General features: G+C 59.6%; 44 protein-coding genes, 1 pseudogene and 1 riboswitch (1 of these 46 only partly in view). Of the genes and pseudogenes, 30 read left to right on the forward strand and 15 right to left on the reverse strand.

Annotated features, from left to right (window positions below; genetic code table 11):
- Nucleotides 1-75: 75 nt before the first annotated feature.
- Complete coding sequence (locus G7079_RS02800) at nt 76-465, reverse strand: GtrA family protein (RefSeq protein WP_166055346.1); 390 nt, start codon at nt 463-465, stop codon at nt 76-78.
- The gene (locus G7079_RS02805; RefSeq protein WP_166055348.1) at nt 462-2,456 is read right to left on the reverse strand and encodes a hypothetical protein; all 1,995 of its coding nucleotides are present in this window, start codon (nt 2,454-2,456) and stop codon (nt 462-464) included. Before G7079_RS02805 ends, G7079_RS02800 begins: the two co-directional genes overlap by 4 nt.
- Nucleotides 2,457-2,555: 99 nt before the next feature.
- Here G7079_RS02805 and glmU point away from each other — a divergent pair, with 99 nt between their 5' ends.
- The 4 genes from glmU to G7079_RS02825 all read left to right on the forward strand — a co-directional run bounded on the left by glmU (nt 2,556) and on the right by G7079_RS02825 (nt 8,967).
- Complete coding sequence (gene glmU, locus G7079_RS02810) at nt 2,556-3,929, forward strand: bifunctional UDP-N-acetylglucosamine diphosphorylase/glucosamine-1-phosphate N-acetyltransferase GlmU (RefSeq protein WP_166055350.1); 1,374 nt, start codon at nt 2,556-2,558, stop codon at nt 3,927-3,929.
- Between the two features lie 75 nt (nt 3,930-4,004).
- Entirely contained in the window at nt 4,005-5,837 is a 1,833-nt protein-coding gene (gene glmS / locus G7079_RS02815) for a glutamine--fructose-6-phosphate transaminase (isomerizing) (RefSeq protein ID WP_166055352.1), read from the forward strand.
- A 134-nt stretch (nt 5,838-5,971) separates the two neighbouring features.
- Nucleotides 5,972-6,790: a TnsA endonuclease C-terminal domain-containing protein gene (locus G7079_RS02820; RefSeq protein WP_166055354.1), complete on the forward strand. Its 819-nt coding sequence runs from the start codon at nt 5,972-5,974 to the stop codon at nt 6,788-6,790.
- On the forward strand, nt 6,787-8,967 hold the full coding sequence (locus G7079_RS02825; RefSeq protein WP_166055356.1) for a Mu transposase C-terminal domain-containing protein: 2,181 nt from the start codon (nt 6,787-6,789) through the stop codon (nt 8,965-8,967). The genes G7079_RS02820 and G7079_RS02825 overlap by 4 nt, the downstream gene beginning before the upstream one ends.
- 8 nt (nt 8,968-8,975) lie before the next feature.
- Here G7079_RS02825 and G7079_RS02830 read toward each other — a convergent pair whose 3' ends face one another.
- The 3 genes from G7079_RS02830 to G7079_RS02840 form a co-directional block, all read right to left on the reverse strand.
- Nucleotides 8,976-9,629 (reverse strand): hypothetical protein, encoded by a 654-nt coding sequence (locus tag G7079_RS02830; RefSeq protein WP_166055358.1) that lies wholly within the window; start codon nt 9,627-9,629, stop codon nt 8,976-8,978.
- 66 nt (nt 9,630-9,695) lie between these two features.
- On the reverse strand, nt 9,696-12,038 hold the full coding sequence (locus tag G7079_RS02835; protein WP_166055360.1) for an N-6 DNA methylase: 2,343 nt from the start codon (nt 12,036-12,038) through the stop codon (nt 9,696-9,698).
- Nucleotides 12,035-12,490 carry a MerR family transcriptional regulator gene (locus tag G7079_RS02840; RefSeq protein WP_166055362.1) on the reverse strand — a complete coding sequence of 152 codons (456 nt, stop codon included), beginning with the start codon at nt 12,488-12,490 and terminating at the stop codon, nt 12,035-12,037. The genes G7079_RS02835 and G7079_RS02840 overlap by 4 nt, the downstream gene beginning before the upstream one ends.
- 162 nt (nt 12,491-12,652) lie before the next feature.
- Between G7079_RS02840 and G7079_RS02845 the strand changes: the two genes are divergently transcribed.
- The 5 genes from G7079_RS02845 (at nt 12,653) to G7079_RS02865 (ending at nt 22,376) form a co-directional block, all read left to right on the forward strand.
- Nucleotides 12,653-14,197 carry an ATP-binding protein gene (locus G7079_RS02845; RefSeq protein ID WP_166055364.1) on the forward strand — a complete coding sequence of 515 codons (1,545 nt, stop codon included), beginning with the start codon at nt 12,653-12,655 and terminating at the stop codon, nt 14,195-14,197.
- 11 nt (nt 14,198-14,208) lie between these two features.
- On the forward strand, nt 14,209-15,834 hold the full coding sequence (locus tag G7079_RS02850; protein ID WP_166055366.1) for a TnsD family Tn7-like transposition protein: 1,626 nt from the start codon (nt 14,209-14,211) through the stop codon (nt 15,832-15,834).
- A complete protein-coding gene (locus G7079_RS02855) occupies nt 15,767-17,380 on the forward strand; it encodes a hypothetical protein (protein WP_166055368.1) in 1,614 nt (537 codons plus the stop codon). The genes G7079_RS02850 and G7079_RS02855 overlap by 68 nt, the downstream gene beginning before the upstream one ends.
- Before the next feature lie 194 nt (nt 17,381-17,574).
- Complete coding sequence (locus G7079_RS02860; RefSeq protein WP_166055370.1) at nt 17,575-22,029, forward strand: RHS repeat-associated core domain-containing protein; 4,455 nt, start codon at nt 17,575-17,577, stop codon at nt 22,027-22,029.
- Complete coding sequence (locus G7079_RS02865) at nt 22,026-22,376, forward strand: hypothetical protein (RefSeq protein WP_166055372.1); 351 nt, start codon at nt 22,026-22,028, stop codon at nt 22,374-22,376. The genes G7079_RS02860 and G7079_RS02865 overlap by 4 nt, the downstream gene beginning before the upstream one ends.
- 51 nt (nt 22,377-22,427) lie before the next feature.
- Here the strand turns inward: G7079_RS02865 and G7079_RS02870 are convergent, their stop codons facing one another.
- From G7079_RS02870 to G7079_RS13455, 3 genes and pseudogenes are all read right to left on the reverse strand, one after another.
- Nucleotides 22,428-22,622 carry a hypothetical protein gene (locus G7079_RS02870; protein WP_166055374.1) on the reverse strand — a complete coding sequence of 65 codons (195 nt, stop codon included), beginning with the start codon at nt 22,620-22,622 and terminating at the stop codon, nt 22,428-22,430.
- A gap of 547 nt (nt 22,623-23,169) precedes the next feature.
- The gene (locus tag G7079_RS13450; RefSeq protein WP_255453193.1) at nt 23,170-23,391 is read right to left on the reverse strand and encodes a helix-turn-helix domain-containing protein; all 222 of its coding nucleotides are present in this window, start codon (nt 23,389-23,391) and stop codon (nt 23,170-23,172) included.
- 99 nt (nt 23,392-23,490) lie between these two features.
- Nucleotides 23,491-23,724 (reverse strand): annotated as a pseudogene (locus G7079_RS13455) (cyclic nucleotide-binding domain-containing protein); the annotation flags it as partial.
- Nucleotides 23,725-24,179: 455 nt separating this feature from the next.
- Between G7079_RS13455 and G7079_RS02880 the strand changes: the two are divergent.
- From G7079_RS02880 to G7079_RS02895, 4 genes are read left to right on the forward strand one after another with little or no spacing between them, the layout of a single operon-like run.
- The gene (locus G7079_RS02880) at nt 24,180-24,599 is read left to right on the forward strand and encodes a hypothetical protein (RefSeq protein ID WP_166055378.1); all 420 of its coding nucleotides are present in this window, start codon (nt 24,180-24,182) and stop codon (nt 24,597-24,599) included.
- A gap of 47 nt (nt 24,600-24,646) precedes the next feature.
- Nucleotides 24,647-27,013, forward strand: a complete 2,367-nt coding sequence (locus G7079_RS02885; protein ID WP_166055380.1) for an ABC transporter permease — start codon at nt 24,647-24,649, stop codon at nt 27,011-27,013.
- Nucleotides 27,014-27,017: 4 nt separating this feature from the next.
- Nucleotides 27,018-28,304, forward strand: a complete 1,287-nt coding sequence (locus tag G7079_RS02890) for an HlyD family efflux transporter periplasmic adaptor subunit (RefSeq protein ID WP_166055382.1) — start codon at nt 27,018-27,020, stop codon at nt 28,302-28,304.
- Between the two features lie 20 nt (nt 28,305-28,324).
- Entirely contained in the window at nt 28,325-29,005 is a 681-nt protein-coding gene (locus tag G7079_RS02895) for an ABC transporter ATP-binding protein (protein ID WP_166055384.1), read from the forward strand.
- A gap of 1,010 nt (nt 29,006-30,015) precedes the next feature.
- Here the strand turns inward: G7079_RS02895 and G7079_RS02900 are convergent.
- Nucleotides 30,016-30,339 (reverse strand): hypothetical protein, encoded by a 324-nt coding sequence (locus tag G7079_RS02900; protein ID WP_166055386.1) that lies wholly within the window; start codon nt 30,337-30,339, stop codon nt 30,016-30,018.
- A gap of 170 nt (nt 30,340-30,509) precedes the next feature.
- On the opposite strand from G7079_RS02900, the gene G7079_RS02905 reads away from it, so the two are divergent.
- The 7 genes from G7079_RS02905 to G7079_RS02935 all read left to right on the forward strand — a co-directional run bounded on the left by G7079_RS02905 (nt 30,510) and on the right by G7079_RS02935 (nt 39,416).
- Nucleotides 30,510-30,788 carry a DNA-binding protein gene (locus G7079_RS02905; RefSeq protein ID WP_166055388.1) on the forward strand — a complete coding sequence of 93 codons (279 nt, stop codon included), beginning with the start codon at nt 30,510-30,512 and terminating at the stop codon, nt 30,786-30,788.
- 220 nt (nt 30,789-31,008) lie between these two features.
- Nucleotides 31,009-31,851 (forward strand): TnsA endonuclease N-terminal domain-containing protein, encoded by an 843-nt coding sequence (locus G7079_RS02910; RefSeq protein ID WP_166055390.1) that lies wholly within the window; start codon nt 31,009-31,011, stop codon nt 31,849-31,851.
- Complete coding sequence (locus G7079_RS02915; RefSeq protein WP_166055392.1) at nt 31,848-34,052, forward strand: Mu transposase C-terminal domain-containing protein; 2,205 nt, start codon at nt 31,848-31,850, stop codon at nt 34,050-34,052. The genes G7079_RS02910 and G7079_RS02915 overlap by 4 nt, the downstream gene beginning before the upstream one ends.
- Complete coding sequence (locus tag G7079_RS02920; RefSeq protein WP_206203235.1) at nt 34,039-35,652, forward strand: ATP-binding protein; 1,614 nt, start codon at nt 34,039-34,041, stop codon at nt 35,650-35,652. The genes G7079_RS02915 and G7079_RS02920 overlap by 14 nt, the downstream gene beginning before the upstream one ends.
- Entirely contained in the window at nt 35,649-37,391 is a 1,743-nt protein-coding gene (locus G7079_RS02925) for a TnsD family Tn7-like transposition protein (RefSeq protein ID WP_166055394.1), read from the forward strand. The genes G7079_RS02920 and G7079_RS02925 overlap by 4 nt, the downstream gene beginning before the upstream one ends.
- On the forward strand, nt 37,388-39,070 hold the full coding sequence (locus G7079_RS02930; protein WP_166055396.1) for a hypothetical protein: 1,683 nt from the start codon (nt 37,388-37,390) through the stop codon (nt 39,068-39,070). The genes G7079_RS02925 and G7079_RS02930 overlap by 4 nt, the downstream gene beginning before the upstream one ends.
- A complete protein-coding gene (locus tag G7079_RS02935; RefSeq protein ID WP_166055398.1) occupies nt 39,063-39,416 on the forward strand; it encodes a hypothetical protein in 354 nt (117 codons plus the stop codon). The genes G7079_RS02930 and G7079_RS02935 overlap by 8 nt, the downstream gene beginning before the upstream one ends.
- A gap of 131 nt (nt 39,417-39,547) precedes the next feature.
- Here G7079_RS02935 and G7079_RS02940 read toward each other — a convergent pair whose 3' ends face one another.
- Both G7079_RS02940 and G7079_RS02945 read right to left on the reverse strand, forming a co-directional pair.
- Complete coding sequence (locus G7079_RS02940; protein WP_166055400.1) at nt 39,548-41,797, reverse strand: Mov34/MPN/PAD-1 family protein; 2,250 nt, start codon at nt 41,795-41,797, stop codon at nt 39,548-39,550.
- Nucleotide 41,798: 1 nt separating this feature from the next.
- The gene (locus G7079_RS02945; RefSeq protein WP_166055402.1) at nt 41,799-42,974 is read right to left on the reverse strand and encodes a metallohydrolase; all 1,176 of its coding nucleotides are present in this window, start codon (nt 42,972-42,974) and stop codon (nt 41,799-41,801) included.
- A gap of 113 nt (nt 42,975-43,087) precedes the next feature.
- Here G7079_RS02945 and G7079_RS02950 point away from each other — a divergent pair, with 113 nt between their 5' ends.
- The 8 genes from G7079_RS02950 (at nt 43,088) to G7079_RS02980 (ending at nt 52,190) form a co-directional block, all read left to right on the forward strand.
- Nucleotides 43,088-43,984, forward strand: a complete 897-nt coding sequence (locus tag G7079_RS02950; RefSeq protein WP_166055404.1) for a WYL domain-containing protein — start codon at nt 43,088-43,090, stop codon at nt 43,982-43,984.
- Nucleotides 43,985-43,987: 3 nt separating this feature from the next.
- Nucleotides 43,988-44,632 (forward strand): hypothetical protein, encoded by a 645-nt coding sequence (locus G7079_RS02955; RefSeq protein ID WP_166055406.1) that lies wholly within the window; start codon nt 43,988-43,990, stop codon nt 44,630-44,632.
- A 60-nt stretch (nt 44,633-44,692) separates the two neighbouring features.
- Nucleotides 44,693-45,907 (forward strand): DUF3375 family protein, encoded by a 1,215-nt coding sequence (locus G7079_RS02960; RefSeq protein WP_206203236.1) that lies wholly within the window; start codon nt 44,693-44,695, stop codon nt 45,905-45,907.
- Nucleotides 45,855-46,184 carry a DUF3375 family protein gene (locus tag G7079_RS13460; protein WP_255453182.1) on the forward strand — a complete coding sequence of 110 codons (330 nt, stop codon included), beginning with the start codon at nt 45,855-45,857 and terminating at the stop codon, nt 46,182-46,184. Before G7079_RS02960 ends, G7079_RS13460 begins: the two co-directional genes overlap by 53 nt.
- A 1-nt stretch (nt 46,185) precedes the next feature.
- Nucleotides 46,186-46,995, forward strand: a complete 810-nt coding sequence (locus G7079_RS02965) for a DUF4194 domain-containing protein (protein ID WP_166055408.1) — start codon at nt 46,186-46,188, stop codon at nt 46,993-46,995.
- Nucleotides 46,895-50,203, forward strand: coding sequence for an ATP-binding protein (locus tag G7079_RS02970; RefSeq protein ID WP_166055410.1), 3,309 nt, complete (start codon nt 46,895-46,897; stop codon nt 50,201-50,203). The genes G7079_RS02965 and G7079_RS02970 overlap by 101 nt, the downstream gene beginning before the upstream one ends.
- Nucleotides 50,190-51,389 (forward strand): DUF3322 domain-containing protein, encoded by a 1,200-nt coding sequence (locus G7079_RS02975; protein WP_166055412.1) that lies wholly within the window; start codon nt 50,190-50,192, stop codon nt 51,387-51,389. The genes G7079_RS02970 and G7079_RS02975 overlap by 14 nt, the downstream gene beginning before the upstream one ends.
- 153 nt (nt 51,390-51,542) lie before the next feature.
- A complete protein-coding gene (locus tag G7079_RS02980) occupies nt 51,543-52,190 on the forward strand; it encodes a lysoplasmalogenase (protein ID WP_166055414.1) in 648 nt (215 codons plus the stop codon).
- 66 nt (nt 52,191-52,256) lie between these two features.
- Here G7079_RS02980 and btuB read toward each other — a convergent pair whose 3' ends face one another.
- The 3 genes from btuB to G7079_RS02995 all read right to left on the reverse strand — a co-directional run bounded on the left by btuB (nt 52,257) and on the right by G7079_RS02995 (nt 55,391).
- Nucleotides 52,257-54,137 (reverse strand): TonB-dependent vitamin B12 receptor, encoded by a 1,881-nt coding sequence (btuB, locus tag G7079_RS02985; protein ID WP_166055416.1) that lies wholly within the window; start codon nt 54,135-54,137, stop codon nt 52,257-52,259.
- A gap of 122 nt (nt 54,138-54,259) precedes the next feature.
- Nucleotides 54,260-54,504, reverse strand: a riboswitch (cobalamin riboswitch).
- 18 nt (nt 54,505-54,522) lie between these two features.
- A complete protein-coding gene (locus G7079_RS02990) occupies nt 54,523-54,906 on the reverse strand; it encodes a TfoX/Sxy family protein (RefSeq protein WP_166055419.1) in 384 nt (127 codons plus the stop codon).
- Nucleotides 54,903-55,391 (reverse strand): GAF domain-containing protein, encoded by a 489-nt coding sequence (locus tag G7079_RS02995; protein WP_166055421.1) that lies wholly within the window; start codon nt 55,389-55,391, stop codon nt 54,903-54,905. Before G7079_RS02995 ends, G7079_RS02990 begins: the two co-directional genes overlap by 4 nt.
- Nucleotides 55,392-55,433: 42 nt before the next feature.
- On the opposite strand from G7079_RS02995, the gene G7079_RS03000 reads away from it, so the two are divergent.
- Complete coding sequence (locus G7079_RS03000; protein ID WP_166055423.1) at nt 55,434-56,159, forward strand: TMEM175 family protein; 726 nt, start codon at nt 55,434-55,436, stop codon at nt 56,157-56,159.
- Nucleotides 56,156-56,836, forward strand: a complete 681-nt coding sequence (bioD, locus tag G7079_RS03005; protein ID WP_166055425.1) for a dethiobiotin synthase — start codon at nt 56,156-56,158, stop codon at nt 56,834-56,836. The genes G7079_RS03000 and bioD overlap by 4 nt, the downstream gene beginning before the upstream one ends.
- 166 nt (nt 56,837-57,002) lie before the next feature.
- On the opposite strand, the gene G7079_RS03010 is transcribed toward bioD, so the two are convergent.
- Nucleotides 57,003-57,671, reverse strand: partial view of an efflux RND transporter permease subunit gene (locus G7079_RS03010; protein WP_166055427.1) — the final stretch only. The gene runs 2,514 nt beyond the window's last position; 669 of the gene's 3,183 nt are visible here — the last part of the coding sequence; the start codon falls outside the window, past its right edge; it ends in the stop codon at nt 57,003-57,005.

A 57,671-nucleotide genomic window follows, 5' to 3' on the forward strand; every position in this document is an offset into this window, starting at 1 on the left:
CGGCGAGGGTGCGGGGCGTTCGCGCAGCGGCATTTCGAGGCGCGTAGCGAATGCCCCGCACCCTCGCCGCGGCGATCAAGCCGCTTTTTTGTAAACCCAGTGCCGCGACAACAGGAAGCCGATGCCGCCGGTCAGCAAGTCCGCACCCGGCTTGAGCAGCTGCGCTGCGCGCAGGCCGAACATATCGTCCAGGTGGGCGACGATCCAGGTGTTCAGCACGGTCAGCGCGATCCACATGGCGATGAAGCGCACGACCGCATGCCGCCCGACGTGGGTGTCGTCGCCGGCGAACGTCCATTTGCCGTTGAGCCAGAAGCCCAGGCAAGCGCCCGCCAGACGGCCGATCACGTTCGCCGGCTCCACCGGCATGACCCACTGGCTCAGCACCAGCATCAGCCCGTACTCGACCAGCCATTGCACGATGCCGATGACGGCGTAGGAGGTGGCGTGTCGTCGCAGGGTCATGGCTGCGCATTGTCCGGGATGCGCCACCATTGCGCATCGCCTGCGGTTCCGGCCAGCGTCGCGCCGCTGCGTTGCATTCCGGCTCGCTGCGCCGCGGTCAGCGTATTAGGCTTGAGGATGACGTGCGCAATGCGGTTGTCGTGCAGCAATCGTGTCCAGGCCTCCCCGCTTGCATCGCCATCGGCGCGGATGCCTGCGGCCTGCCAACGCGGCGAATACCACAGCATGTTGCGACCACGTTGGCCGAGTTCGGCCAGCGCAACGCCGGTTCCCGGCATCAGCAAGACCTTGCCTTCGCGGGCGGCGGCATCGTGCAAGCGCGCGGCCAATGCGCGCTCGGGCACATAGCGTTCGAACAAGGGGGCATCGTGACCGCCGGCCACGATGACGCGCTTCAACGCGCCGGTGCGCAGCAGCCAATTGGCATTGGTGGCGAAGGCCAGGTTCAGCACGCACAAAGCCCAGAACGCGGCGGTGGCGCCTCGTATCGCGGGGTAGGCGACGACGAGTGCGGGTATCGCCAGCGCCAGCGCCGGCTGCAGGTAACGCGCATATTGCAACGGCAGCAGCGGCAGCAAGATGCCGATGCCGGCAACGATCGCCAGTGCCCGCGTGCGCACATTGCGCAAGGCCAGCACGAACACGCCAGCCAACGCGACCAGCACAAAACCGAAGCCGCCATCGAACGACTCGAAATAGTGTTCGGTATCGAAACTGATGTCCCACAGCACGTCGGCATCCAGGCCGCCTTGCCAGCGGCCATCGTTGAAGTCGGTCGTGGCGAAATACGGCGAGCGGAAGGTCGCGTTGAGCAGAGGCAGGAACGGATTGCCAGCGATCGACCAGGCGTAGAAGTAGCTCGATCCGCCGATGACGATTGCGACCAGCGCAGCCGGTACCAGCCAGCGCCAGCGGATATGCGCGCGATGCCGCCACGCCGCCCATGCGAGCAGCGGCAACGCGACCGCGGCATGCATGGTCTTCAGGCCGCACAGCGCACCGAACAGAACCGCGCCGGCGAATAGGCCACGCAATGAGGCCGTGCCGCCGTCACGCAACACCAGCCAGGCCAATGCCGGCAGCAGGGCCATTGCCGGCAATTCGGTCTGCATCCCGCCGACCAGATTCATGCTCATCGGCAGGCTGCCCAGCAACGCGACGGCCCACCAGCGGCGGGTGGCGTCGCCGCCCAATGCGGTCGTCAGCGCGAACACCGCGCCTGCCGCGATCGCCAGCCACAACGCATCCAACGCGCCACGCGCCTCGCTAGCCGCCAGTACCTGGGCCACGCCATGAAGGACATCGCCACCCCAGGGTGCGAGCGCCCACACCTGCAGGGTCGGATCCATTGCGTACCGCGCGGTGTCCTGCAATTGCCAGGGCAGGCCGAGGTGGTAGGCCACGTCGTCGTACTGCATCGTCGGCAGCCACGCACCGGTGCTGGCCAGGCCAAGCAACAGGAGTGCTGCCGTGGACGCGCGCGGTGCGGCGCGCGCCGTGTCATCGAACTGTCGCCACGCGATGCGACAGGCGTCGACAATCGCGGTACGCCGCCAGGCAATCAAGCCGACGCAAGCCACTGCGTACGCTGCGCGATGATGGATCGGGAAGGGCAGCAACCAACCCAGCGTGCCGGCGATCAGCGCCAGGCCCAACGGCAGGGCGATCGGGCCGGCGATCAGCAGGCTGCCGATGGCGATGGCGGCGGCGGCAAGCAACGCCACTGCCAGCATCGGCATGGGGCCGGCGAATACGGTGAGTGCGGCCAGCCACACCGCCGCCAATGCCGCGGCGCGCTGCCAACCCAGCCAGCGCTGCAACGGCCATGCCGCCGCCATCGCCAGCAAAGCCAGCAATACGTGTTCGAAGAAGCGGGGGAACGGCAACGCCTCCCACATCCGGTGCGCGACCAGGCCGATGGCGCATGCGGCCATGCCGGCCCATAGCAGGAACGCGGGCGCCTCGCGGGAAGCACGGGAAGAAAACGACATGCAGTGAATGCTAGGGCATGCGGCGGCGGCGTCAATTGCATGCACTCGCCGCATGCAGCGCAGCGGCTAGAATCCGGGCATTCGCCACTGGAATCCGCCATGACCGCACCACTCCACGTCGTGATCCTCGCCGCCGGCGAGGGCAAGCGCATGAAATCCGCGGTGCCGAAGGTGCTGCAGAAGATCGCCGGGAGGCCGATGCTGGCGCAGGTGATCGATACCGCCCGCGCGCTGCAGCCGGCCGGCATCCACGTGGTCTATGGGCATGGCGGCGATGCAGTGCGCGCCGCATTCGCGGAGCAGGCCGACCTGCACTGGGCCGAACAGGCGCACCAGCTCGGCACCGGCCACGCGGTGCAACAGGCGATGCCGAACGTGCCCGACGACGTGCGCGTGCTGGTGCTGTATGGCGATGTGCCGCTGATCACGTCGCATTCGCTGCAACGCCTGCTCGATGCGCCTGGCCGCTTGGCGGTGCTCGCTGCCGAATTGCCGGATCCCGCCGGTTACGGCCGCATCCTGCGCGACCCGGAAGGCCGTGTCGCTGCCATCGTCGAACACAAGGATGCCAACGACGAGCAACGCCGCATCCACCTGGTCAATACGGGGGTGATCGCCGCGGATTCGACCGCGCTCAAGCGCTGGCTCGTGCAGTTGCGCAACGACAACGCGCAGGGCGAGTACTACCTGACCGACGTGTTCGCCGAAGCAGCGGACGAATATTCTGCGGCGGAGATCGTGGTGGTGGCCGATCCGTTGGAAACCGAGGGCGCCAACGATCCCTGGCAGCTGGCTCAGCTCGAGCGTGCGCTACAGCTGCGGCAGGCGCGTGCATTGTGCGTCGATGGTGCGCGTCTCGCCGATCCGGCGCGCATTGATATCCGCGGCAAGGTGACGGTCGGGCGCGATGTCGAGATCGACGTCGATGTCATCTTCGAAGGCGAGGTTTCGCTGGCCGACGGCGTGCGTATCGGCCCGTTCTGCCGGATCAAGGACGCGTCGCTGGCAGTAGGCACCGAGGTGCGCGCGCATTGCGACATCGACGGCGCGCGCACCGAAGGTGCGGTGATGATCGGCCCATATGCGCGGCTGCGCCCGGGCACCGTGCTGGCCGATGGCGCCCATATCGGCAATTTCGTCGAAACCAAGAATGCGCAGATCGGCGTCGGCAGCAAGGCCAACCACCTGAGCTACCTGGGCGATGCGGTCGTGGGGGCGGGCGTCAATATCGGTGCCGGTACCATCACCTGCAACTACGATGGCGTGAACAAGTCGACCACGACCATCGAGGACGGCGCCTTCATCGGCTCCAATTCCTCGCTGGTGGCACCGGTCACGGTGGGCGCGGCGGCCACCATCGGTGCGGGATCGACCCTCACCAAGAATGCAGCGGCCGGCAAGTTGACCGTGGCGCGCGCGAAGCAGGTCACGCTGGAGGGTTGGCAGCGGCCGGTGAAGAAGCCAAAAGCCTGAACCTAGCCGGCTTGGCACCTCCTGACTTCACGCATGGACGGTAAACTGGCGGCCTGTTCTCGAGGATGAACGCGCATGTGTGGAATCGTCGGCGCCATCGCCAACCGTGACGTGGTCCCGTTGCTCGTCGATGGCCTGAAGCGGCTGGAATACCGCGGCTACGATTCGTCCGGCATCGCCGTGGTCGCGAATGACGATGTGCGTCGTGTCCGCCGCACCGGTCGCGTCGCCGAAATGGAATCCGCCGCGCTGGCCGAAACCTTCAATGCCACCCTCGGCATCGGCCATACCCGCTGGGCGACCCACGGCGGCGTCACTGAATCCAACGCGCATCCGCACATCAGCCATGGCGAACTGGCGCTGGTGCACAACGGCATCATCGAGAACCACGAACAGCAGCGCGAGCGCCTGCGTGCGCTGGGCTACGAATTCGAATCGCAGACCGATACCGAAGTCGTCGCCCACCTGATCCATCACTACCGAGCGCAGGGGCTGGGCCTGCTCGGCGCATTGCAGAAGGCGGTGAAGGAACTCGACGGCGCCTACGCGCTGGCGGTGATCGACAAGCGCGATCCATCGACCATGGTCGCCGCGCGCATGGGCTGCCCGCTGCTGGTGGGCCTGGGCGAAGGCGAGAACTTCGTTGCCTCGGATGTCTCCGCAATCGTCAGCGCCACCCGCCGGGTGATCTTCCTGGAAGAGGGCGACACCGCCGAGCTCACCCGTACCGGCGTGAACGTGTTCGATGCCGATGATGCTGCGGTCGAACGCGATGTGCACGTCTCCGACGTGTCGCTGGCGTCGCTGGAGCTGGGCCCGTACCGCCACTTCATGCAGAAGGAAATCCACGAACAGCCGCGCGCCATCGCCGACACCATCGAAGGCATCGTCGATGCCGGCGGTTTCGACCCGGCGTTGTTCGGCGCGAACGCCGCCGATCTGCTGCGCGATGTCGAATCCGTGCAGATCCTCGCCTGCGGCACCAGCTATTACGCGGGGTTGACGGCGCGTTACTGGCTGGAGGACATCGCCGGCATTCCATGCGCGGTCGACATCGCCAGCGAATACCGCTACCGCAAGGTCGTGGCCAATCCGAAGCAGCTGATCGTCACCATCTCGCAGTCCGGCGAAACCCTGGACACGATGGAGGCGCTGAAATACGCCAAGTCGCTGGGCCAGGACAAGACGCTGTCGATCTGCAACGTGCCGGAAAGTGCGATTCCGCGCGCCAGCAAGCTGGTGTTCTACACCCGCGCCGGCGCCGAGATCGGCGTGGCCTCGACCAAGGCCTTCACCACTCAGCTGGTGGCGTTGTTCGCGCTGACCGGCGTGCTGGCGAAGCTGCGCGGCCGCATCGACGATGCGCAGGAAGCCGAGTACCTGGAAGAATTGCGCCACCTGCCGGGCAGCGTGCAGCACGCACTCAATCTGGAGCCGCAGGTTGCCGTGTGGGCGGAGAAATTCGCGCCCAAGCAGCACGCGTTGTTCCTCGGTCGCGGGCGGCATTACCCGATCGCGCTGGAAGGCGCGCTCAAGCTCAAGGAAATTTCGTATATCCACGCCGAGGCGTATCCGGCCGGTGAGCTCAAGCACGGCCCGCTGGCGCTGGTGGACGAGGCGATGCCGGTGGTGGTGATCGCGCCGAACGATGCGTTGTTGGAAAAAGTGAAATCCAACATCCAGGAAGTGCGTGCGCGCGGCGGCGAGATGTTCGTGTTCGCCGATGCCGACAGCCACTTCGGCGAGTCCGAGCAGGTGCACGTGATCCGCACCCCGCGCCACATCGGCACGCTCAGCCCGGTGGTGCATACCATCCCCGTGCAGCTGCTGGCCTACCACACGGCACTCGCGCGCGGCACCGACGTGGACAAGCCCAGGAACCTCGCGAAAAGCGTGACCGTCGAGTAACGCTGCGGCGGCGCGGCGTGCACTTTTGGGGTATGACATTAAAGTTGGTATATAAACCAAAATAGTTCAGATAGCGGACAAAATAGTTGAGATACTCGTGCTAGCCTCGCTTTTAAGGCGTAAGGAGAGCGCGAATGGGTCAATTCAAATGGACTGACCGCCAGATCAGAGAGGGCCGGGGACAAGGTACCGGCGAGCACTACCTCCCTTGGATCCACGTGCGGGACTTCTCCTCGAAGGGGAAGGCGAGCCGGTTCAAGAGCTGGAAGAGCGGGCGGACGATCCAATGCTTCTCGGACATCGAGACGGCGTTCGCCTACCTGCTCGAGTGGTCGGACGCCATCGTCGACTACTACGAGCAGTTCCCCCTGCTACCACTCGAAGAAACCATCGAGCTGGCAGATCGCCTGGGTGTTCGGATCCCTGTGGCTAATGGTGAGCCGCGGGTGAGGACTACCGACTTTGTGATCGACTTCCAGGCGGAGGGCCAACTCCTCCGCCGAGCGCGCTCGATCAAGCCTGCGAAAGAGCTGAGTGTCCGAGCCAAGGTGCTGGCTCTGGAGCTGGAGCGGCAGTTCTGGGCGGTTAGGAGTACTGACTGGGCAATCATCACCGAAAACGAAATTCCTTGGCCAATGGCCAAGAACATCGAGTGGGTTCATAGCGCCAGAACGCTCGACGATCACGAGCATATCGCCACGCTTCCCTTGGCCGACATTCTGCCAGTGCTTCGCATCGCCCTAGATGCACAAGATCAGCCCTTAGCCATCGCCTGCCTGGAAGTGGATCGCAAGCTCGGACTTGAACTTGGCACGTCCTTGTTTCTGGTGAGGCACCAGTTGGCGACAAAGGCTTGGCGCATCGATATGCACCAGGCCATTAAGACGCAGGATGTGCTGAGGCTTCATCCCGCTGAATCTGCAGACGAGTGCCTTGAGCGGGGTGTGGCATGAGCTCGCTGCCGGCAATAGGCATGGTCGTCCAAAGGGCTGCCTCTAAACAGGGGCCAGTGCGTCGTGAACGGATCTTGTGGCTGGATCGCGCGCATGACACTGCGGCAACGATTGCCCTCGATGACGAAAAGGCCGTCCCTGAATTGATCTCAGCAAAGGAACTGGATCGGCTCTGGGTTAAGGGGACGCTGACGCTTTCCATCGATGAGTTCGCCCATCTGGTGACTGCTGACGTCAAGCATAAGGGCCGACGCGATAAGAACTGGCGGGCCATCAAAGCAATTGTCTCGGACGAACCGAAATGCTTTGACCGCGTTTTTCGTGCCTCGATGTTGACCGCTGCTGAGAAGACCAGCGAACGTAGCCGGAACACTTTGATTCGCGATCTGCGGCGTTATTGGCAAAGCGGTAAACAGAAAAATGCTTTAGCCACGAACTACGATCGGTCTGGCGCCGGCGGGGAACGACGAATTTCTGAAAATGGAAAGAAGCCAGGTCGAGCTTCGGTCCTGGAACGCCATGGTCATGTCGAACGAGGTCCGGCGGTAACACCGGAGACTGCCAAGCTGTTTGATATGTATCTCAAGAAATACGTCTTGAAGCTGAATCCGCAGTCGCTTCCGTATGCATTCGGAAAGCTGATCGAGGAGAAATACAGCACGACAAAACGGAGTAAAAGCGGTCGGTTGGTTACCGAGCCACTCCCTCTGGATCGTCGACCCACACTGCGACAATTCCGGTACTACGCGAAGAAAGAGCACGGCATCAGCGCGGTCAAGAAAGCGCAAGATGGTGTTGAGGCCTATGAACAAACCATGCGCCCTGTGCTTGGCAACAGCAGCCTCGTCATGGGGCCTGGCTCGGTGTTCCAGATCGATGCGACCGAGACTGATACCCACATGGTGAATTCGATCATGCGGGAGCGCCCGATCGGCCGGGCGACGCACTACTTCATGACCGATGCCTTCTCGGGACTGATTGGCGGCATGCATGCGGGCATCGAGTCGCCAAGCGTGTTGATGGTGCGTCAAACGCTGGCGAATACCGCCCAGTCCAAGGTCTCGTTCTGCGAGCGGTACGAGATTCCGATTGAAGATAAGGAATGGCCGTGCAGGCACTTTCCGGAATCCATCATTGCGGATCGGGGTGAGATCATCGCGAAATCAGCGGATGCCGTGGTGGATGAGCACAACCTCAAGATCACCAATCTCCCCGCGTTCCGGCCGGACTGGAAGCCCTTCGTGGAAGGGAACTTCGCCTTGGCGAACCATGTACTCCATACGCTTCCCGGGGCAATTCGCCGTACCCGCAATGAAATTCGGAAGAAGGATCCGCGGCTGGAGGCGCAACTGGATATCTTTGGGATCAATCAGATTCTCATTCAGTTTGTCCTGTACTACAACCCGTTCCATATCCTGGAGAGCCATCCGTTTGACCTCTTCGAGATTCAGCACAACATAAAGCCTCGTCCACTCGATCTATGGCAGTGGGGTGTCCTGCATCGGAGCGGCGCGCTCCGTGTGAAGTCGGAAGATGCTATCCGCATGCTGTTGTTGGAGCGCGGGGAGGCGACCGTGACGGGACATGGGTTGCGTTTTCTGGAGGCAGACTACGATTGTTCGCTGGCGCATGAGCTCGAGTGGTTCCAGAAGGCGCGCACTCAGGGACATTGGAAAGTGCAGATTTGCTTTGACCGGCGCAACCTGGAGTTCATTTATTTGCTGCCGGAAGGCCGTAGGCCGCTGATCGCGTGCCCCATCCTTCGTCGCGACGAGCAGATGATTGGCCTGTCGCTCGAGGACATTCAGGATTATCAGAAATTCCTCGAATATCGCGATGCTCTCATGCGTGAGGAGCAGCTCGCCGGGAAGGTGAACCTCCATGCGCGCGTAGAGGACGTCGTCGAAGAGCAGCGCAAGCGTACGCGTGATCGCAAGAAAGACACGCCGCCGGTATCCAAGTCCGCGGCCACGCAGGGTGTGCGGGACTCTCGCAATGAGGAACGCGCGCGGCAGAACGCCAAGGTTCACGAGGGTGTTCAGGGGACGTCACCGGCGGCGGCTCCTTCCAATACGCAGGCCACTCAGCCGAAGGCCTCGGCTTCCACTACATCCTTGTCCGACTTTCGCGAATCGCGCGGGCTCAAGCTGCTGCGGGAGCGGCGGCAGGGAAAGTGAGATTGTTCTTATTTCCCGGCTTTGCGGTCGACGTGATCCAGCTGATGGCGGATATAACGCACACAGCCTTCTAGCCAAGCAACTACTGCCGCTTCATCTGCAAGCACCTGATACGGACCTGTCGATGGTATGCGGTGCCAGTCGGTGACCATTGCGTAGTGGAAATGACCGAAGGTGCCGTTACCTGCGGGTTTTGGCCGTGCGTCGGCAAGGAACTCTTCAAACCCCGGTATCGCCTCGACGACTTCGTCGAACATCGGGAGCTCGGCGACGCCGGCGGCACTTAGGACATGCCAGTGTGGTTGCGCGTGCCCCGAATCGGTTTCGGCTTCATGGATCTGCCACTCGGCGCGCAGCACGTGTTCCTTCTGGGGTGTCGACGGGTCGCCCTGGAGAAGACCGATGGAGATGTGATTTACGCGCCAGTATTTATCGGCAATGAAGTGCAGATCGATGGCGATATGCAGCCATCGATTCCCGTCTGGAAGCGGAAGTACGGGGCGATTCTCCCCTCGCACTTCCGCTTCGGCTGGCGGCGTGGTGAAGAAATACAGCGACGTCGTGCCTCGGAATCGCCGAGACTGGTGCTCAACATGATGCAATCCAAGCACCCCTTTCAGGGCCTGTGCGCACTTGCGTCCAAGGCTGTCGTCCGAAGCCACGATGCACTGCGGTGCGGGAGACGCCCGGGTTGCACGTTGCCGCTTCTTCTCGGCGCGTCCCATGGGTCAGGCCTGCAATTTCAGTCCGTACGCCTGATAGACCGCGCGCGTCCATAGATCACGATCGGGCGACTCACCGCTATTCAGTGCGCTACCCATCCCGATGAGAGTTTCGGTGATTGGCGCGTCCGGCAGCAGCTTCGGTAGGGGTAGTTGATTGACGTAGCGCTCGGACAAATTCCATTGCCCACCCGACAGGTTATTGGACACACCCGACAGCAAGATATCGGTCAGCGGGTGGTTCAAGAGCGCCACGTAGGCCTCTTCGCAGCCCGCAATCTCCGCCGTCTTGGGCGCCCATCCATAGCCCTGGATGGGGATATAGCGCCCGTCTGGATCCCACGCGAATGAACCGGAACCACCGAAATAGGTGGAAAGGATCTTGGGGCCGACGGCATCGAGCCTTTGCCGCGGCAGGGAAAGCACCCACCACTGGTCCGGCTTGATCCGAGAACGCTTGCGCAAGGCCACCTTGTTCGGCAGCAGGCGATCGGCAGCGAAGACCTTCAGCTTTTTGAGCAGCATCTCTTCGGAGTCGATTTCCAACCCTTTGCCATGGGGGTAGAAGACATAGGTGGTGTCGTTCAATACGCCGTCGACGATTGAGTTGTTCACCACTGCAGGACGGAAATACTTGCGCTCGCCCTTGGGCAGGTTTTCGGCGTACTCGCGGCTCACCAGGTACACGCTATTCAGGCCAGTAATGGTGCCTTGAGAGACATCGAATAGCGTTTTCGCGAGCGGAAGCCCGTGAATCTCCTGAAGCAGTCGGTAAGCGGTGTAGGAGCGCGGCGCCCAACTGCGGCCATCCTGTCCCAAATGCTCCGCAGCGTAGACGCTGAAGTCGCCGTTGTCGGCCACATATCCTTTGACGGTTTGAGGCGTGATCGAACGCAAGCGCCGCAAGGCACGTGCCGACGAGTCCGCCTTGTGGTTCGACCACACGGCCAGCGGCGGCCGGTCGAGCTGGCCGCGCACCCCCACATACAGTCCTGCATCCACGACGGCATCGGCGAAGACCGTGTGGCTGCCCAGGCGCGCAATCAGGTGCGGCTTGACCTCTGCGGCAATGGTATTGCGCAGTTCCACGTACGATTCGCCATCCAGCAGTGAAGCAGGCAATACGGCACCGATCACGCCGCCGTTGGGCAGTGCGTTGACCGCGTTGTAGAAGAACGCGCTGGCATAGTCCGGGCGCTTCGATGCAAGTGCTCCCAGGCGATCGGTCAGCCGCTGCTTCTGAGCGTCGCCCATCCCCTGCCAGGAAATGAAGGGCGGATTCATCAGGATCAATCGGGCGCCGATGTTCCAGCTATCAAGCCGGAGTGCGTCCTGCTGCTCAAGCACCACTTCAACATCCAGATTGCTCTGGCTGCGTTCCCAGTCCAGGACGAACCGCGCCATGGCAAGTGCCGCAGGCGAGATGTCCCAGCCCACGAGCTTGACTCGGTGCGTGTGGCCACGCATCTGCAGCTGGCGCAGGGCTTCCCGGAGAAATTCGGCGGAGCCGCATGCCGGATCCAGCACGGTGATATCCGCGTTGATCGGCGGTTGCGCCTTCAGTGCTTCCTCCACCACGGTGCGGACAAGAGGACTGGGCGTGAAGAAAGCGCCGCTTGCGGAATCGCGTCCTACCTTCTTGGCTTCGGACGCACCGAAAAACGACAGCTGCGGGTCCAGTTCGACCAGGTAGTGGGCTTCCTGGAAGAGGCGACCGGAGGCATGGCGCAGCACCAGCGGGATGATGGGCTTGAGCTGATCGCCAGGACGCACGCGAATCATGTCTTCGCGAAGGCCATCGCGCTGCAGATCCGAAAGCGAGCCGGCAAGCTCCTGGGCGCGCGGCAACTTGCTCCAGTCGATCCGCGTAACGGCGCCGTTCTGTCCTTCGTCGGCACTGGCCAGCAGATAGAGGAACGCCTGCAGCGCCTCCGGGCCTGTGACCTGTTCACCCAGCATGGTGCGCACCTGCCGGTAGATCGACATGAAGTGGCTGACGACAGAACTGGTCTTGGACGGCTGCCGTTCTTCAAGGTAGGTCTGGAACTTGACGATGTTGTCGGCAACGAGCCCGCGCGTGTAGGTCTCGGCGGAGGATTGGTCCCAGCGCCAGACGCGCACGGTGTCGCGATCGACTTTCACGTAGTGGCCGACGTCCGCCGACCACGCGCGGTCACGCTCGGCGCCATGGTCGTGTGCATCGCCGGTCAGATCCAGGCAAAAGTTGCCCTTGCCGCCATTGAGGAGCACATGGCGGCGCTCGTTCTGCTGGCCGAACAGCGGAACCGGCATCAGTCCCAGTTGCGTGCGCCAGATATCCAGATTGTCGATGGCGAGTGCGGAGCTCATTTGGACCTCCCTTGAGCAACACCCAGCGGTGGAAAGACGATTTCAGGTTGCGCGGGAGAGGATTCCTCCTCGGACAACCGCTGGCGCAATTGCCGGATGAGGGGCCCCAGAGGGACCGCGATCCGTGTTTGTTGTGCCCAACTGCCTTCTTCGCTGGCGCTGACCAGTTCCATGGTTTGGCCGTCGAACACGAGCACCTTGTCCTCAAGGCCGAACCACGCACCTTGCGAGCAAGCTTTGAAGAATTCGACCGAGTGCGACACGAGTTCCCCCACATTCACGCCCAAGCCATGGATCTGGGTGACGACTTTTAGCGCAAGCAAGTCTCCTGGGCTGAAACAGGGGGCATACCCCTTCTTCCCTTTCAGCGGCGGAAGCTTTTGCCGCCAATAGCGCAAGGTTTCCTCGGTGATTTCCAAGGCTTCCTTGACCTGAGCGGGCGTGTAGCGCATGGGTGGGCACTATACGCCAGTTTAATTCGTTGTTTACAACGAATTAAACCGTTGTATTGTTCAGCTTGGCGAGTCGCTCAGGTGGGAGGGATATTGTTCAGAGTTGCTGGGTCGCTCCAGCGCTAGCCTTGAGGGGGTAACGATCGTGATGGGGAAGGCGATATGACGCCGCAAAAGATCGCGGCAGTAGCGGGTAATCCGCAGGCAGCGGGGCTGAACGGGCCCGTGCGGTTCAATCCATTCGCGTTGACCATTCGACGGCCTCTCACTGAGGAACAGGTGATTGATGAAGTCGCTCGTACGCCCCGCATTTATGAGGGCGAATGCGAGCTGCCGGCGTATGCTCGCCGCGAACTCACGATGCGTCTGGATAACTTCGTAGAGCCGCTGCCGCGATTCTTTGAGCTGGAAAATCGCATTTCGGGAATGATTCGCGCGGGTTACGAGTGCCGCAATCCGCTTCCACTTGGTCTGCAGCGGCAGTTGGTGGAAAAGCAAGGGCTGGATCAGCGCGAATTCATCACTCTTCCGCCTGTCACCTTGGCGCCCGGGCTTTCATTGATCGGCTTCAGTGGCGTCGGCAAGACGACTGCCGTCACCTCGATACTAAACCTGCATTCGCAGTTGCTTACCCATGAGGGCTTCCAAGGCGTGCCATTCCATCGCACGCAATTGGTTTGGGCGCGTGTGGCATGTCCGCCATCGGGCGGAGCACGCACGCTGCTGATGAACATCTTCCAGGAATTTGATCGATTGATGGGGACCGACAATCACCGCCGGTTCGAGAACTCCAGGCGGTCCGGCCCCGAACTGGTTCCCAATCTCGTCGACATCATGAGCACGCTCGGGCTTGGGGTGCTGGTCATCGATGAAATCCAGCGATTGGTCCGCATGGGCAACGAGGAGGCGAGCCTGCTGCTGGATGTCTTCACCCATTTGCGTACCGAAATACATACGCCAGTGATGTTGATCGGTACGCCAAAGGCCATGAGCGTGCTTAATAGTGGGTTCGAGCAGGGGCGACGCAATACGTCACTGGGACACATCGACTGGCAGCCGATGGATAACGACGACACCTGGGCCTTCTTCGTCGAACAGATGTGGAAGCTGCAGTGGCTTTCAAAGCCGACACCACTCACCGAGAAGCTGCAGGACGCACTGTATGAGTGGTCGCAGGGCATCACGGATATCGCCGTCAAGATTTTCAAGATGGCGCAGTACAACGTGATCGGCGCTGACGATGAGAAGCTGACGCCGGAATTGTTCGAGGCCGTGGTGCGTACCGAATTCGCCTGGTTCGTTCCATGGATACCGTATTTGAAGCGCCGCGATCCTGAACTCATGAGTGGCGAGTTTGATCGATTGTTCGAACCCGATACCAGGAAAAATAGGCGAAAGTCGAAAGCGCCTGCTGCGCCGGATTTATCGACTGCACTTCTCCACGCTGGCGTAAAACCCGAAGAACTGCACGATGTGTTGGCAGGATTGAGGCAGCGGCGTGAAGCCGAAACGGCTGCTGCAGCTGGAACTCCAGCGGCCTCGGCGAAGCCCGCCAAAACGCCGAAGAAGAAAAAGGCCCCCGCTCCTGCGGAAACGCCGTCAGGCCTCACCCTGTGGGAGTTGGTGCAACAACAACCACACTTGTCGGGGCATGACGCATTACTTGAAGCCGGCCATGTGCGCTTGCCGGACGCGGTTGGCTTTTGACCGGCAGATTATTGTTCTTTCCGGTCGCCGCACCAGATGAACTGCTATACAGCCTGTTGGCGCGCTATGCGCGCATGGCCGGCGGACTGTCGCCGCGGCAGGCAATGGCGCAGGTGCTTGGATCCGAGAATCGAGCGGCAGCCTGGGATCTTCCATGCCATCTAGGTGTGTTGGCCAAGGCATTGAAAATGCCGGCGACAGATCTGATCGATAGACATACGCTGCTTCCGTATTACGGTTCCGTGCTGTTGCCGGAGCGTCGGCGGATGCTCAAGCAGTGGATGATTGGAAGCCGCCACGGTGGTGATATCCATGTGGCCGCTGGCGTGACTGCTAGCGCCGTAGCGGCCACACATCGACTTCGTTATTGCGCGCAGTGCGTGAAGGATGATGCACAGGAATGGAGTGCGCCTGTCTGGCGGCGTCTGCATCAATGCCCGGGTGTGATCTGGTGTCCGATCCATGCCGGTCCATTGATTGAAAGCGGCGTGGTGCTGTCTGCGCGCAGCCATAAGCACCAGGCCGTTGATCTCCGCGCGGCCATGCGAACCGATGACAAGGAGTTGCGGATTCCTGACACGGAGCGCGCGTCGGCCATTGCCGTGCGATCGCAGGAATTGCTTGCAGGTAAGGGCCCGATCGGCGCAAATGCTTGGCGCCGGCACCACTTGGACTTCATGCGTCGCGGCGGTTGGCTGACATCAGGCGGTCGTGTGCGGTGGGCGTCGTTGCTGCCTGAGGCGCGATCCCGGCTGCCGATGGCGTGGTGGCAATCTCTGGATTTGCGCACCGACATCGAACATTCATCGCATTGGGTCGCCGCGCTGGTGCGCTCACCACGCAAGAGCTCGCACCCCCTCCAGCATCTGATGATGGAGGCGTTGCTGACGGAGCTGACGTCCGACGTACCTGCCAGAAGCGCCTCGAAGCCAAGGCAACGGCGGCGGTTATCTACACCGGTCAAGGCTGAGTCGAAAGTCGTGGCCGCGGATCGGCGAGCGTGGCGCGAACTTGCCGTTGAATTTCCAGCGGTGGGTGCAAAGGTCTGGCGATTGAAGCGCCCCGATCTGTACATGCGGCTCTATCGACACAGCCCGGCCTGGTTACGCGCCTGGAACGCCGTTCGCCGAAAGCCGCAAATGGCTGCTCGTCCAGGCCGCATCGATTGGAAAAGCCTCGACCGACAGCTGACCCGGAAGCTCCCCGCCGCGTTTCGTGTCTTGGTGACCGGCGATCGCAGCAAGCGGTATCGCGTCTCGGTCGCAAGCCTGCAACGGCAACTGCGGCTGACAGGGGTGCATCGCAATCAGTTGGCCAAGTTGCCAAAACTCCGCGCGGCGCTGGGTCGATGGGCGGAAACGCCGGAGCAATTCCTGAAGCGTCGCTTGGCAAACGCCGTGCGGGAATGGGCCTGGCACTATGCGCATGCCCCGGAGCCTTGGCAGCTCCTGCGCTCGGCGGGCGTTCGCTCGCCCTGGTCTGGCGGTGCAAAGGCGCTGGCTCGGTCCGCAATCGCCCTCTACCCTTGGCTACAGCGGCAGTACCAGCAAGTGCCACAGGACGTGCAGGATGCAGATCAAGGATTGGCCCTTGGGCCCACACGCCGAGGCGACATTGGTCGCCGTCGGGTCTCCTGACGCTCGAGACCGTGGGCGGCAATGGCGAACCCATGTCTATTTCGCGGATAGCAAGGGCGAAGTATTCGACTTGAGGTTGCCATGGGGGCTGTTGCCCAAGCTGCGGCCTGGCTCAGTCTTCGTCAACGGCTATCTCACAGGGCATGCCGTGGCACTCGAGACGCTCGATATCGATATCGAAACGCAGCCTCAATTGGTGTCTTGGGCCGAGGCAACGCATGGCGAGCCAGGGTGGATGCTTTTGCAGGCACTGCAGGATGAGTACTGCCTGGCGTTTCAGCTAAAGCGTGGTCGGGTCGTTATCCCTTGCATTCAGGTCTTGCGTGCATTCCATGCGCAAACCAGGATGATTTCGCATGCGCTTCTAAGACCCCTCATTCTTAGCGAACTTGCGAGTGGCGAATTGCGCGGTGACGAAGCGAGGTTGCATATCGCGCCCTTAGTGCCGCAAGGCACGGTGACGAAAGCGTTTGGGCGCTATCTCGCCAAGCTACTCTTTGAGTACCCTTGGGTTGAGTCCTTCTCGGACGTGTTCCATCGTCGATTTGCGGAAGCGCAGCGCCTGCTCATCGACAAGCATGACCGGGTTCCGTTGCAGTGCTTCCCCCCTCGCGCATCCTGGTCACGATGGAAAGTCGCAGGTCACCATCTTGGGTCAGGCGATTTCTTCATCAGCGACCTTTTGGGCACGCTATCCCGCAGCAAGTCGCCTTATCGGACGCTCCTGGTCTTCCATAACAAGAAGGGGCCACCACCCAAGAATCCAGGCATGTCGTTAGCGGTTGATGCGGACGAAGGCGCTAGGAAGGAAAAGCCATCGCGTGCCGGCATCAATCAAGATCCAAAGGGCGTTGGGCAGCCGAAACTGGTGCGTCAACGGGTCATCGAGCACGACGATTCGGATCCTGCACGGGTCTTCGATATTTATTCCAGCAGGAAGCAGGGTGGCGCACACAAGAGCGGTGGTGGTGAGGGTGGCGAGGGCAGATTGCCGCCGCCAGAGGCCCCACTCAGCTTCGATGACGAACGACGGCCGGGTGGAAGAACGAGCGCCGAATTTCTTGGCATTCCAGGACGCGATGCCACGCCGCTGCATTTCGAAATCTTCATCCAGGCATTTCGGGATGCTATCGAATCCCGTCACGGCTGGACGCTGCAATTCAGCATCCAGGCATTGTCTGATCATGTGCCGGCCTGCCAGCCGCCTGACCGGCTGGTCATGTTCGGTCGGCTCAAGACGCCAAATGCGCTCGGGTATCTGATCGAACTAGAGCCATTGGAAGGGCAGACCTCCTATACCTTGGCTGTCGTTCGACGGAATGAACCCGAATCGGCCACGATCAAGGAAATCGGGGCCAAACTCTCCCGATGGTTGACCGGATTCGGTAGATCGGATGTATCTGAATTGCTCAAGGATGACCCTGATTACCAGGTCATGCTGTCGACTCATCGCGACCTAGGGGAACAAAAGTGGGCGCACCGGATCTTGGAAAAGATCGATCCACCGGAGAAAAGGCCGGCATGGACGCGCGGCGTAGCTGGCTGATGATGACAAGCGGATAAATCGCAAGGTAGCCGCAACGGCGAAAGGGCCCCTTCCGTCATTTAGCGTAAATATTTCACATTGATGGCGCGTTTGTGCGCTGCGGCGTGCAGAGCTTCGAACAGCCGGATATGAAAGAAGCTCGCTAGGGAGGGCGGTGCCGTGCAATGCGGTATGCCCATGGATATGGGGAAATCATGAAAATGTTTCGACAGACGTCGCGCGGCATGGCTGCGTTGCTTTTCGTCCTCAGTTTTTTGTTTGCACCAAGCCATGCGCTTGCAAGGGTGCAAGCTACGTCGCCCGGCAGCTGTCAGACAAACTGGCACTACGCTGATGGGTGGTGCTATGCACCTGATGAATATGTCAGCGTAACGGGCACGCGTGGCGACTTCGACAACGACCCCTATAGCTGGGGAGGTAACTCCAGCTACGGCAGCAGCTCTTCTTATTCCCCCCCCGACTTGTTCGATACGGGCAATGGATACGCATCGCAAATCCAGGCCCCAAGTACAGCCAATGCTTCAGGGCAAAACGCCAATTCAAAAATCGGCTGCGGCGTAGGCAACCCGATTCTCCCAGCCACCGGCAACAAGATCGAGCCGGAGGCCGACTTCACCAGTTCCGGTGAAATGGCCCTCGGCCTGACGCGTACCTACAACCACTACTGGCCGGGCGCGGGCCTGTTCGGCAAGTACTGGGTCAGCAACTTCGACTACAAACTGACCTTCGGCACCACGGATCTCAACGCCTGTTACCCGCGCCCCGGCGGCGGCGCCTGCGGGATCGGAGCCAACACGATCATTTACGCGTGGCGTCCCGATGGACGCACGATCAAGTTCATCAAGGCCGCGGACGGCATCTTCTACGAAGACAAACCGCAAGCCGTGGCCAGGATCGTGCCGCAGAGCAACGGCAGCTTCATCCTCTATAGCGAGGAGCTTGGCGTCGAGACGTATTCGTTGGCGGGCTACGTGTCGTCGGTGGTGAACGCGCATGGCATCGGCTGGACGTTTACCTACACCAGCGGCACCTATCCCTACCGCATCACCCATACCTCGGGCCGCTACGTCGAATTTACCTGGACCAGCGGCCAGTTGACTGCCGTGCGCGATCCAGCGGGCAATTATTACGGCTTCTCCTATAACGCCAATTACTTTGGCACTGGCTTGCATCGGTTGACGGCCAGTTCGCAGCCCGGCAGTCCGGCCACGACGACCACCTACCACTACGAGAAATCGACCGACACCAGCGCATTGACGGGTAAGTCGTTCAACGGCGTTCGCTATTCCAAGTTCACATACGACGCCAATGGCTATGCGACCAGCACCGAACACAACGGGTATGCCAAGTACACCTTCAGCTACAGCACGAATGCCACCGACGGCACCTTCACTGCGGTGGAAACCAACCCGCTAGGTAAACAAACGACCACCGTTTACAAGGATGGCAAAGCCATCACCGTCACCGGCCATGCCAGCACCTGGTGCCCGCAGACGAACTACGCCTTGAGCGAATATGACGCCAACGGCTACCCGGTGACGCGGCAGGACTTCAACGGCATCTACACCGACACGTACTACAACGCCAAGGGCCAACTCACACAAAAGGTCGAGGCGGCAGGCACGGCGCTGCAACGTGTGACCCGATATCAGTGGGATGCTGCCAGCAACCGCTTGCTAAGCGAGCAACTGGATGGGCAATACCTCACGCAATACACGTACACGAGCGGTGGCCGCATTGCGAGTGTCTCCACGACCAATCTGTTGGCGCCATCGCCGGCGAACAATCTCAATCAGACACGCACCACCACGTATACCTACACGCTGCATGCCAACGGCATGCTGGCGACCGTCACCGTCGATGGGCCATTGCCTGGAGCCGGTGATGCCGTCACGACCAGCTACAACAATCAGGGCGATTTGATCTCGACCCAGAACAGCCTTGGCCACATGGTGACCTATAGCAATCTGAATGGGCTGGGCCAGCCGGGGCGGGTGACCGGGGTCAACGGCGACATCACCGATTACACCTATGACGCCCGTGGGCGTGTCACCAAGGTGCGGACCTATCCGGATGGCGCGACGGCGGCGGACACCAGCTATTTCTATAGCGCGAATGGGACGTTGGAACATGTGACTGGCCCCGATGGGCAGAGCATGAGTTATCAGTACAACCCAGACCGCCAGCTCACGATGCAGCACGTCGGGTTGGCTGCCGATCTTAATGATCAGAGCAAACGGGTCGAGGCGCAGTCTTTTGGGCGTGATCTTGCCGGCAACATGACGTCGAAATACAACATGAGCCTCTACTGGAGCAATTACGGTTACGGGTATCTGGGCTGCTATGGGAAGTTCGGCATGAACCCGATGCATCTGGAGTCGGATATCCCCGAGGAGGACTGCGAATACCAAGGCGGCACGCCTGAGTATGGGGACATCGTTGTCAATGAGAGCGATATCACGGCCATGGCTTTTGCCGACTACGACGAATTGAGTCGGGTGCGGGCCCAGCGATCCAATTCCGGTCAGACTGTCACTCAGAGCTATACCTATGACCTGAACAACAACATCAAGACAATCGTCAGGCCATTAGGCACTACCACCTTGTACTACGATCAGTTGGATCGCGTGGTGCAGTCGACGAATCCGGCGGGCGGTAATACGTACTTCGAATACGACGCCGCAGACCGGCTGACCAAGGTGACCGATCCGCGCGGGAAGATCACGACGTATGTTTACGACGGCTTCGGCCAGCTATGGCGCCAAGTCAGCCCAGATAGCGGTACGACCACCTACAGCTACGACGCGTACGGCCAGTTGAGCCAGATGATTCGCAATGACGGAAGTGTCACGACGTATGGCTACGACGGTTTGGGCCGCCTGGCCGCCGTCAACGCTGGTGGTCAGACCCAAGACTACGGCTACGATTGGTGCGGAAACGGCAAGGGTCGCTTGTGCAGCACCGTAAGTACGGCCAGTACACAAAACTACGCGTACATGCCAGACGGTCGCCTTTACATCCGACGAGAATGGATTCGTGGCAACGCGGTGGAATCCGACTACTGGACATTTTATTACTACGACGCATTCGGTCGCCTGCATGCGATCACCTACCCGAGCGGCGTTGCGGTCGGTTATGGCTATGCCAGCAGCAAACTCGTAGCAATGACGGTCAATATCGGTGGGGTTGTCAGCAACGTGGTTACGAACACGCTGTATCAGCCGTTCGGACCTGCGAAAAGCTGGATCTATGGGAACGGCCTGTCCCGTGGGTATAGCTATGACTTGGATGGCCGGCTGACCAATGCGAACACCAAGAACGGCACGACCAACGTGCAGAACCTGTCCTATGCCTACGACACGAACGATCGCATCACCGGGATCACGAACGCGACCAATACCAGTCTGAGCCAGACATATGGCTACGATGCCTTGAGTCGCTTGACCGGCGTCACGTCCACGTCGGGCAACCAGGCGCTGTACTGGGATACCAACAGCAACAAGACCCGGCATACATGGACCTTCGATGAATCGCTGGGCGTCGATGCGGCCAGCAATCGCATCGGCAGCATGGGGCCGCATACCTATACCTACGATGCGCGTGGCAACCGGGCGACCCAGTCGTTCAGTGGCTCAACGGCCACCTATGGGTACGACGGCTTCAATCGCACGACCAGCATCAGCCGCAATGCGGCAACGAGCTTCGGTGAGCCGAACTATGCGACTGTGAGCTTGCCTGCAGGCACCAACGGCTACGGTTACAACGCCTTCAACGAGCGCGTCTGGAAGGCGGCACCGAGCCATGGCTGGTATCGCTATACCTACGGGCCGGGTGGCACTCTGCTATCGGAGCACAAGGACAACGGCGATCAGTGGACGAACTACCTCTGGTTCAACGGAGAACTGGTCGGCCTGGTGCGCAGCAACCAGTTGTATTTCGTGCATAACGATCACTTGGGTCGGCCGGAACTGGCGACGAACAGCGCAAAGAGTGTGGTGTGGCGAGCGAACAGCTACGCCTTTGATCGGCGAGTGACGCTGGACAGCATTGGTGGACTGAACGTTGGATTCCCCGGCCAGTATTACGATCAGGAGACCAACCTTTGGTACAACATCAACCGCTATTACGATGCGCGCATTGGAGGCTACACGCAGAGCGATCCGATCGGGCAAGCCGGTGGGCTAAACACATATGCCTATGTCATGGGCAATCCAGTTAATGCAGTAGATACGCTCGGTCTACAGACTTGTTTGCTGACAACAGTTGGGCCAGGTGGAGTTCGAGATCACTCTGCGGTCTACACGACACGAGGAGATGGCTCTGGCGGTCCTGCGCTTTACGATCCGGCCGGATCATATGGTGCTGCGAATGGCGGCGGAAGCAGCGGTATCGTGACGGGCGATGCTGCCAGCATCGCGAAATTCAAGGAATTTCATAAAGGACAAGGGGTTGAGTCCTCGTGCAAGAACACTTCTAAGAAGGAAGAAGAGAGCATCATCAATAAAGCCTTCAGCCTTCCCTCGGCAGCGCCATTTCAGTGCGCAATCATGTCTTCGTCAGCGCTGAGTGGTCAGTCTTCATTCCCACATGTGGAAGCCGGCACATTCTGGCCTGGCAATTTGCTGCGTCAGGTGCGGAGGGGGCCGTGAATTCATCGCTAAGCAGCGCGTTGATTTACTTGCTTGGCTTCGTAGGCCTTGCCTCGATTGGTTTGATACCACTTCGAGTCTGGCAAGTGCTGAGGCGGGCACTTGCGTTCAAGAAATCAAGACTGCTGATTGTCTTCCTAGCCCTGATAGCAGCGATGGCGCTCTTGGGGGATGCGCAAATCACGACACGAATTTTTAAGTGTCTGACTGAGAGTTACTGCGGCCCCGGTGTCGCAAGTGGATGGATTTATCTTGCAATGCTTGGGGTTGTGTATCTTGTTTTTGAAGTGTCAGTTCTTTTGATATGGAAGATCAATCGGGCCAAGCCTTTCCCGCCTGCTGCATAGCTCAGATGTAAGGTGTCATTCGAAGCCCCGCTCGTCGCGGGGCTTCTTCGTTTAGCGGCTAGCCTTCTTCTTCTGCGGCTGTAGTCGCAACTGCGATTGCCGGGCCTGGTGTTTGAGGATCAAGCCTTCAAGCACCGCCTGTGCGGTGGCGCGTTCGTCGTCGTCGAACTGCTGCAATGCTTCGAACTGCAAGCGCAGCGCATCGCTGGGGCCGCGTTCGTCTTCCTCGAAGACCAGTTCATCCAATGAAACCCGCAACTCCTTCGCCAGCCGGGTGAGGGCGTCTAGTGTGGGGGTAATCCCCCGCCAATTAACTGACGTCAGAAGTGGAATTTTCTCGTACGCTTTCCCGAGGAGGTTCCATGAAGAAGTCCGCTTCGGCGAACTACTAACAGGGTCAGTTTCACTTCCTGGCTACCCACAAGAAGAAGCCCCGCTTAAGCGCGGAGCAGCAGCTGTGCAACAGTCGGGCCAGAAAACAATGGAGCCGGAAGGGTGTGTTTTTGTGGTCGTGTCCACCGTTTGATGTCGGGCGACCACTATCTCAACTATTTTGGCGCTCGTTTCTCGACTCTATTGTCACGCTCCAACTTTGTAAACAGGAAATAAAGTTGTATCTCAGGAAATAAAGTTCTATCTCAGGGAATAAAGTTGTATCCGGTAGGTCATCTGCGATATCTGGCGTTCGGGGGAACGAGCGCCTCATCGCTGCTCGATCTAAAGGCAAATCCATAGTGATTTGGATCGCGCTGAGCTGAGATGGATTCACCCGTTAGAACTCTTCGCGCTTTGGTTACCAATGTTCGGGCAGCTTCATCGCGATTTTCATGCCGCGTGTTGGCTCCCTCACAATGAATCCGCCTCGGATCAGGTCGCGTAGCACGTGGTTCACCATTTCTCGGCTTGCACCGACTTGGTTGGCGATTTCTTGCTGAGTTAGTTGGCGCGGAATCCTGCGCGAATTGCCGTCATCTATGGCGGCATTGTTGAGAAGCGTGACAGTGCGTTCATACACACCATCCAAGGCAACGCTTCGAAGCTTTCGCGTCGTATGCCTTACGCGCGAAATCAGTTTGATGATCAGAGCCTGAGTGAAATCGGGATTCTGGTGAATCAGAGTATTAACGCGATTTCCGTTGATAACCGCGCATTCGGAGATGACAAGCGCCTTGACAGATGCCGAGCGCGGCTCGCCATCCAGAAACATTTCCCCGAAGATCTCACCTGGCTCGATCAAACTGTACGTCAACTCTCGGCCTCTACGGTCTTCGGTGAATGCCTTGAGGCGGCCAGAAATCAGAATGTACAGCGTATCGGATGCCTCTCCTTCACGGATGACCATATCGCCAGGTACATAGGCCTGAGTGACCCGCTGCGCGCGAGCAAATCAAGCAGTTCGGTCGAGAACCGGTCGATGATTCCATTCACGAACAGCTCCGTTCCCTTCGTACGCGTCATCTAGGGCATGACGAATCGTCAAAAAGTGAAGTATTTACGTTGCGCTTGTCAATTTCCTTATTGAATGATTCATGCCCCGCAATGTTGCGGGCAATCGGGGAATCAAAGATGCAACTTCGAAACATACTGCTTGGGATGGTGATTGCAGTGGGCGCATCACTGCTGCCGGTCGGCAATGCACAAGCTTTGCCTGCTGGATGGACTGATGCTGGATGCTTTGGTCCGGATCGCCTAATTGTCGGCCCGAATGGGAGCTACATCATCTACCACAATTCACCTTCGTGCGCCTGATATAAAATTGCAGCGCCGGTTTTGCCGGCGCTGCTTCGATTAAAGGAGTACGGAATGAAATCGAGATGGATCCGCATTTGGTTCTGCGCATTGTTGGTACCTATTTTTACATTTACAAATGTCTGCATTGCAGCAGACGCCGACAATAAGCCGATTAAGGTGTCAAGAACTGAGCTCGATCAATACTGGGTTCCATCTCAGGAGGATATGTCGCCGACCATACCCCCCTTGGTCAGATCTGCGTTTGGCTTAATTCAGAAGCATGGACGAATCGTGCTGGACTATGAAGTCACAATTAATGAAAAAGGCGTACCCGTGGACTTTAAGTTAAATTCCATAACGCCTGCAAACATTGATCCTAAGCCATTCATCGCTGGGGTGATGTTCTATCGCTACAAACCAACCGTACAAAATAGCGAACGCAAGCCGGTACGGCTACATGATCAAAAACCCCATTTCATGCCGAAAAAATGATCGTACGGCACGCCTGACTCTATGAGAGTGCGAGAGACTAAGTATTAATGTTGAGTTTTTTATTGCGGAGCCTGATGGGCCGGGCACCAAGCCTTGCGCTGACCGTGCTGGGCCTTGCCGTTGCCTTTGCGGCAACGCTGGCGGCATTGAACTTGCATGCGGTGCTTCGCGACGGTCACCCGCAAGGGACGAATTTTGTCGGTGAACCCCTCAGTATCTTCTCGCACATAACCGCAAGAAATTTTGACCTTTTCCTGTTTCCACCACAGATTCAGGCATTTCAAGAAGAGATCGGTGACAGCGGCGCGGTCACGGCTTCCTCAGGTGCAAGGGCGATAGATGTCGAGGTTGCTGGCACCACGCATGAGGTAGCGGTTGACGTAGTGGCACCAAACTTCTTCACCTCGCTCGGGGTAGAAATTAAGGGCGCGGATGCACGGTTATTCGGAGAAGAACGCACAGCTCCCAATTGTGTCGTCTCGGAACGCTTCTTGGCGGGCATGGGACTGCAAGTAGCGCCCGAAATGCTCCAAATTGCTGGACGCCCCCTACGCGTGATCGGTGTCGCACGTGGTTTCAATGGCCTATGGGATCATGAGACAGATGTCTGGGTGGATTGGCGTCTTGGCCATGATCTGCTATCTCCGAATACAACTGTCAAAGGTATTGATGGGTTCTACTGGACGCTGGCCATCCCAGCACATGCGAAAGCCGCAACTTTTAGTGGCAGGCTACAACGCGCACTGGCGCGCCACGATCTGGTTGAACCTCCTTTTGACAGTTTTCGCGCAGTGCCCGGTATTACCAATCAGCCCGATATGCGCCGAGCCGCAGATATTAGTTCATGGCTGTATCTACTCCTGTGCGTGATAATGCTCACTGTTGCTACAGTCAATCTTGCAGCATGGTCCGCCTTATTGCGGGCGGGCAAGATTGAAAGCGAATGGACATTCCTGCAATTGGGGATTCCACGCCGCGCGCACTCGCTGCTCGGGCTTGGTTTCGTCTTAGTTCCGGTACTTGCCGGAGCAGTACTAGCGCTGCCCCTCGAACGCCTGCTCTCTGCGTTATTGCATCAAGATTCCGCCATTTATTCTTTGCTGGCGTGGTCACCAGAGTACAAGCACACTTATCCATGGGGTGCTTGGCTTACCATTGTGCTCGCGGTGACAGTATCCGGCTGGGTGCTAGGGCTCGCCGTGGCGCGTCTGGCGGGCATGCACTTCGGCGCCGTCAGTCTGCATGCAGTCGGCGGCAAGGTAGAGCGCCTGTTTCGCCCGATGGCCACGCTGGTGACGATGCTGGCTGCCATTGCCCTGCTGTTCGGTACTCTACAAACAGCCAATGCACTGCGGGTTTGGCAGGCCTTGGCTCAGAAAGACACCGGGCAAGTTTGGATGTTGTTCCTCAAGCCAGATAGCAATACAGCTCTAGATCGTACGCGGCGTGAAGCCGTCATACGTGATGTGCGTGCACAACTTCCACATGTACACACGCTCGGCTTCGTGAAGATTCGCCCGTTGTCCTCCACCAAAGAGGGATTGAGCGCCTATTCGCTGGAACCGAATGGGCCACCAGTACTGAAACTGCTACTTAACGAGGCAGATGCAGGTGGCATGCAGGTGCTGGGAGCCAACCTGCGTAGTGGGCGTCAATCCGACACCAGCCTCAGCGCGATGGAGATCATGCTCGATGCACAGGCCGCGCAGAAGCTGATTGACGTTACCGGTAAGCGCAGTGTGCTTGGCATCAGTCTGTACGATGAGTTGAGCATGCCTTGGCGCGTTGTCGGCATAGTGGATCGCATCCCGTACGGGCCAGATCCCGACAAGGAAGCGCCAGTGGCCTATGTAACGCTTGGGGATTCGCCTTTGATCATGAATCTCATCCTGCGCGGAACGAGTACGGTCGAACAAATCAACCAACTAGCCGCCGCGGGCGTACGCGTGGATGATGGCCAAGTGCACTTCGGTGAACCAGCCAACCTCGCCGAAAAATCCAATGAAGCGCTGGCACAGTTCCGTAGCCGTGCCTTGCTCGGTCTGATTGCGGCGATCATCACTATCGCGATATCAGTACTAACCATTCTCTCGATCGTGACGCTGGAAGTGCGCCGCCGCCGGCGTTTGCTGGCGGTTCGCTCCAGTCTGGGCGAACGCCCACTGGCAACAGCTTGGCGTGGTACGCGAGGTGTGCTGTTGTCGATATTGCTTGGTGCGTTGTTGGGTACGCTGGCGATCTGGTTGGCCGGCGCATGGCTTGCAGCGCAAGACATGGTGAAGCCAGCCGACTTCGCCTGGGCCATGCCGCTGTGCATCATCCTGCTTGCTGTACTCGGTGGTGCTGGTAGTGTCCTTGTCCTATTGAAAGAATTTTTTGCCCAGCCCCTAGCACAGCATCTGCGTGAGGATTGAAGACTTGAACAAACCAGACGATCCATTCGTCATCGGGCAGATGGATGTCGCGCGCCTGGATCATCCGCAGCGCCGCAGACGGCAGGTCATGTATGCGATAGTCGCCCTCATCCTCCTATTCCTGGCTGGTATTGCGGCGTATCGCTGGCTTTCACTCGGTGTCCCGCGCATAGCTGTCGACCGGCTGTGGATCGACACCGTGCGCTTCGGCGACTTCGAGCGCACTGTGCGGGGAACCGGGGTTCTGACGCCCAAGGTGCAGCGCTGGCTCACCGCACAATCGAGCGCCACCGTGGAACGCGTGGTGGCGCAGCCCGGTACCCGGGTCAAGGCCGATGACGTAGTATTGGAAATGAGCAATCCCGAACTGCTAGATCTTCTCTCCGACGCCCAGTCCGCACTGGCAGCGGCGGCGTCCGACGAAGCATCCAAGCGCCTCACGCTGGAGGGCCAGGTGATGGATCTCGAATCGTCACTCGCCACCCTGAGCGCCGACCACGGTTACACCAAGCTGCAGGCCGAACGCGAAGCGAAGCTGGTGGAACCAAAGTTGATATCCGCTCTCCAGTACATGCAGACGCAGCAGCGACTTGAAGCATTGACCGAACAGCTGCAAATCGGAGCACGCCGACTTGCCGGCCTGCGCCGCAACGTGGGCGAGCAGATCGAATCGGGCACGGCGCGGATTGCACAGTTACGTCGGGCGGTCGTACAGAGGGAACGACAGGTCGAGGCGCTGCGCATGCGCGCCGGCATCGACGGTGTGGTGCAATCGATTGAGGCTACCGAGGGCAAGCAGGCGGCGGCCGGTTCGTCACTCGGGCTGATCGTGCAGACATCGCCGCTATGGGCCAAGCTCAGCGTGCCAGAAGCGCAAGCCAAGGATCTTGTGTCGGGGATGAAGGCGCTTATCGATCTTCGCAGCGCCTCCTTGCCTGGCCACATCGTGCGCATCGTACCCGGCGTGCAGAACGCTGCAGTAGAAGTGCTCGTCGAACCGGATGGAGCGCTACCGCCGGAAGCACGCCCCGCGCTTGGGATCGCTGGCACCATCCAGATCGACCGCATCGCTAACGTGCTGACGATTCCACGCCCTCCTGAAGCACGGCCGGACTCGACAGGAACGCTGTACCGGATTGGCAGCGACGACCGCGCTGAACGGGTTTCTGTGCGCTATGGGCGGGCGTCGTCGGATCGCATCGAGATCGTTAGTGGGCTGAAGAAAGGCGACCGAGTCGTGCTGTCGAATCTGGCCGACTGGAACAACCCTCCCATCTTCCGATTGCAATAATCTCTACCGAAAGAGCATCCATGATCGCACTGAACGGCATCACGCGCGTTTTCCGCACGGATACGGTCGAGACACATGCCCTGCGTGGCATCGACCTGCTCGTCGAAAAAGGAGAGTTCATCGCCATCACCGGCGCATCAGGCTGCGGGAAATCCACGCTGCTCAGCGTACTTGGCTTGCTCGACCGGACCAGCGGCGGCTCATACAGGCTTGCCGGGCACGAAATCGGAAGCCTGTCCGCCAGCCAGCGTGCACAAATCCGCAATCGCGAGATCGGCTTCATCTTCCAGGCATTCAACCTGATCGATGAGCTCACGGCACGCGAAAACGTGGCCCTGCCTCTGGAGTTTCGCGGCGTATCGAAGCGCGAGCGTATGGCCCGTGCCGCCAAGGCGTTGGAGCAGGTGGGCATGGAGCAACGCATGGATCATCGACCCACGCAGCTCTCTGGCGGCCAGCAGCAGCGCGTGGCGATTGCCCGTGCCCTAGTCGGAAACCCGCGCTTGATCCTCGCCGACGAGCCCACCGGCAACCTGGATTCCAGCAGCGGCGACGCAGTGATGAATCTGCTGGTCAATGTTCATCGAAACGGCGGGACGGTTCTCATGGTCACCCACTCGGATCGTTGTGCCAACCTCGCCGGCCGGCGCATCCACATGCAAGACGGCAGGATTTTCCCTCTGCCCGTGGCCCAACCGTAACCTTCCCCGTCAAGCGCCGCTGTTAGCAGTAACTAGAAAGTTGAACATGCGCTGAGGATTTCCAGGCTAGATAAGCTGAGAAAGGTACGGCCCAATCAAACTGCTCTACAGAGCTGAGCTTCCAAGGCTGTATACCGCTTACCGCAAGTCTTATCGACTTGAAGCGGAAATCCAGCGAAATGACAACAGAAGTTGTCTTTTCTGGCGCGCAAGTCAGGTTTCCTTGAACTGGAACTTTGAACTTCCCTGGGATTTGTAGCCATCTCCAAGCCGTACATTACGGCTATGACGGAGGTGGATATGAGCAGCAAGCGTTATCCGGAGGAGTTCAAGGTCGAAGCGGCCAAGCACGCACATGGCCTATCGACCTGTCATCGGTGAAACATTTGTCGTGTCCGTATATGGTGCGTCGGCAATGATCCGATCGAGCTCCGTCCCAGACCTGTCGATGGCTGCCAAAGCGCGATAAGCGTACAAGTTCCAGCTGCGGTACAACATCGCATAGACAGCGCATATGCCGACAATCACGAGTGCCTTTAGCCAACTTGGTCCTGGCGCCGTAATGGCGAGGCAGTACATCAATAACCAATGCAAACCCACGACTGTCGCGAAGGTGGCGGACATTGCACGAGCAAGGGTGGATCGACGGAGAATTATGGTGCCGTTACGTTCTCGCAAGTCAATGTTGAGCACGGTCAGCCGAATATCGGCTAATGGCAGTCCTGCGTCGTAGGCAGCTCGGACAATTGGCCTAACTGACGCGGGCGCAATTCGCCAGTACATCACGGCAAACTGCAGTCGTCGGCAGCGCTCGGTGTGCCAACGCGTTTCCAACGATTTGTTCCCAGTATCTTCGAGACTCTGAGCGAGGCGTCTTTCTGCCCAGTGGCGACGTGCATGCCACCACCAAACGCCAGAGAAAATGGCATCCAGCCAGTTGCCTAATGCGATGGTAAGCCGTCGAAGTAGTGCATCCAGGCGGAGGAAGGATGGTGGGTAGGTAACTGGATTCATGCGCTCATCAGCTTGAGGAGATGTTCCTTGATCGCGACGGTTGACTCGTTCGAACCCTCCTGCATTAACGCCGAACAAAGAAACCGGAAGAATCGCTCCCGCTCCGGGTAGGGAAGCGGATCACCGGACGCGTCGCGCGCGAACTCATCGACCGTCTTGAACGCGGCCGCACACACGTCGAGTGCAGCGCCAGGTCGACTGAAGAATGCGGACGTCTGCTGCAGAACCAACTGGCTGATATCCACGCCACGATCCTGTAGGCGGAGCAGGTAGTTGAGATCTGGGACACGCACATCCTGCTCATACAGGTGCTGAGTCACCCGTTTGACACCCCCCACGACGCGAACTGCTCTTGGGTGAGTCGACGTGCTTCCCGTTGCGCTCGTAGGCGGCGTCCAAAACTCACGGTTAGATCTCCGAGGTTGCCAAGCTGAACCAACTGGGCTAAAAAGATACCATAAGTATGCAATCGTGAACTTTCGAGACAGCTATGGATACAGAGATATCCGCTTCGCGGCTTGAGGAAGCGCGCCAGGAATTCGCCCGGCATGGGGTATCGATCCGCCAGTGGGCCCATATCCATGGCTTTCCGGCGCAACTGGTGTATCAGGTGCTTGCCGGCCGTAAGCGCTGCCTGCGAGGGAAATCGCACGCAATTGCTGTACGCCTTGGGTTGAAGCCTGGAGTGATCGGCTCCGTTGCCGATATTGACGCCGTCAATCGGCAGGCGTCTCAACGAATCGAAACTGCGGAGGACGCCATGCGCTGATTTCGCCAGTGTGCGAAAAAACTCGGGCATAAGAAAACCGCCCGGCTAGGGGCGGCTTCTTGGCAAAGCATGAAATCAAGCTGGCGGGCTTGGTAGGGACTCTATTTGTCTCCAACATTCGTGTCAAGCCTCCCGAGGGATTGGATTTCATCCCCCAGAGAGAGGCAGACCTATGTGTCCATTACCGAGAATTGCCCCTCGCCTCGATGCGAGGTGAGGCATGGCCAAGCACCGATATGGCTTCGACGAGGCCAAGATCGCCCGTTTCCAGAAGGAGGGGCGTGGAACAGGTCAGGGCAAGGACTACCTGCCGTGGCTGACCATCCAGGACGTCGCATCGAATGGCAGGGTGACGCGCGTCTACAGCTTTAAGACGGACCGATCGCATCATCTTTTGTCAGACCTCGAGACCGGTCTGTTTCACATGCTCGATTGGTCAACGTCCGTCGTTGACATGCGCGAGCAGTATCCGCTGGATCGTGAGGTCACCCGAGATATAGCCCGCCAAATGGGCATTCAGCATCCGCGTGACACACGAACGCAGACGGACATCGTGATGACCACGGACTTCCTCGTGGACATCAGGAGAGCGATGCAGAAAGGACTCGCCGCTTACTCGGTAAAACCTGCAGCGGAACTCGACGATGCCAGAACGCTAGACAAGCTGGAGCTCGAGCGCCGCTATTGGCAACTGAAAAAGGTCCCCTGGTTTTTGGTCACGGATAAGGATCTACCGAAGCGTCGAATTCTCAACCTGGCGTGGCTGCATGAGATGCGATCACTCGATCAATTGCAGACCAAGCACCCGGATTATTGGAAAGACCGGTGTGATCGGTTCATCGGCGTCCTGACCCGCACACATGGGGGCTTGGTCCATGACCTGTTGTCGTATCTCGAGCAGCACTGTGAGTTTCGCGATGGCGAGCCTATGACGGTGCTTCGGCATCTGGCGGCGAACAAGCGCCTCGGACTCGACCTGGATGTTGAGTTTTCGACCAAGAGTCCGGTAAGTGCGCTTCGCCTTGCGACCCACGAGCAGCAGCAAATGGGGGCCCGGGCATGATCCTGAAACTTGCGGACCTCTTGGACCTGGACCCTGAGACCGGAGATCTCGTGCGCGTGGTGTGGCTTTCCCCGGATCACGGAACGGCGGCCTTGTTTCGGGTTGCGGACGAGAAGGCATTTCCGGTCCTGGTTCCAGTGGAATCACTCGAGAACAGACTTCGAGCTCTGGAAATCCGATTGGTTGTGGACGATCCCTACCAGGTCATCGTCGTGGAGAACAAGCTGAAAGACAGCAACAAACGTAAGCGTGATCGGGCGTGGAGTCTGATTCAGCCTTTGGTCGAAAACACGCCCGACATCTTCAACGCAAATCGTCGTGGCGCCTTGGTGCAGGACACTGTCAACGAGGCCAGGAAAGGCGAGAACTGGGCTATCAAGCGCACGACGAAGGCGTTGATCTATGGATATCTGCGCCGCTATTGGCAGCGCGGGATGACCGCAAACGCGTTGCTACCCGACTACGACAAATGCGGCGGTCGGGGCAAGATCAAAAAAGCGGGTGACAAGAAGCGAGGGCGACCTCGCAAATACGGCATTCAGGTCGGTATCAACGTGACGTCTGAGATTCGACGGTTGTTCTCGGTTGCGTTCGACCGATATTACGCAACTACAAAAAATGGCAAGCACACGCTGAAAGGTGCGTTCAATGCACTGATTCGAGATTTCTTTTCGGTCAAGAGTATCGACACTGATACGGGGCGAATCGTGCACCTCAAAAAGGAGGAAGTCGAAGCACAAGGTGGTCTCCCGACGATCGATCAATTCGTCTACTGGTCGGACAAGGACCATCTACGCCTTGAAATCAAACGCAAGCGGATGGGTCCAAAGCTCTATGACAAGGACATGCGTGGCTTGCTGGGTACCTCGAATGCCGAGGTCATGGGGCCAGGCAGCAGGTATCAGATCGATGCCACGATTGCCGACGTCTTTTTGGTGTCGAGGCTGGACCCCAACCTGATCATTGGGCGCCCAGTGCTCTACATCGTGATCGATGTCTTCAGTCGCATGATTGTTGGTTTGTATGTCGGATTGGAAGGGCCTTCGTGGGTGGCGGCGATGATGGCGCTTGCCAATACCGCAATGGACAAAGTGGCTTTCTGCGCCAAGTACGGCATTCCCATCGAGCCAGAAGATTGGCCTTGCCACCATTTGCCGGGAATCTTCTTGGGCGATCGTGGAGAAATGGAAAGCGACAAGGTCGATACGCTCATCAACAGTTTCAACGTGAAGGTGGAGAACACGAGCTCCTATCGCGCTGACTGGAAGGGCATCGTCGAGTCTCGATTCAGGCTGCTGCCGGCGGCATTCAAGCCATACACGCCAGGCTATATCGATGTCGATTACCGACAGCGTGGCGGCCATGATTATCGCCTCGATGCAGTGCTGAACCTTGATGATTTCATGAAAATCATCATCAATTGCGTACTTCACTACAACAACGTGCACGAAATCACGACCTACGATTTCGACCGTGATGTCAAGGTGGACGGTGTGCCGGCAATTCCCGCCGAGCTATGGGACTGGGGCATTCGCCATCGATCCGGCGCCCTACGCACCTATCCGGAGGAACTCGTCCAGTTCAGTTTGATGCCGACGGACAGCGCGTCGGTGACGACCACCGGTATCGCGTTTCGTGGACGGTTTTACACGTGCCCGCTGGCGATCGAAGAGCGCTGGTTCGATAAGGCACGTCAGGATGGCCGATGGAGAGTCACAGTGTCGTACGACCCGCGCGACGTGGACACGATCTATCTGCACACCCCGGGGTCGCGCATGGGGTTCTCGGTGTGCACGCTGACGGATCGCAGCCGTGCAGATCAACACCTTTCCTCGTGGGAAATCGATCAAATCGATCAGCGCGACAAGCACGGACAAGCGAATCGCCGGACAGACGCCATTCTTGCAAAGGCAGACACGGATGCCGCAAACGAGGAAGTCATTGAGCAGGCCAAGCAACGGCGCGGCAAGCCCAGTCAGGCCAGCGCGGCCAGTCAGACCAATCGTATTCGAGAAAATCGCGCTAAGGAGAAAGCTGCCAACCGGGAGGGAGAAGCCTTCAGGCCTGGTCAGACATCAGATAGACAGGAGAAACCCAGCGCTGAAGTGATTCAGTTCCCAGGCAACGCGGTGCAGCAGGAAACAGATTACAGCCTGCCCACCATTGACGAAATCTTGGGAGGCGCCGATGAAGATGCCTGAAGCCGTCACGACGTTGCCCGAGTACGCGGGGAATCCGTTCATTGCGTCGCTTCCTGATCTCATGCCGCAAAAAGGGATCTACGCAGAGTTGTTGGCAGAGCCGGCTTTTCACGAAAAGGAACGAAATTACCCGTCTTATTTGCGAAAGCACTGTATCGCAAGGCTCGATAAATGCTTCCTGCCGCAGGCGCGACAGGTGGACTTGGCGGATCGCTTCGCATTGCTGCTGCGACAAGGGTACATAGGTCGAAATCCCTTGAAGCATGACTACCTGAAGCACTTGCAGAACGGCTTTGAGCGCATTGAGGGACGATCTTTGGATGTCAAGGTATCTCAACCCGTAGAAAACACTGCGAGTAGCTTTGCGCTTTTGGGCTGCCCGGGGGTTGGCAAGACATTATCAGTGAATCGTACGTTGGGCCTGTACCCGCAAACGATCCGTCACGACAAGCCATTCAGCCTCGTTCAGATCGTGTGGCTGCGCTTGGAGGCGCCTGCTTTGGGTTCTTTGAAGCAACTGTGCCTCGACTTCTTTGAAGCCATCGATACCCTGATTGATACCGACTACGTCAAGCGTTACACCATTGGGGCATCGGTGGAACAAATGCTGGTGCACATGGCGCACTTGCACGCACTTGGCGTTCTGGTCATCGACGAGATTCAGAACTTGCGTGGCGCGAAGGTTGGCGCCGAACAGTTGATGAAGTTTCTGGTGAAGTTGGTCAACACCATTGGCGTTCCGGTTATTCCCGTTGGAACCTTCGGCGCGTTACCCCTCCTGCAGAGGAGCTTTAGTCACGCGAGGAGGTCGACAGGCCTCGGATCCCTCCTTTGGGATCGCATGGAACCTGGTCCCGTTTGGGATCAGTTCGTGAAGAAGTTTTGGAAGTTTCAGTGGACCAAACTGTATACCGAGATAAGCAACGAGCTGAACGCGACGCTGTATGACGAAAGCCAGGGGATCGCAGACCTGGCGGTCAAGCTCTTCATGCTGGCTCAGCTTCGGCTGGTGAGTATCAGCGAAATGCGCGCGAGCGTGTCTGAAACGCTGACAAGCAAACTGCTTCGGACCGTGGCCAAGGAAGAGTTCGCCATTGTGGCGCCGATGATCGAGGCCCTACGCGTAAATGATAAAGAGTACTTGGCCAAGTGCGACGATCTTCGCGCACTCAGCGATCATGTTGGCTTGGTGTTAGGGCGTGCGCTGGGTGGACAGGCCCAGGAGTCATCGCAACCCAGCGCACAACCAACCTCGGACACAGTTCAGGATACTTCGAATGGATCGACTGACGCGCTGTTGATATCGTCATTGTTGACGCTCGGGGTTGCGCAAGATGTGGCTCGGAAGCTGGTTGACGAGGCATTGGCAAAGGATCCATCAGGCGATCCGTTGGTACTGATGACGCACGTTGCCAAAATATTGACCGCCAGTCCGCCGAAGCAAAAGAAGCCAAAGCCAACACCGCAGCAGAACGAGCAACGGCCCGCAAATGACTTGCGTGTTCTTGTGCAGGCCGGACGCGACAACAAACAGAGCGCGTATGCGGCACTTCTTGAAGCTGGGGTCGTGCGTCCACCCATGCTGGATTTCGCGGCATGACGACACTTGCCTATTTCCCAGAAATCTATCCGAAGGAGTTGCTGTACAGCGTCTTGGCGAGGTATCACCGCCACACGGGGACGCCTTCGTCTAGCCACACCATGGAGGCTCTCTTTGGTCGCAGGCTCATTGTGGCGAGCTTGGATCTGCCTGGCCACATTCAGGCGTTAGCCGATCGACTACCGACAACTGCGGGTTGGACGGCCGACCGTATCGTCGACGAACTGACCTTGCTGCCGTACTACACCGCGTATCAGTCGGCTGCCGTCAGGAGGCTCGCGCGGCGTTCGGTGATTCGGGGCGCAAGCAACTGCCTCATGACACGGCTTGGCATGGCTGCCTTCGGTGTCCAGCACATCACCAAACTAAGATTCTGTCGGTTATGCCAGCAGGACATGCTGTCCATGTACGGAGAATGCTACTGGCGTCGTGACCATCAGCTGCCCGGCGCGCTCGTTTGCGCAGACCATGGGTGCTCCCTGCAGGTGAGCACCGTATCGCTGGTAGAGCGTGGGCGACATGAATTTGTTGCCGCTGATCGGAGAGTTTTCTCAAGCGACGCACCGATGATGGTCCGCAACCTTGACCAGCAAGTGATGTCGGATCTACAGCGCTTGGCCCAGATCAGTCGAAATGCGCTGGAGAATCCAGGGCCAGCCAAATCTTGTCGAGCGTGGACGCAGTACTACCGACTCAACATTGGCAGGCTCGGATGCTCGTACTCAATGCAGCGAGTCGATCAACGCCGTTTGCGGGAGCAGTTCAATTTTCACCATAAAACTGTCCTCCCGGAGCTCTCACGGCTGTTCCTTGGTCGTGGAGAAAGCCAGGGTTGGCTGGCTGCCATCGTGAGAAAGCATCGCAAAGCATTCCATCCGCTCCACCATCTTCTGGTGCAAGACTTCCTTGATCATCAGGAAGTGCGTACTGACCCTTTTGGCAACGGGCCGTGGCCCTGCCTGAGTCCCTTGGCCGAGCACAAGGGGCGGCCGACGGTCGCCAGGGTTGAGGTGCATCGAAATCGCGGCCATCAGGTCGGTGTCTTCCAATGCGCTTGCGGCTATACGTATACCCGAAGCCACTTCGGTGGTGACAGGGGCCTTGGACCTCCACGGTTTCAGACGTATGGCCCGAGCTTGGTACCGGCTTTGCGCGGGTTGGTTCGTGAGGGATATTCGCTACGTGCCGTGGCGCGTCGGCTGGAAATTGATCCGAAGACCGTCGTCAAACTGGTAGAAGAACTGGGGATTGACACTGTCTGGAAAGCTCGCGCTGTCCCCAAGCGAGAGTTGAAAATCCGGCCTCCCGTGGTATCCGCGCCGCCGAAGGGTAGCGGTAAAGCCAAAGCAGTGGCGCTAGCGGTGCGCGTGGATTGGAGCTCACGCGATGAACAGGTCAGCGCCAAGATTTCTCGGGCGGCACGAGAGATTCGCGGCCTCGTGCCACTGGTTCGTGTCACAACGCTGCAGATTGAACGTCGGTGTTGGAATCGTGGGTGGCTGAGCAAACGCGCTGAAAAGTTGCCGAAAGCGATGCGCCGTCTCAAAGGGGTTGTTGAAACCGTCAACGTGTTCCGGCGCCGGCGAATTGCTTGGGCGATCGACGAGATGGCCAAAGCCGACGCACGACTCGTTGCATGGCAGGTCCTGCGCAAAGCAGGCCTAGGTACCGAATATGCCGAGCTCGCCAAGGGGCTAGTTGATGAATACCTCGGTGTGACGCAGCGGCGGGCAGCATGAAAAAGATGTTTTTCAAATGGATATCCAAGCTCGTTGAGGGCTCTGCCGAAGTCTTCTGGTTGGCAGGCCTGGTACTCAATGAAATGAACGAGTGGAAAGTGAGAACGGTCTATCGAAACAAGGACACCGGTCAATTGTTTCCGTCACTTGATCCTATCGGGATGCTTCCACTCCTGAGCCTGGGAACATGGTTTGATCGCCATGGCCAGTTGATGGTCGACGATCTGCCGGGCGAACTTGTCGAAACTATCATCCAGGACGTCGGAAATCCGGAAGTCATCACGTCGGATGAACTGCCACCAGAGCTCTATCCCTTGCCGGAAGGGAAGGCGGGAAAGCAGCGTCTATTTCGCTATCGGACCGCGAAAGGAAATGTCTTGATTCCAGCGGTAGAACTGGTGCGCTTCCTCTTCCTGCATAACAGGGCCTTGGCGTTGGCGCTGATGCGCCCAGCGGGACTGGAGCAGCTGTACGCTCCTATGGCACCCGGGTCGCGGGACGTGGCGAAACTTCAGTTCACGCGGGCCATGCCACAAAGTGCAATCGGCCATGAACTGGCGAAAAATATCGCGTGGATCGCGCTTGACGAGAACGCACGGCGATCCTGGGATAGTGTTCTGCGTCTCTCCCAAGGGCAAAGCTATGTCCTGTTTGAGCCGCCGTCCATTCGGAATTCGGTATGGGCGTTTCGTGGATTCCGATTCGGTAACCAGTGGCTCGTGCTTGAGTTGAACTACATCGGCGGGCGGACACTGCCGGTGCGAACACTTGAATACACGCACCCACAGTTCAAGAAGGTCATTAAGGTTGGTACGGAAGGTAGTCCTGGTCACGGTGCCGAGAAATCGAAACCTGAAGGAAGTAGTGGGAAGCCTGCCGAGAACAGCTACGACGTTGATGACGGAGAGAGCGGAAGTAGTAGCTATAAGGGCGCCCAAGTGCTTGATCTGGGGAATCGTCCTAGATCCTTCGACAACCACGTGAAAGTCGTAAAGGAAAGAAAGGAGGTAGAGCGCAAGGGCGAGAAGCAGAAACCGGCTGAGAAGAAGGCTCCTACACCCAAAACCCCGCGCGTCATTCAGGCAACAATGGGTGAGCGAGCGGCCGCTGCGACGCTTCCGCCGCTGGAGTTCAAGACCATGTCACCGGTGCCATGGGCCAGCATGGGGGACCTCGAGGCGTTGGATGAAACTGTCAGGCACATGCGAGATGCGTTGCCAGACGCGCAGTTCTCCATGGGGTTGGTGCCGCTAAAGCAGGGGCGTGTGGTCTCTATCGTCGACTCGAAACCTCGGGTTGCCATGGTCGTGACTATTAGGAATCCACGGAGCTTGCCGGTCATTCTGATCGACGTAGAACGATCAGGTATCGCGGCCCTGTCGTTAATGTCGATGCGCTTTGAAGCAGACGTCACATCAGGCCAGATGGAAATGGCGGTTCGAAAGATGCTCGATGGCTGGGTTGACGCCAGTGGTTATTGGTCATCGAAAGTCGAAGAGGAGCTTGCAAGTCACTGCCATTGCCAACGGTTGCCAAAAGCTATCATGCCTAGAGAGGACTTTGAGAAGTATGGAAAGGCATGGGCGAGTCGCTTGGTCGAAAAATTGGGGCTAATGCGCGATGACGAGCAATCAGTCGATGCATACCCAACTTCCTACGGAGGAGACCCACATGATTGAGCAGTCGTTCAATACCCGATTCCGTTGGTACGAGATGTCCGGGCGAGAGCAGATGGTCTGGGCCGTCGTGTATGCGCAAACCAGGGGAGATCCTGGCGCGGTGGCGCATATTGCCGACCAGACGGTTTCATTGCTGAGGGAGCTTTCGATCGATGGAGAAGCGCCGAATCCAGAGTACGTAGCAGCGCGTTATGGGCCAGGACTGGAATTCGAGGAGTTTCGGTCCTGGTACCCAGTCGCCATGAAAATCGCGAAGAAGGACCATGTCCGACCACAGAAGGTGGATGAAGCCGCATGCCGCGAGGCCTACGATATCTATCTACAATGCGCGACGGATTTTTACTGAATTCAGCTGATTTCAAATGGTGAGCAGGTTTATTCGTCTCGACACATGAGGCCGCGAGCGTGCATCTTCCGTCGGAAGAACGGGGTAGTCCCTCGGGGCGCGCCAAATAATTGAAAGAATGGCCGGCCTGATTAAGACAGGCGAATTTCTCCGAGGGATACGCCGACATCGCGCTTGGACACAATCATCATTAGCGCCGGAATGCCATCTGACGCCAATCGACTGGCGAGCGTCGCCAGCAGGACGATGTCCGTGCCGCTTGGGTCTGATGTATGCCCTGCCGGGTGTGAGTGCCACTCGCCGATATAGCTCACCATGCCGCCGGTCAGGTTCTCACAGCGGGACACATAGTCTTGCCCGCCCTCGCCGCGGACGAAGCTGGTCGCATCCGCCGAACTATCAGGTGGCGCGTCGGACGCATCTACGATTGTGATCGTGCGTAGTTTTTGATCGATCACGCCCACCAAGACTCCGCCGGTCTCGGAAGGCAGACAGGCATCGCGCATCGCATGAAGCTTTGCCTCCACCCCCGCATCCCACCGGACCTGCCAGTCTCCGCGCACAAATTCCCTGACCGGGTGGACCTCGACCGATGCTGCCGAAAGAGAGCCCGTGTCGTCATCCAAAGTCCAGACCCGAATAGCCCCATCGCCGGACGCCACCGACTTGCGGAGTCGCCTAGCCAGTTGGGCCGCATGAGTCTCGACAAGTTCGAAGGGCAACGCCAGGCTATGGTCGCGACAGCCTGCGCCAACGCGCACTTCCTTTGATCTCTCCAAGTGCTTCTCGCCCCAAGGCTCATTGAGGATTGCTCGGTAATACTGGGCTTCCAGCGCGGAAAGTCTGACCTGTCGCTTCTCGTCCTCAAGTAAAAGAACAGCACTCATCCCGGAGTAGGTGAAGAACACTGACGCGCTCCGGGGCAGATCTTTTTGTTCCGACCAGTCTCTGGGAACTTCGATCGTCGTAGTGGCATCGACGAGCAACTGGGCATCGCGAAGGGATTTCGCCACATCGGGATTTGCCAAGTCGTTCGCGCGCGCAACGATTGCCGGCGGCCGTACTTGGCCTACCCCCAAGGTGCACGAGGCATGCACACTGACGACCTGCACCTTCGGAAAACAGACGGCACCTGCGGGCGCGATGTGGCGAACTAGATTGTGAGGGGCCAGGTCGTCGGGATCGATGAAGCTCCAGCGTCCCCAGGCTTCGCGCGCCCAGATATCGGCCAACACGCCACCCAACGATCCGACGCCAGCCAAAACGCCCGTGAAATCGGCATCTTCCTGGGTCACACCTGACAGGGCGCGCGCGAACTGCCTGCTTGGCATAGGCCGCAGATCCGTCAAGATAAGCGGGACAGAGCGCCAGACCGTCTCCGGCGAGAGCGTTGCGCCACCAATCGCGAGATCCTCTGCTACGGAAACTGGACCACCCGGTACCGGACGGAAGAGTACGCCAAGCTTGATCCCAACGTTCTCGAACTTCTCCGCGATTAGAAATCCACGGCAATCCAGCCGCTCAGTCTTTCCATCACGCGTGCGGGGAATGCGCACGATAAGCAGCAAGCTTCCGTTTCCTCCCCCTCCGTTCCCAGTGAGGCGAAACTGCCTTCTGAACGCTGCCTCAAACGGGCCCTGAAACTCCAATCCCATCTGCGCGAGTTGATCTGCCAGCGCGCCCAGCGTTCCGGGCGGGCGCTGGATTGGTATGTTGCCTACGGGTGCGAGATCGACAACCAAAGGCTGGATGGTCGATGCTGGATCGTCCGGCTTTGTGGTCGATGCGATGAAATAGGTGTGTCCGTTTCCTCCTTGGACTTGATGACAGTAAATGACGCCAAGATCCTCGGCCGACCTCTCATTGAACTCGGCAGGAAGCACAACGGTGAATTCAGTGGCGTAGAACAGCTGTTCCAGCGCCTGATCTTGCGCATGAAGCGTGCCGTCAGCCGTGCAGCGCAGCCACCACAGGATGCGATCCAAGTGTTTTTGCGGCGTCCATCGCCGCTCTTCGAAACCCCAGTTCTCGTAAAGACACAACGACGCTGGCTGGCCTGCGGCGACGCCGTGCAGATGGATCACATCGGGGAAGTCGGCCCGAATTGCTCGCACCTCGGCGGGCACGCTCTGATCGGATCGAAATGTCAGGCAGAGACGCTCACGGGGAAGAATCTTCGCGTCATTTCGAGGTGCGATCGTGCCGTCACCCGCCTCGACCACGATGCCCACATGTGGAAGGGGCGCGTCGAGTTGGCGCAACTCGACTACCCTGAAATGCGGATGCTGTTGGCATGCGTGCAGCAGTCCCAGGAGCTGGGGGTTCACCTGCTCGTTGGGAATGTGTTCTATCCGCTCGCCCCAATCAAGAAAGACGACCATCTCATCCCGCCCGCGGGGCCGCGGCGGCGGCAGTTGCTGCCGCCGCCGTGGCGGCTTCCACCGCGCGTACCTTGGGGCCGGCCGCTTGGATCTCGATGTCGATTGGGGCTGGCGCCCAGGTGAAGGGCGTCTCGCCCGTGCACAAGAACTTGCCGAAAACCGGATCGAGGATGCTCTCGTATTCGCGCTTGGCACGTGTGCAAGGTGGGTCGCCATCGTCATCACGGATGGGCTTGCTGCTCGCGATGATCTTCGCGCCATGCCGGGCCTGCCCTAGGGCCGAACGGGCCTTCTCCGACACCTCGGCGTCTTCGCCGCAGTCCGACCAGCTGTCGTAGGAGAACACGTGCCAAGAGCAATGATGCGGCGTTTCGAGGATGTCGTAGGCCAGCACCTCAGGCTCGTCCTTGTAGCGATCCCACAACCGTTCCCAAATGGCGACTTCGGCATCGCCTGCCGTAAGGAAGCGGTACTGGTTCATGCCTACTGCGGTAGCCGCAATCTCGAAATTGAGAATCACGCTGGACTGGTTCTTCGCGCGCAGCTCGTCTTCTTCATCGTCGTCGCACACCAAGCTCGGCGCAAGCAGATGGGCGGAGAAATAGCTGCTGGATACACCGTTAACCTTGGAGAAACGCTCGCCACTGCGGATGAGGATCGCTTCAAGCCCGTCGGTCTTGCCATCCTTGTCCTCGCCCAGGATCAGGATGCGATCGCCTTCTCCGGCCCAGCCGTTGTTCCGAAAGTGCTTGACCCGGCGGCGCGCCTCCGCGGCCCAAGCCTTCGCATCGTCGCAAAGGACATGGTGGATCTTGTGTGCGCGACGGAAGACGATGGGCGAGGACCACATCTCTCGGATCACAATCTTCTTTTCGGCATCGGGTTTGCCGTCGTCGCCGTAATCTTCCAGCGCGCCCAGCTGGAAGTGGGTGCACAGGCCTGAGCAGTGATCCTTGTCCGGGTGGCTGAGCAGGAAAGCATCGACGTAAGGACGGCCATTGGCGTCCCGCGGCAGCCGCGCCCGCAAGTCCTTGGCGACGTCCCGGGTCTCCTTGTCCGCCGGATCGTCGGCGGCCTTGCGGATGTTGCAGTCGATCAAGAACGTCGTGCCGTCGAGCAGTCGGAGCAACGCCATGTCGCCGTTGCCGACCGGGAAGAAGCTGAGCGTGGGGGTCATAGGGACTCTTCGCCGGCCGGATCAGGGGGCCGCGTGGTAGTATAAGTACAATGATTAGACGGGAATAGTTAATATGCGTATATCTATTATCCTCGTTCTCACCGGTTGCTGAGATGGCGGATCTCTCAAGCCAAAATCGGCGAGGTCGTTGGGGGCAGGATCGACGCCTCGAGTTCATTGACTCGCGCCTTTACTGGGTTGGCCGGGTCAATCGGTCATCGCTCACCGACTTTTTCGGTATCTCGGTTCCGCAGGCATCGCTTGACCTTGCCGAATACCAAGCGCAAGCGCCGCTCAACACGGTCTACGACCGCACCGAAAAGGCCTACGTCGCAACACCTGAGTTCAAGCCATTGCTGGTTGACCCCACGAGTGGTCGCTACCTCGCTGAGCTTTATGCGCTCACTACCAGCACCATCCCGCCCGACATCAGCTTCCTCGGCGAACCGCCAACGACCGCAATCGTCAAGCATCCGACGAGACTGGTTTCGCCGGAACTCCTTCGCTCAGTGCTGCACGCGATCCACTTCCGCTCCACGCTCGAAATTACCTATCAGTCCATGAGCCGGCCCGAGCCCAGTCGGCGAGCGATCAGTCCGCGTGCGCTGGCATACGACGGCTACCGCTGGCATGTGCGTGCCTACTGTCACAAGCGCGAGAATTTTTGCGATTTCGTGTTTGCGCGCATTCTCGACCATTCCGAGATAACCCCCTCGCTACCCGTCCCGGAGAAGGATTCCGAGTGGGAGCGCAGGATCACCATCGAGATCGGCCCAAACCCAAGATTGGCTGCCGGCCAGCGCAAGGCCATTGAGCTTGACTACGGCATGCAGGACGGTGGCCTCGCGATCGAAACGCGTCAATGCCTTGCCTACTATCTTTTGCGCCGATTGGGATTACATCGCCAGACCGATGGTCTTCCTGGCAATGAAAAACAAGTCATTTTGCTCAACCGGGAGGACTTGGTTCCCTTGATCCCGGAACTGCGGCCTTCCAACACTGGTGATTGATCGATGGCTGCGTCCCTCAAAGATTCCTATCGATGGCAGCTGTTCGCCGCACTTGCAGCGAACCTCGTCCTCTACTACGGGCTCGTCAAGGGGTTGAGCTTGGCCGAAATCCGGTTAAACACCGCGCTTGCCCACCTTGCGGAGCTGCTTCCAAGTGGCCTTGCCGTGGCACTTTGCGGAATTATCAACGCGCAACTCACCCCACTGCAGAAGGCGCGAATCATTTTTCTGCGCTGGGGCGACCCGCTGCCAGGTTCCCGGGCCTTCTCCCATTACGCTGCCCGAGATCCCCGAATTGACATGCGGGCCGTGCAAGCCAAATGGTCGCCCTTACCGAACGATCCGTATAAGCAGAACGCACTTTGGTATCGCATCTACCAGCAGGAGCAGGAGACGCAGGCCGTTCGCCACCTAAATCGAAATTGGCTCTTTGCACGGGACTATGCTTGCACCTGCGTGCTTAATTTCTTCGTCCTCGGCGGTCTCGGCATTTTCCAGATGCCGAGCCTTGCCTCGTGGTCGATCTTCATGGTGATCGTTGCTGCGCAGTTCCTCCTTGCTAGGCAATCTGCGGTTCATCATGCAGAAAGATTCATTACTACCGTAATTGCGCAGGCCGCCTCAAAGCCGGGCGGGGCAAATACGTGAAGCAGAGCGATTCGATCAGCAAGACGATCAAAGATGAAAGCGGAACGTGAAGAGTAGGGGATGAGCGTCAACAGTCAGGAGCGCACCGAGTCATACATTCTGGCCCGCCAGCAGAATCCTGCCTGGCAGTTGCTGGCCGGGCGCAGAGCGCCGCTCGTGCTGAGTTGTCTGCAGGCGCTATTCGAGGAAAGTCAGGACGGCGTCGATTATGACGATGCTCAACAAGCGCTAGCCGATTTATTGGCCGGGCATGCCGGACTGAGCGAGTTTGAAATTAACGGCGACACTTCCACGCTGGCGCGCAAGGAACTGCGCACCTGGATCCGACGTGCTCTGGTAGTCGAACGCGAGGGGCGGTTGTACGCTACCGATGCGTTGGAAACCGCACTGCGATTCGTGAAGGCGTTGGGCAGCCGCATCATGACCTCCACAGCCTCGCGACTGGCGGTCGTTCAACGCGAAATTGAACGCTTAGAAGCGCGATTGAATCCCGACCCGCAGAGCCGGGCTGAACACTTGCGCCGGCAGATCGTCGGTCTGCAGCGGGAATTGGAAGAAGCCGAAGCCGGCCGGATCGAGGTCGCTGACATCAAGGAAGCGGCCGAGGGGATTCGCGAGCTCTATGCACTGGCGACTAGCCTGCGCGCAGATTTTCGCCGGGTAGAGGATTCCTGGCGCGACGCTGACCTGCACCTACGTCACGCCATCGTCAATGAGGGCCACCACCGCGGTGCGGTCGTCGACACCCTGCTTGATGGCCACGACACATTGCTCGAAACCGTCGAGGGTCGGGTATTCCAAGCATTCCATCAGCAGTTGCAACACGAAGTTGAGCTGGAGGCAATGAAGCGCCGGTTGCGCATCATTCTGCAGCACTCACAAGCCAGCGTCGCGTTGACCATGTCACAACAGACCGATCTGCGATGGTTGGTGATGCGCTTGGTCAAGGAGTCGGCTTCGGTCATTCGTGCACGCTCGCGCAGCGAACGCGATGTCCGCAGTTTTCTTCGTACAGGTCTGGCAGCTGAACATCATCGAGTCGGTCAACTGCTTAACGAGGTCTTTCGCCATGCCCAGGCTGTGGACTGGAGTATTACTTCGATACGCCGACAGCCGACACCTGCCGCCTCTGGCCGTCGCTTGTGGCGGCCTGCCCTTGGTAGAACGGCTGCGCTTCAAATCTCTGGACCAGCAGGCACTACGCGATCTGGATCTGCAGCGCATGGCCGGCGACATCGACCAGATCGACGAGGAGTTCTGGTCTTCGCTGGATAGCCTCGACCGAGAAGCGTTGGTGCGCGATACCGTGGAAACGATACACAGCAGCAACCAGCCACTGAGTCTAGCCGGCTTAGCGCAGCGGCTGCCTCCAACGCACGACCTGGAGTCCCTCGCCGTATGGCTTGGCTTAGCGCGGGAAGCGGACTGCACCATCGGCGAAGAGCGCGAAACTCTGGATCTCACCACCCGAGACGATCAGAACCTACGCTTCCATGTGCCGTTGCTCGTGCTCGACCCGGCGATGTTCGAGAACTTCGAATGGGAACCCTGACATGACTGCCGGCACTGAAGATATCGACCCGACCGTGGCCAGCTCCGGCGGATGCGACACCGGCGATTCCGCCAATGGGAGCGCGAAGACATCCGAGCAGACTCATGTGGTCACAGCGGTACGGGCCACGATCCTGGAGCTGATGAAGTACGGGCTCTTGGAGGAGGCCAGCAAGCCCAATCTCTACCGCAACGCGCTGTTGCATCAGGATGAAGTGGATCGGGTGCTGGGCTGGCTGGAGCTGGCACTGCGTATCGATGATATCCGCGGCTTGGCGTTCATTGTTGTGGCCGCAGCGCCCGACCGGGACGATGACGAATGGTCGCATCCACTGGTGCGCCGACTGCGCCTGACTCTGGAACAATCGCTGCTAGTCGCAATTCTGCGCCAGCAATTCGTCGCCCATGAGGTGGAATCCGGTGTCGGCGCAGGCGATGCCCGAGTCGCACTCGACGATCTTATTCCACACCTGCAGGCTTATCTGGGTGACCTGGGTAGCGACGCCCAAGAAAGAAAACGTCTGTTGACGCTGCTTGAGCAGCTCAAAGGGCACGGCATCGTCTCGGACGTCGATCAGCAGGAGCGGGTGACGATACGCCCGATCATCGCTCACCTGGCCAATCCCGAAAACCTCACCAATCTGGTGCAAGCGCTGCGCGAGGCTACCGGCGATGGCGATATCAATCCGACAACGGTCGAGGGGCGGATGAATGAGGAATTTACCTGCGCTGGCTTCCGGCAGCTACGTACTCACGCATCTGGACCTCTACGACTGGGGTGCTTTCGGTGGTCGCCACAGCGCGCAGATTGATCTGGCCGGCACCGCGATCATCGGCCCTACCGGCAGCGGCAAAACTACGTTGGTTGACGCACTGATGACCTTGCTGGTCGCCAGTCCCCGCTACAACCTGGCCTCCACCGGGGGGCATGAAAGTGATCGCGACCTGGTGTCGTATGTCCGTGGCGTATCCGGCGCCGGCAACGACAGCGATACCAACGAACACATTGCCCGCCCAGGCCCGGTCGTTACTGCGATCGCCGCGCGTTTCAGCGACGGCGAAGCAGTGCTGCGCATCGGCGGTTTGTTCTGGTTCGATGGCACCAGTTCTGCAACGACCGACCTCAAACGCCGCTGGATATTCTGTCAGAGCGATACCCCAGCTTTGGACGAATGGCTGGAAGCCCACCGCGATGGCGGAGCAAGGGTATTGAAGGAACTCGAGCGCCATTCGCCTGGGTTGAAAATTTACGAAGACAAGAAGTCATTCCTCGCGCGCTTGCGCGACCACTTTGAAGTTTCCGCAAACGCCTTCGCCCTACTCAATCGCGCTGCTGGGCTAAAGCAGCTCAACAGCATCGACACAGTGTTCCGCGAACTGGTGCTGGACGATCACTCCGCTTTTGACAGCGCCCGCGCTGTCACCAATGAATTCGACACTCTGGCTGGTATCCGGCAGGAGCTTGAGACCGCTCGCAAACAGCGCGACACACTAGCGCCGATTGAGAAGGGATGGTGCGAACACCAAGAAACGACCTCCAAGCTGGACGAACACAACCAGCTATTGGCTTTGCTTCCAACTTGGTTTGGCGAGCACGCCATCGCACTGTGGGAAAGTCGGGCCGCTGCCGAAAAGGCCAAACGGATCGAACTACAACAGCAGGCCGACACATTATCCGGTGAACTGATGCTGGGTCAGGCCAAGGAACAGGCACTGCAGGTGATCTATCTGCAGGCAGGTGGACAGCGAATCGAAGATCTGCGCCGACACATCAGTACTCAGGAAGGGAAGCTTGAACGACGTGAACGCCAGGCTGCGAGCTACCAAGCATGGGCAGCCGGCCTAGGTCTGGATCAGACGCTTACTCTTGCCTCGCTGCAATCCAACCAGGCAACGATCGAAAAGCGGCGAACCGAAGAAACCGGGCGCTGGAGTGAGCAAAAGCAGGCTGCATGGGAAATCGGTGCGAAACAGCAGGTTCTGCTCGTCGAACGTGACCGCCTGAAGCAGGAATTGCACGACGCTGAGCAGCGTCCTGGCTCGAATATTCCGGTCGAACAACAGCGTTTCCGCGGTCTGCTCGCAGAGCATCTTGGCGTAGGTGAAGATGCCGTACCCTTCGTTGCCGAGTTGGTCGAAGTCCAGTCGGAACAAGCGCATTGGCGCGGCGCCATTGAGCGCGCCATCGGTAGTGAGCGCCTTCGTCTGCTGGTTTCCCCGGAGTATTCCCCCGCCGCGCTGGACTGGATCAATGCGCGCGACAACCGCCTGCACGTTCGCCTGCGCGAGGCTTATGCGCCTGATGATCAGGTGAGATTTTTCGACGATGGATTCACCCGCAAACTCAATTTCAAGCCGCATGCCCATCGCCAGGCACTGAAGCGCTTGCTCACCGGAATCGATCGGCATTGCGTGGGTGACATCCAGACGTTGCACCGAACACCGCATGCGATGACCGTACAGGGGCTGATGTCCGGTCGCAGTGGGTACTTCGACAAGCAAGATCAGAAGCCGCTCGAACGCGACTGGATGACCGGCTTCGACAATCGCGACCAGCTCGCGCGTCTCGCACAGGATCTCGCCGCAGCAACGAAACTGCACGCGGAAAGAAAGGGCGAAATGCTTAAGGCCGAAGAGCTCGTGGAAGCCACAAGGCAAGGCTTATCGCTCCTGGATAGGATCAAAGATACGATTTTTGACGACATTGATGTCCCCGGTGCGCAGGCAGAACTCGAGCAGTTGACGCAGCAACTGAAGGCGTTGACAGCGCCAGCATCAGATCTTGAGCAGGCAAGAATCGAATGGGAGGCTGCCAAGAAGAACACAGAAGAATTGCGTGAGAAGCAGGTAAAACTGCAGACGCAGATCACGTTGATAGAACGAGCCATTGAGCAGGCGAACGACGCCGCGGACCGCATCAGGAAGAGAATTGGCAGCGGATTGGATGACAACCAGAAAGCGCTGGCCACCCAACACTTGAAAATCCCGCAGATCGACGATCTGACCGGACTGGACGACTTGGAGCGCGATGAAAGCGGACGCTTCCAACAGCAAATCAAGCGCTTGTCCGACCGCCGAAACCACATTGAGCAGCAACTCATTCGCGATATGGGCAAGGCGAAAGCAGCGGACACCGGTGCATTGTCCGAGGTCGGTACAGAATTACAGGACGTGCCGGCCTATCGCAAACGTCTGAACGTACTGGACGAAGAAGCGCTTCCCGAAAAACTCAGCCGTTTCCTCACCTACCTAAACCAGTCTTCCGATCAAGGTGTGACCCAACTGCTCAGCGAGATCGACAGCGAAGTCTCCGTGATTGAGGAGCGCATAGCCGACCTCAACGCCACCTTGGAGCGGGTGGATTTCCAGCCCGGTCGCTACCTGCGCCTGGAACCACAGCGGGTCGAGCACGAGAGCCTGCGTACCCTGCGGCAGGCACGCGCCCATCTGCGTTCGGCCCAGCTCAAGGATGACCTGGGCGAAAGCCACTACCGCGCCTTGGCAGACTTGGTCGGCCTGCTGCGTGATGCCGTGGAACGGCGAAAGACCCTCGGTGCACTGGCACTGCTCGATCCCCGCTACCGGCTGCAGTTCGCTGTTCTGGTGATCGAACGCGGCAGCGGCAAGATCATCGAGAAGCGCACCAGCTCCCAGGGCGGCAGCGGCGGTGAGAAGGAGATCATCGCCAGCTACGTGCTTACCGCCTCGCTCAGCTACGCCCTATGCCCACCAGGCAGCCAGCGGCCCTTATTCGGCACCATCGTGCTCGACGAGGCCTTCTCCAAGAGTTCTCAGGCAGTGGCCGGGCGCATCATCCGCGCCTTGGCGGAATTCGGCCTGCACCCACTCTTCGTCACACCAAACAAGGAACTGCGCTTGCTACGGGAACACACCCGTTCCGCCATCGTCGTCCACCGCAGAGGCGCGCAGGCGACCATGACCTCGCTGAGCTGGGAGGCGTTGGAAACGCATGCGCTCAGCCGCGCTCAGCGGCAGGAGCATGATGTTGAAGTCGCCTGACGAACTCGCCACCATCCTGACCCGGCAATGGCAAAGTGCCGACAAGCGCGAAGACTATCTGCTCAATCCGCAGAGCTGGCCGATGGAAATCCCGATAGGTCGCCCGTCGCCTACGCTGTTCAAGCACCAAACAGCCAAAGTCCGCGAGCACATCGCACTTTGGCGGGCCGTGACCGTGGGCGATGTGCAATGGAAGGACACGGTCTTCCGCAGTGCCGCTGGGCCAGTGTCACTGCCACTGCATTGGCAGCTGTCCTCGCCAGATGAATGGGCACAGGCATCGGGCGATGCCCAAGTGCAAATGGAACTACAACGACTTCGATACCTGCTCGATCGCGCCGACCCAAGCTTCCACACGCTTCTGATCCGGCAACGCGGGCTGTGGCGTGAGCGTAACGACGAAGAGGTTGTGCAAGCAACCGCGTTGACCCTTGAACTGGAGCCCGGTATCGCGGCCGGCCGTCCCCTGCGGGGTCTCGCCCTTGCCGGCATCGACAGCAAGTTCATCGAACGCAATCGCGGATTGGTGACCGCGCTGCTAGATATCCGCTTCGAGGGTCAGGCGTCTCAACTTGGTCTCACCAGCTTTCTGGATGCCGCCGATGAGGGTGACCATTGGCTACTGGTCGTGCCTCTGGCAGCGGGGCAGCTGCCCTTCGCCCAGCAGCGTGTACGGGCCCGTGAGTTGATGCAGACACCGCTATTGGCCGGGCACATCCTGTTGATCGAAAACGATCGGTGCCTTCACCTGCTGCCATCGCTGCCCGACACCATCGCCGTCCTCGGTTCTGGCCTCGACCTCGCATGGTTGCGCGCGGATTGGTTGTGCCAGCGCCATTTGGGATATTGGGGTGATATGGATACTTGGGGCCTGCATATGCTTGCGCGTGCCCGCGGTCTGCAGCCCCACCTGCAGCCTTTGCTCATGGAGCGTGCCTTGTTCGATCTCCATGCGTCTGCGCTCGCGGTACCGGAGCCGGTCCGCGCCGGCTCGGAGCCCCCAGATGGACTGTCAGATCATGAGAAGGATTTCTACCGCCATCTGCTCGGTCTATCTAAGGGGAGGCTTGAGCAAGAATTCTTGCCCTTGGATACAGTTGCTTCTGTTCTGTTCGTCTGGCACGAACTCGGGAGCGAATTCAGCAAATCCAGTCGTGGAGACATAGCAGATTTGAATTTGGGATAGAACTTTATTTCGCGTGCAGTTTTGGTGACAGGCGGATTCAGGATAGAACTTTAAGTTTTCACCCAGAGCAGTGCTGACGAAGAATCAGCTACTTGCGCTTGTTTCGGGATAGAGCTTTTTTACCCATATACACACTTTTCCACCAATATCCGCTTGGCCGGCATCGCCGCATTGGCGTGCCTGGCGATCCTCGCCCTTTATCTGCCCGGACTGCATCCGCTGTTCTACGCGTGCAAGCCGCTGGCAACGTTGGCGATCCTCGTGCTGGCCGTGCGCCTGCCTGCAGACGAGTCGCGTTACCGCCGCGGCATCGTGATCGGCCTGTGCTTCGGCCTGCTGGGCGATGTGTTGTTGATGCTGCAAGGCGAGGCCGCGTTCATGGCGGGTCTCGGCGGTTTCCTGTTCGGTCATGTCGCATACCTGCATGCGTATCGACAGCGCGCAGCGTTGTTCGCAGCGGCGTGGCCGTTCGTTTCATATGCGGCGCTGGCCTGTGCCGTGCTCGCATGGCTGTGGTCGTACCTGCCGGCGGATTTGCGCGTGCCTGTGGTGGTCTACGTGGTGGTGCTGGGCGCGATGGCCGCGCAAGCCGCTGCAGTGTGGTGGCGCCGCCGCGATGCCGCGACCGCCTGTGCAGCCATCGGTGGTGCGTGTTTCCTCGTTTCCGATGCCATCCTCGCCATCGACCGTTTCGCCCTGCCGTTCACCGCCGCGCAGGCGCTGCTGCTCATGCTGTATTGGCTGGCGCAGGCGCTGATCGCCCTGTCGGTGCAGCCGTCGTCCGCGACAACGCAGCGCTGAGCATCGCCCAATAAAAAGGCCCGGCATCCTGCCGGGCCCTAGCATCCATGCGTTGTCGCTCCGTACTTACTTCGGCTGCCAGCGCAGGCTCAGGCCCCATTCGCGACCCGGCTGGTTGTAGTACGCGCTGGTTTCGTAGCCCTTGTCGAAGGCATTGACCAGGCTGGCCTGCAACGTCCAGTCCGCGGCGAAACGCCACGATGCACGTGCATCGATGGTGCCGTAGCCGCCCACCCGCAAGGTGTTGGCCACGTCGTCCCAGCGTGCGGCTTCGGCGATGCCGCTGATGCCGACACCGAAATCGCCGAGGTCGCGATCCAGGTCGATCCGCGCACTGCGCTGCGGCCGGCGCGGCAGGCGCTTGCCGTGGTTGATGCCCGTGCTGAGGTTGCGTGCATCCAGCGTGCCGAGTTGGCCGCGAATATCCCACCCGCCAACTTGCGTGCTTGCGACAAGCTCGATGCCGCGGATGCGCGTGGTCTCGATGTTGTTGGCGGCGAAGATTGCGGTGTCGTAGACGATCAGGTCGTCGATGTCGTTGCGGTATGCGTTGAGCTGCCACTGCCAGCTGTCACGTTCCTGACGCAGCGAGAGTTCGCTGTTGCGTGCCGCTTCCGGACGCAGTGCCGGGTTGCCGTAATACGGGTAGTACAACTCGTTGAAGCTTGGCGCCTTGAATGCGGTGGCATGGCTAGCGGTGATGCGCCAGCCGTCGGCGAAGCCGAAGCCCCAGGCGATGCCGCCGGTGGTCTTGCCGCCAAACTGGTCGTTGTCGTCGCGACGCAGGCTGGCCTGCAGGTCGTGCGCACCGAACTTGCCCTGGTACTGCGCGAATGCAGCGCGGTTGCCGCGTGCGGCATCGAACGGGGAGAACGGATCCTGAACATCGGCGCGGTCACGCAACCAGTCGTAGCCCAAGCTCAGCAACTGGCCTGCGGCGAGCGTGATGTCGCCCTGCACGGTGGCGCTGTCGCGGGTGGTGAGGAAGCGATTGGCGAACGATGCGCCCAGGTAATTATCGGAATCGTCGCGGTTGCGACCCAGCGTCAGTCGCAGCACCAGCGCCTCGCTGGCATCGAAGCGCACGCTGCCGCCGATCACTTGCTGCAGCAAGTCGGAATTGTCCGGCAGGCCCCACGCCGGGTCGCCGTCGTACTCATTGTGGCCGCGCGCGCGCAGCGCATGCGCATCGAATTGCCATGCATCGCCTGCCTTGAAATCCGCACGTAGCGAGGCGTTGTTGTTGCGATAGCCATCGCGATCCGGATCCGGATTGTCCATGCCGCAGCCTGCGTATTGCGGCGCACCGATGCCGCGACAGGCATTGATGCCATCTGTGGACTGATGGCCGATATCGATGCCCACGCCACCACGCGTACCGCGCAAGTCGACGCCGGCCGACGCTTCGCGATAGCCATTGCTGCCGGCGCCGATGCGGGCGCGGCCACGCACGCCTTCACCACCCTGTCCGCGGCGGGTGAACACCTGGATCACCCCGCCGATCGCGTCCGCGCCGTACAACGAGGAACGCGGGCCGCGCACGATCTCGATGCGCTCGATCTGCTCCAGCGGGAGGTCCTGCAACGAGGTCAGGCCGGAGGTGGCCGAGCCGACGCGGATGCCATCGACCAGGAACAGGGTATGGTCGGATTCGGTGCCGCGCAGGAACAGCGTGCTGAGTTTGCCGAGGCCGCCCTGGTTGACCAGGGTCACGCCGGCGCGGCCGCGCAGCAGTTCCGGCAGCGAACGTGCCGTGCTCTGTTCGATCTCCTTGCGGTCGATGACCTCGACTGCGGCCAGCGCGGCATCAGCGGTGATCGCAGTGCGGGTGGCGGTGACCACCACGTTGTCCAGGTTCTTGGCATCGTCGTTCTGCGCGAATGCAAACGAGGGCGAAGACAGGGCGAGTGCGAGGGCGGTGAAACGAAGGGTGTTGCGCGACTGCATGGGGGTTCTCCGGCGCGCACGCCCGCGCGCCTTGACTGGAAGGGCGGCTGCCATGCGAACGGGAACGGACGGGCGATGCGGGAATACACATGCGCGACGTCGCGCGATGCCCGCCGCATCGCAACCAACATGGACTCCAGGGCCGGTCTCCGGGCTTGCGGGCGGAACCACGCAGTCGTGTGATTCCCGCTGGGCGCCTTCCCATGCCTGCATCGCGAGGATGCGTGCACAGTGGCCGATGCCGAGCTTGTCTCGCTTACCGTTGCGGGGGCAGCGCCGGACTGGAGCGCTGCTCGCGCTCGTCACCGGCTTCCCGTTTCAATCCTCGGGCGTGCGCCTTTGGATCACCTTGAAGCGCGCGCATTGTAGCGCAGCGACCACGCGCTCACTCGGCGGGCGTGTCCGGCGCGCTGCGGTCGTCGTCGAACAACCGGATTTCCGGCATGGCGCCCTCGTCCATCTGGGTGGTGGTGACCGGGGCGGCGGCGGGACGGCCGCGCGGCGGCGGCAGCTGGGCAATGGCCGCGTCCGCCGCCAGCACCAGCTGATGGCGACGCGCTTCCGGCACTTCCTGCCAGTGGCAGTCGACCAGTGCGCCTTCCAGCGAGTAGAGCAAGTTGAGGCTTGGCTTGAAGCCGGCGCGGCGCACTTTCATGTAAGCGTCCACGGCGCCGATCGCGGCGATGTCGTCCAGCGAGCGCAACCCGACCTGGCGTAGCCAGGCGGCGGATTTCGGGCCGATGTTGCGCAGCTTGGGGGTGGTGTTCACTGCAGGGACTCCAGATAGACCCGGGCAATCGCTTCCAGGCCTTCTTGGTCTTCAACGGAAAAACGCGCGGCAACAGGACTGTCGAGGTCGAACACGCCGATCAGTTCGCCATTCGTGGTCACCAGCGGCACCACCAATTCCGAGTTGCTGGCCGAATCGCAAGCGATGTGGCCCGGGAAGGCATGCACGTCCTCGATCCGCTGGGTTTGCCGCAAGCGCGCCGCCGCGCCGCACACGCCCTTGTCCAGCGGGATGCGCACGCAGGCGGGCAGGCCCTGGAACGGGCCAACCACCAGCTCGCGGCCGTCGAAGAAATAGAAGCCCACCCAATTCAGGTCGGGCAGCGCGTTGTACACCAGCGCGGACAGGTTGGCGGCATTGGCGATGCGGTCGCGCTCGCCATGCAACAGGGCATGCGCTTGTTGTAGCAACTGCGCGTACTGTTCCGGCTTGGTGCCGGCGAGGGGAATCGTGGAGAAGCTCATCGACGCAGTGTAGCAATGCGCATGCTGGGCTAAGCTTCCGGCATGCCGTCCACCCATTCACCACCTGTTTCCGTCCGCAAGGCACGGGGCCGCGAGGTCACCCGCATCGAGGCATTCGTGGATGCCGCGTTCGCGTTCGCGGTGACCTTGCTGGTGATTTCGCTGGATGCGATCCCGGACAACACGCAGGCGCTGCTGGATGCGCTCAAGGACATTCCCGCGTTCGCGGCCAGTTTCGCGCTGCTGGCGATGCTGTGGTGGGCGCATGCGGACTGGAGCCGCAAGTACGGGCTGGATGATGGTCGCAGTGTGTTCCTCAGTCTGCTGCTGGTGTTCCTGGTGCTGGTGTACGTGTATCCGCTGCGGATCATTTTTAGCGCGTTCTTCGGCTGGCTTAGCGGTGGCTGGTTGCCATCCGGCATCGCCATCGGAAGCGACCGCGACTTGCAGCTGCTGTTCACCGCCTATGCGCTGGCGTGGACCACGCTTGGCTTCGTGGTGGTGGCCCTGTACCGACATGCGTGGCGACAACGCGACGCGATCGGGCTGGATCGCCAGGAACGCATCGAATTGCAGGGCGCGCTGGCCGCGCAATGGATGATTCCGATGACCGGTTTGTTGGCCCTGCTGTTCATCGCAGCGGTCTCGATATTGGGCCATCCCGAACTGTCCGGCATGTCCGGTTTCGCCTACGCGTTGATGGCATTGACCGGCGTGGCGGTGGTGCGCGCGCGTCGTCGCGCCGAACGCGAACCAGACGGCGCATGAGTTTCGGCGTGTACGTCACCGGCACGGATACCGGCATCGGCAAGACGTTCGCCAGCTGTGCGCTGTTGCATGCATTGCGCTGGCATGGGTTGCGTGTGGTCGGCATGAAGCCGGTCGCCAGCGGCTGCGAGCGCATCGAGGGGCAGTGGAAGAATGCCGATGCGTTGGCGCTGCAGCGTGCAGGCGAACCCGGGATCGCCTACGCGGACATCAACCCGTTCGCTCTGGAGCATCCGTTGGCCCCCGAACTTGCCGCGCGCGATGCCGGCACGGAAGTGACATTGCCGCCAATCCTTGCCGCACATGCGCGGCTTGCCGACCAGTCCGATGGACTGGTTGTCGAAGGCGTGGGCGGCTGGGCAGCACCACTGTCGCCATCGCTGATGCAGGCGGATCTGGTGCGTGCCTTGCGATTGCCGGTGCTGCTTGTTGTCGGCTTGCGCCTGGGCTGCCTCAACCACGCCTTGCTGAGTGCGCGCATGATCGTCGCCGATGGCGCTTACCTGGCCGGCTGGATCGCCTCGCACGTGGATCCCGCGATGGAACGCGTGGAGGACAACCTTGCGATGCTTCGCGAACGACTGCCGGCGCTGTGCTGGGGCGTGTTGCCGCACGCGCCCGATGCCGATCCGGCGGAGTTGGCGCGGCATCTGCGGATTCCGACGCTGGCCGAGTAATCCCGCATGTGAAATGGGGTCGGAGTGAAGTTTCGCGACCTGCATCGTCGCTCATCGAAAGCACTCGGCACGAAATTCACTCTCACCCCATTTCAAGCCTGCATTCAATCCCGCAAAAGAAAACGCCCGGTTGCCCGGGCGTTTTCTGTTCAACCTTGCATCACGATCAGCCGTGTTGCGGTGCCGGTGGTGAATCCAGACGCGCGTCCTCCGCGGCCTGCACCGCTTCGCGTTCGCGATCATGCGAATGGTCACGGGCCAGGTACAGGTAGAACGCCGGCAGCACGAACAGGGTGAACATCGTGCCGATGGTCATGCCGGACACGATCACCATGCCCATCGAGAAGCGCGACGCCGCGCCCGGGCCCTTGGCGATCAGCAGCGGGACCATCGCGAACACCAGCGCGGCGGTGGTCATCAGCACCGGACGCAGGCGGATGCCGGTGGCTTCCTCGATCGCTTCGCGCTTGGACAGGCCCTGTTCGATCTGCAGCTTGTTGGCGAACTCCACGATCAGGATGCCGTGCTTGGAGATCACGCCGACCAAGGTCACCAGGCCCACCTGCGTGTAGATGTTGATGCTCATGCCGGGGAAGGCCTCGATCCCCATCATGCCGAGGATGCCGCTGAGGATCGCCAGCACGTTGAGCGCGAGCAATGCGCCACAGATCGCCATCGGTACCGTCAACAACATGATCAGCGCATCGCGGAAGCTCTCGAACTGCGCGGACAGCACCAGGAAGATCACCACCAGCGCAAGCGCCAAAGTCAGCAGCATCGCCGAACCTTCGGTCTTGAACTGGCGCGATTCGCCGGCGTAGTCGACGCTGTAACC

Source organism: Thermomonas sp. HDW16, assembly GCF_011302915.1.
GTDB lineage: Bacteria > Pseudomonadota > Gammaproteobacteria > Xanthomonadales > Xanthomonadaceae > Thermomonas.

Excerpts from the sequence above, each read along its gene's own strand:
- G7079_RS02940 (WP_166055400.1), bottom strand. The coding sequence starts at position 41,797 with ATGGTCGTCTTTCTTGATTGGGGCGAGCGGATAGAACACATTCCCAAC.
- bioD (WP_166055425.1), top strand. The coding sequence starts at position 56,156 with ATGAGTTTCGGCGTGTACGTCACCGGCACGGATACCGGCATCGGCAAG.
- glmS (WP_166055352.1), top strand. The coding sequence starts at position 4,005 with ATGTGTGGAATCGTCGGCGCCATCGCCAACCGTGACGTGGTCCCGTTG.
- G7079_RS02845 (WP_166055364.1), top strand. The coding sequence starts at position 12,653 with ATGACGCCGCAAAAGATCGCGGCAGTAGCGGGTAATCCGCAGGCAGCG.
- G7079_RS02840 (WP_166055362.1), bottom strand. The coding sequence starts at position 12,490 with ATGCGCTACACGCCCGCTCAGGTCAAGGAAGCCTTGGAAATCACCGAG.
- G7079_RS02945 (WP_166055402.1), bottom strand. The coding sequence starts at position 42,974 with ATGACCCCCACGCTCAGCTTCTTCCCGGTCGGCAACGGCGACATGGCG.
- G7079_RS13460 (WP_255453182.1), top strand. The coding sequence starts at position 45,855 with ATGGCCGGCGACATCGACCAGATCGACGAGGAGTTCTGGTCTTCGCTG.
- G7079_RS02970 (WP_166055410.1), top strand. The coding sequence starts at position 46,895 with ATGAGGAATTTACCTGCGCTGGCTTCCGGCAGCTACGTACTCACGCAT.
- G7079_RS02885 (WP_166055380.1), top strand. The coding sequence starts at position 24,647 with ATGTTGAGTTTTTTATTGCGGAGCCTGATGGGCCGGGCACCAAGCCTT.
- G7079_RS02960 (WP_206203236.1), top strand. The coding sequence starts at position 44,693 with ATGAGCGTCAACAGTCAGGAGCGCACCGAGTCATACATTCTGGCCCGC.
- G7079_RS02935 (WP_166055398.1), top strand. The coding sequence starts at position 39,063 with ATGATTGAGCAGTCGTTCAATACCCGATTCCGTTGGTACGAGATGTCC.
- G7079_RS02855 (WP_166055368.1), top strand. The coding sequence starts at position 15,767 with ATGCAGATCAAGGATTGGCCCTTGGGCCCACACGCCGAGGCGACATTG.
- G7079_RS02925 (WP_166055394.1), top strand. The coding sequence starts at position 35,649 with ATGACGACACTTGCCTATTTCCCAGAAATCTATCCGAAGGAGTTGCTG.
- G7079_RS02955 (WP_166055406.1), top strand. The coding sequence starts at position 43,988 with ATGGCTGCGTCCCTCAAAGATTCCTATCGATGGCAGCTGTTCGCCGCA.
- G7079_RS02805 (WP_166055348.1), bottom strand. The coding sequence starts at position 2,456 with ATGTCGTTTTCTTCCCGTGCTTCCCGCGAGGCGCCCGCGTTCCTGCTA.
- G7079_RS02860 (WP_166055370.1), top strand. The coding sequence starts at position 17,575 with ATGAAAATGTTTCGACAGACGTCGCGCGGCATGGCTGCGTTGCTTTTC.
- btuB (WP_166055416.1), bottom strand. The coding sequence starts at position 54,137 with ATGCAGTCGCGCAACACCCTTCGTTTCACCGCCCTCGCACTCGCCCTG.
- G7079_RS02930 (WP_166055396.1), top strand. The coding sequence starts at position 37,388 with ATGAAAAAGATGTTTTTCAAATGGATATCCAAGCTCGTTGAGGGCTCT.
- G7079_RS02825 (WP_166055356.1), top strand. The coding sequence starts at position 6,787 with ATGAGCTCGCTGCCGGCAATAGGCATGGTCGTCCAAAGGGCTGCCTCT.
- G7079_RS02920 (WP_206203235.1), top strand. The coding sequence starts at position 34,039 with ATGAAGATGCCTGAAGCCGTCACGACGTTGCCCGAGTACGCGGGGAAT.
- G7079_RS02835 (WP_166055360.1), bottom strand. The coding sequence starts at position 12,038 with ATGAGCTCCGCACTCGCCATCGACAATCTGGATATCTGGCGCACGCAA.
- G7079_RS03000 (WP_166055423.1), top strand. The coding sequence starts at position 55,434 with ATGCCGTCCACCCATTCACCACCTGTTTCCGTCCGCAAGGCACGGGGC.
- G7079_RS02995 (WP_166055421.1), bottom strand. The coding sequence starts at position 55,391 with ATGAGCTTCTCCACGATTCCCCTCGCCGGCACCAAGCCGGAACAGTAC.
- G7079_RS02905 (WP_166055388.1), top strand. The coding sequence starts at position 30,510 with ATGGATACAGAGATATCCGCTTCGCGGCTTGAGGAAGCGCGCCAGGAA.
- G7079_RS02820 (WP_166055354.1), top strand. The coding sequence starts at position 5,972 with ATGGGTCAATTCAAATGGACTGACCGCCAGATCAGAGAGGGCCGGGGA.
- G7079_RS02910 (WP_166055390.1), top strand. The coding sequence starts at position 31,009 with ATGGCCAAGCACCGATATGGCTTCGACGAGGCCAAGATCGCCCGTTTC.
- G7079_RS02895 (WP_166055384.1), top strand. The coding sequence starts at position 28,325 with ATGATCGCACTGAACGGCATCACGCGCGTTTTCCGCACGGATACGGTC.
- G7079_RS02880 (WP_166055378.1), top strand. The coding sequence starts at position 24,180 with ATGAAATCGAGATGGATCCGCATTTGGTTCTGCGCATTGTTGGTACCT.
- G7079_RS02915 (WP_166055392.1), top strand. The coding sequence starts at position 31,848 with ATGATCCTGAAACTTGCGGACCTCTTGGACCTGGACCCTGAGACCGGA.
- glmU (WP_166055350.1), top strand. The coding sequence starts at position 2,556 with ATGACCGCACCACTCCACGTCGTGATCCTCGCCGCCGGCGAGGGCAAG.
- G7079_RS02950 (WP_166055404.1), top strand. The coding sequence starts at position 43,088 with ATGGCGGATCTCTCAAGCCAAAATCGGCGAGGTCGTTGGGGGCAGGAT.
- G7079_RS02800 (WP_166055346.1), bottom strand. The coding sequence starts at position 465 with ATGACCCTGCGACGACACGCCACCTCCTACGCCGTCATCGGCATCGTG.
- G7079_RS02965 (WP_166055408.1), top strand. The coding sequence starts at position 46,186 with ATGACTGCCGGCACTGAAGATATCGACCCGACCGTGGCCAGCTCCGGC.